The following is a 40,429-nucleotide window of genomic DNA, read 5'->3' as shown; positions in this document are numbered from 1 at the left end:
TGGTGCAGTCCTAGACAGCTCCACCACACCGGAGGTCTTCGCCATGATCAAGCCCCGCCAGCGTTAACAACGCTCGTGATCAATACACCTAGGAGTAGCGCAGGTAGCGGCGGCGCACCGCCCGGAAGCGGGCGAGTCCGTCCTGCCAGGCGCCCGTGATCTCGTCGGTGTCCGCGCCCGCGTCGACCATCGTGCGCACCAGCGCCGACCCCGTCAGCCTGTCGATCCAGTGGTCGGGGCGCCAGGCGAAACCGCTCCAGGTCTTCCTGGCCGTCACCAGGAGCGCGATGCCGGTGCGCACCGGGTCGTACGACTCCCGGTCGTGCACGTGGAGCTGGACGCCGCCGATGGTCTTCCCCCGGAACTTGGAGAAGGTGGGGGCGAAGTAGGCCTCCCTGAAGTGCACGCCGGGCAGGCCGAGCGTGCCCAGCGCCGCCGCCCACCGCCGGTCGATGCCCGCGGCGCCGAGCAGCTCGAAGGGCCGTGCGGTGCCCCGCCCCTCCGAGAGGTTCGTGCCCTCGAACAGACAGGTGCCCGCGTAGACGAGAGCGGTGTCGGGCGTCGGCATGTTCGGGCTCGGCGGCACCCACGGCAGCCCCGAGGCGTCGAAGAAGTCGCCGCGCCGCCACCCCTGCATCAGCACCGTCTCCAGCTCGACGGGGCGCTCCAGGAACTCGCCGTTGAACAGCAGCGCGAGCTCCGCGACCGTCATCCCGTGCGCCTGCGCGATCGGCTCGCGCCCCACGAAGCTCGCGAACCCCCGGGCCAGGACCGGCCCGTGCGCCTCCCCGCCGGTCACCGGATTCGGCCGGTCCAGGACCACGAAGCGCAGCCCGGCCCGCCGCGCGGCCACCATGCAGTCGTACAGCGTCCAGATGTACGTGTAGAAGCGGGCGCCCACGTCCTGGATGTCGAAGACGAGCGTGTCCGCGCCCGAGCGGGCGAAGACGTCCGCCAGCTCCCTGCCGCTCTTTCGGTACGTGTCGTGGACGGGCAGCCCGGTCGCCGGGTCGTCGTGCCGCCCCTCGGAGCCGCCCGCCTGCGCGGTCCCGCGGAAGCCGTGCTCGGGGCCGAACACGGCGACCACGTCCACCCGCTCGTCGGCGTGCAGGACGTCCACGACGTGGCGGGCTTCGCGGGTCACCCCCGTGGGGTTGGTGATGACGCCGACGCGCCGCCCTGCGAGGAGCGCGTAGCCGTCGGCGGCCAGGCGCTCGAAGCCGGTGCGCAGCGGCCGCGCACCGGTTCCCCGAGGGGCCGTGGCGGTGCCCGCGGTGGCGGCGAGCAGCCCTCGCCTGGAGAGGTTCATGGCCCCGCACGCTAGTGCCGACCAGGCCGAAAAGAAGCGAACCCGGGCCGTCCGCCCCCCTTTCGCCACGACATACCGACTGGTTAGTCTGCCAGCGAAGCCGAGCCGCGGGCCGAAGGAGAACGATCGTGGAAACCCTCCAGAACAAGGCAGTCGTCGTCACGGGCGGAGGGGGCGGCATCGGGGCCGCGCTGGCCCGCCGCTTCGCCGCCGAGGGGGCGCGCGTCGTCGTCAACGACCTGGACGGCGCCAAGGCGAAGACCGTCGCCGACGAGATCGGCGGCATCGCCGTGCCGGGCGACGCGTCCACGATCGTGCCGCAGGCCCGCGAGGCGCTCGGCGGCACCGTCGACGTGTACTGCGCCAACGCCGGGCTCGGCTCCGGCGGCAGCGAGGCGGCGCCCGAGGAGGTCTGGGCCGCCGCCTGGGACGTCAACGTGATGGCCCATGTGCGGGCAGCCCACGAACTGCTCCCCGACTGGCTGGAGCGCGGCAGCGGCCGCTTCGTCTCCACCGTCTCCGCCGCCGGTCTGCTCACCATGATCGGCGCCGCGCCCTACAGCGTCACCAAGCACGGCGCGTACGCCTTCGCCGAGTGGCTCTCCCTCACGTACCGCCACCGCGGCATCAAGGTCCACGCGATCTGCCCGCAGGGCGTCCGCACCGACATGCTCGCCGCCACCGGCACCGCGGGCGACCTCGTGCTCACCCCCACCGCCATCGAGCCGGACGACGTCGCTGCCGCGCTCTTCGAGGGCATGGCGGAGGACCGCTTCCTGGTCCTGCCGCACCCCGAGGTGGCCGCGTACTACCGGGCCCGCGCCGAGACCCCCGACAAGTGGCTGAAGGGCATGAACCACATCCAGCAGAAGTGGGAGGAGACCGAGCGGTGAACGACCTCACGCCCACCGGGTCCCCGTACGCGGCCAAGCCCTGGCTGGCCCGGCTCAACGACGTCCAGCGTGGCCCCGTGCACCCCGCCGCCTCCGTGCCCGACGCGTTCCGCGACGCCGTCGCCCGGGCCCCCGAGCACACCGCCCTCGCCTACTTCGACGGCCGCCTGAGCTACCGCGAGACCGACGCCCTCAGCGACTCCGTCGCCGGACACCTCGCCGCCCGCGGCGTCGCCCGCGGCGACCGCGTCGCGATCCTCCTGCAGAACACCCCGCACTTCGTGCTCGCGCTCCTCGGCGCCTGGAAAGCGGGCGCCACCGTCGTCCCCGTCAACCCCATGTACCGGTCGGCGGAGGTCGGACACGTCCTCGCGGACGCCGGAGTGACCGCGCTGATCTGCTCGGACCGCGCCTGGGAGACGTATCTGCGCGACACCGCGGCCGACTCGCCGGTCCGTGTCGTCCTCACCGCCTGCCAGCTCGACCTGCAGACCCGCAACGACACCCGCGTCCTCGACTTCGAGCGCCTCCCGGCCGCCGCCGACGCCGACGACCTGACCGCGGTCGCGCGCCAGGGCCTCCCGGCCCCGGACGACCGCGCCCTCGCCCCCTCCGACGTGGCGCTGATCAGCTACACATCGGGCACCAGCGGCACCCCCAAGGGCGCCATGAACACCCACGGCAACATCACCTACAACGCGGAGCGCCAGCGCACCGGATCCGGGATACCGGAAGGCGCCTGCTACTTCGCGATGGCGCCGCTCTTCCACATCACCGGCATGGTCGCGCAGGTCGCCGCGTGCATCGCCAACGCGGGCACGCTCGCGCTCGCCTACCGCTTCGAGGCCGGGGTGGTCCTGGACGCCTTCGCCGAGCACCGGCCCGCCTACACGGTCGGCCCCTCCACCGCCTTCATGGCGCTCGCCGCCCACCCCTCGGTGACCCGCGCCCACTTCGACTCCTTCTCGATGATCTCCTCCGGCGGCGCGCCGCTGCCCCCGGCCCTCGTCGAGAAGTTCCGCGCGGCCTTCGGCCCCTACCTCCACAACGGCTACGGCCTCACCGAGTGCACCGCGCCCTGCGCCTCCGTGCCGCCGGGCCAGGAGGCCCCCGTCGACCCGGTATCCGGCACCCTGGCCGTCGGCGTCCCGGGTCCCGAGACGGTCGTACGCATCCTGGACGACCTCGGCGAAGAGGTGCCGTTCGGGGAGCACGGCGAGATCGTCGTCCGCGGGCCCCAGGTGGTCCCGGGCTACTGGCAGCGGCCTGACGCCACCGCCGAGGCCTTCCCCGACGGGGAACTGCGCACCGGCGACATCGGGTTCATGGACCCGGCGGGCTGGCTCTACGTCGTCGACCGCAAGAAGGACATGATCAACGCGTCCGGCTTCAAGGTGTGGCCGCGCGAGGTCGAGGACGTCCTCTACACCCACCCCGCGGTCCGCGAGGCGGCCGTCGTCGGGATCCCCGACAGCTACCGCGGAGAGACCGTGAAGGCGTACGTCAGCCTCCGCCCCGGCAGCGGCACAGGCCCCGCCGACCTGACCGCGTACTGCAAGGAACGGCTCGCCGCGTACAAATATCCGCGCGAGGTCGAGGTACTGGAGGAGTTGCCGAAGACGACAAGTGGGAAGATCCTCCGGCGGGAACTGCGTTCCCGCCCACGAAACGGCAAGTGACCCGAAAGGCAGGTGGCGGCAGTGGCCCGAACGACGGACGGTGACGGCACGCCCGTACCGCAGCGGCTCCTCGCCGCCGCCACCAGGCTCTTCGCCGACCAGGGCTACGACCGCACGTCGGTGCAGGAGATCGTCGAGGCGGCCGGGGTCACCAAGGGCGCGCTCTACCACTACTTCGGCTCCAAGGACGACCTGCTCCACGAGGTCTACGCCCGGCTGCTCCGCGTCCAGCAGGAGCGGCTCGACGCCATCGCGGACGCGGACGCGCCGGTCGCCGAGCGGGTCCGCGACGCCGCGGCGGACGTCGTGGTCAGCACCATCGACAACCTCGACGACGCGTCGATCTTCTTCCGCTCCATGCACCACCTGAGCCCGGAGAAGAACAAGCAGGTCCGGGCCGAGCGGCGCCGCTACCACGAGCGGTTCCGGGCCCTGATCGAGGAGGGCCAGGAGTCGGGCGTCTTCGCCACGGCGACCCCGGCGGACCTGGTGGTGGACTACCACTTCGGCTCGGTCCACCACCTGTCCACGTGGTACCGGCCCGACGGCCCGCTGACCCCGCAACAGGTGGCCGACCACCTGGCAGACCTCCTCCTGAGGGCCCTGCGGGCCCCGTAGGGGGCGTGCCCCGCAGGGGCGCTACACGTACCGCTTCAGCTCCCGCCGGGCGAGGGACCGCTGGTGCACCTCGTCCGGCCCGTCCGCCAAGCGCAGCGTCCTCGCCGCGGCCCACAGCTCGGCGAGCGGGAAGTCCTGGCTCACACCTCCCGCGCCGTGCAGCTGCACCGCCCGGTCGAGGATGTCCACCACCGCGCGCGGCGTCGCGATCTTGATGGACTGGATCTCCGTGTGCGCACCCTTGTTGCCGACGGTGTCCATCAGCCAGGCCGTCTTCAGGACCAGCAGGCGCAGCTGCTCCACGGCGACCCGCGCGTCCGCGATCCACTCCTGCACGACGCCCTGCTGGGCGAGCGGCTTCCCGAACGCCGTGCGCGACACGGCCCGCCTGCACATCAGCTCGATGGCCCGCTCCGCCATGCCGATCAGCCGCATGCAGTGGTGGATGCGGCCGGGACCGAGCCGCGCCTGCGCGATGGCGAAGCCGCCGCCCTCCTCGCCGATCACGTTCGACGCGGGGACGCGGACGCGGTCGAAGACGACCTCGGCGTGACCGCCGTGGGAGTGGTCCTCGTAGCCGTACACCTGCATGGCGCGCCGGACTTCGAGGCCCGGGGTGTCGCGCGGGACGAGGACCATGGACTGCTGGCGGCGGATGTCGGCGCCGTCAGGGCCCTCGGCAGTCGCTGTCTTGCCCATCACGATGAAGATCTTGCAGTCCGGGTTCATCGCCCCGGATATGTACCACTTGCGCCCGCTGATGACGTACTCGTCGCCGTCGCGCTCGATGCGCGTGGTGATGTTCGTGGCGTCGGAGGAGGCCACCTCCGGCTCGGTCATCGCGAACGCCGAGCGGATCTCACCGGCGAGCAGCGGCTCCAGCCACTGCTTCTGCTGCGCCTCGCTGCCGAACTGCGCGAGCACCTCCATGTTGCCGGTGTCGGGCGCCGCGCAGTTCAGCGCGGTGGGCGCCAACTGCGGGGAGCGGCCGGTGATCTCGGCCAGCGGCGCGTACTGGAGGTTGGTGAGACCCGCCCCGTGCTCGGCATCGGGCAAGAACAGGTTCCAGAGGCCCTGCCTGCGGGCCTCGGCCTTCAGCTCCCCGACCACCGCCGGGGTGTCCCACGGCGAGGCGAGCGCGGCCCGCTGCTCGTCGGCGACGGCCTCGGCCGGGTACACGTGGTCGTCCATGAAGGCGAGCAGCTTGCCGCGCAGCTCTTCGGTGCGGGCGTCGAATGCGAAGTCCATGGCTCTGTCTCAGCCTTCCTGTCCCTGGAGCGTGGTGCGGCCGTGCTCGATGAACACGGGCACCAGCTCGCCGATCCGGTCGAAGCCCGCGCCGACCGTCTGGCCCAGCGTGTAGCGGTAGTGGATGCCCTCCAGGATCACGGCGAGCTTGAACCAGGCGAACGCCGTGTACCAGGAGACGGCCGACACGTCGCGCCCCGAGCGCGCGGCGTACCGCTCGACGAGCTCGGCCGGGTCCGGGTGGCCCGGCGCGCCCGCCGTGGTGCTGACGGGGGAGTCGGGCACCTCCAGCTTCGCGCTGTACATCACGAGCAGGCCCAGGTCGGTGAGCGGATCGCCGAGCGTGGACATCTCCCAGTCGAGGATGGCCTTGATCCGGTGGTCCTCGCCGATCAGCACGTTGTCCAGGCGGTAGTCGCCGTGGACGACGGTGGGCGCGGGGGAGTCGGGGAGCGCGCGCCCGAGCGCCGCGTGCAGCTCGTCGATTCCGGCGAGCTCGCGGTTGCGCGACGCGTCGAGCTGCTTGCCCCAGCGGCGCAGCTGCCGGTCCAGGAACCCTTCGGGGCGCCCGAAGTCGCCGAGCCCGACCGCCGCCGGGTCGACGGCGTGCAGATCGACGAGGGTGTCCACGAGGCCGAGCACCGCGTCACGGGTGCGCTCGGGTCCGAGCGGCGCGAGCTCCTCGGCGGTGCGGTACGGGGTTCCGTCCACGAACTCCATCACGTAGAAGGGCGACCCGATGACGGAGTCGTCCTCGCAGAGCAGGACGGGGGTGGGCACCGGCACGTCCGTCGGGTGCAGCGCCGCGATCACCCGGTGCTCGCGCTTCATGTCGTGCGCGGTGGCAAGGACATGGCCGAGCGGGGGGCGCCGGACCACCCAGCGCGACGTGCCGTCCGTGACGGCGTACGTGAGGTTGGAGCGGCCGCCCTCGATGAGCCGGGCGGTGAGCGGGCCGCCGACCAGACCGGGCCGCTCGCGGTCGAGGTGGCCGCGCAACTGGTCGAGGTCGAGGCCCGGCGGGTGGTCTGAGCTCATCTTCGCTCCTGATCGGCGTGGTGGTGGCGTGCCACTACGGGGTGGCGGGCGTGCCACTACATGATGCCGACCAGTCGGTATGCCGTCCAGAGGCTACCGCGCCCCGTCGTGGGGCGCGGCCGGAGAGCTCAGTGGTCGTCCCAGTGCCCGTCGTGCGGCGCGTGCCGGTGCCCGTCGTGCAGATAGTCGACGTGGTCACCGTGCGTCACGGAGTCGTGGCCGCAGCCGTCCCCGTGCTGGTGGTCGTGGCCCTGGTGGGCGGTGTGGCCGGTCGGCTCGCACTCGTCGTAGTGGTCGGAGTGCAGACGGTGCATGTGGCCGTCGTGCGCGTAGTCGACGTGGTCGCCGTGCGGCACCTCGGGGTGACCGCAGGCCGGGCCGTGGACGTGGTCGTGCACCGGGTGTTCGTGGTGGAGCGTGGTCATGACGCGCACCTTCTGTGGCTTCCGGGAGGGGGACCCTCTGTTGACCCTCTCAGGCTAGCCCCCGATGCCCCGCTATATCCGGTATGGGAGTCTTGTCAGGCTCGTCGGTGTTTCCCTGACCTCCGCGAAGGCGACCCCCATGAAGGCGATCAGCTACCGCAGCTACGGCGGACCCGAAGTCCTGGAGTACGGAGAGGTGCGCGACCCCAAGGTCGGCCCCGACTCCGTCCTGGTGAAGGTGCGGGCCGCCGCGGTGAACCCCGTCGACTGGAAGTGCCGGGACGGCCACCTCGACGGCATCCTGGACCCGGTCTTCCCCGTGATCCCCGGCTGGGACGTCTCCGGAGTGGTGGTGCAACCGGGCGCCGCCGCCCCGGAGTACGCCGTAGGGGACGAGGTCATCGGCTATGTGCGCGAGGACTTCCTCTCCCGCGGCACCTTCGCCGAGTACGTCGCGGCGCCCGTCCGCACCCTCGCCCGCAAGCCGCGCAACCTCACCTTCGAGGAGGCCGCGGGGCTGCCGCTCGCCGGACTCACCGCCTACCAGGTCATCACCCAGGCGCTGGAGGTGACCGAGGGCGACGTCGTCCTCGTGCACGCGGCGGCGGGCGGCGTCGGCTCGATCGCGGTGCAGCTCGCCCGGCACGCGGGCGCCCGCGTCATCGGCACCGCGAGCGAACGCAACCACGACTTCCTGCGCGAGCTGGGCGCCGAGCCGGTCACGTACGGGGACGGTCTTGTGGAGCGGGTCCGCGGGCTGGCTCCCGAGGGCGTCGACGCGGCCTTCGACACGGTGGGCGGCGACACGCTCAAGGCGTCCGCGGAGCTCCTCGCGCCAGGCGGCCGCCTCGCGTCCATCGCGGACGGCGGGGTGATCGGGCTCGGCGGCCACTACTGCTTCGTACGTCCCGTCGCCGCCGACCTCCAGCGCCTGTCCGAGCTCGCCGAGCAGGACGTCGTGACCGTCCACGTCGACGAGACGTTCCCGCTGGAGCGGGCGGCCGACGCGCACCGGCTGAGCGCGGAGGGCCGGGCCCGCGGAAAGATCGTCGTGACGGTGGATTGGGCGGACTGAGGCCGCTTGACCGGTCCGGCCGCACTCCTCAGAGGAGCATCACCACCGCGCACACCGCCAGCGCGAAGGTGCACAGCGCGGCGGCCCGCGCCGCCCGGAGCGACATCACCCGGGGCCGGGGCGCCGTCAGCGTGATCATCCTGTGGTGCGCCACCGCCAGGAAGCCAAGCCAGAGCAGCAGGCACAGCGCGCAGGCCAGCACGGAGAGCGCGGTGGCCCCGCCGTGCAGCACCGCGCGGGCGGCGAGCACCGCGGCCACCGTGCACGAGAGGGTCGTACGCCGCCACGCCAGACGGGTCCGCTCCGGCTGCAGCCCGGGATCCCGGACCTGCCCGGGGCCCCGGTGGGCCTGCGTCACCCCTCCCACCCGAAGAGCACGACCACCACCATGGCGACCGCGACCACCGCGACCGCCAGGCTCAGCACCGTCGGGAAGCGGCTGGTCGGCAGGTCCTCGCCGCGCCGCATGGCCCGCTCGCAGCGCACCCAGTGGTTGACCGCGCGCAGCGAGCACAGGACACCCGCGGCGAGCAGCGTGAGCGCGAGCCCGATCCGCCACCCCCAGCGCAGGTCCGGCAGGAACTGGTCCACGGCGAAGCCGCCGCCGATCAGCGCGAGCGCGGTGCGCAGCCAGGCGAGGAAGGTGCGTTCGTTGGCGAGGGAGAAGCGGTAGTCGGGGGTGTCGCCGTCGTCGCGGATGCGCTCGGGCGCGAACCACAGCTTCAGGCTCTGTACGAAATTGCTCACGGCCGCACCATAGGCCGTGTCGATCAAGACAGGCCGGTCAGGCCGCGCGGAAGGCCCTCAGCCGGTGGTAGGCGTCGAGCCCGTCCGGCACCCACTCCCACTCGCCGAGCCGCCGCTCCAGCTCGTCCTCCGTGATGAAGGCGTGCCAGGCGACCTCCTCGACCTGCGGCCGCACGGGCAGGTCGCAGCGCACCTCGTAGAGGTACGACCACCAGGACTTCCCCGCGCCGTCGTCGTACAGGAACTTGAACAGCGGCGTGGGGCGCGGCAGTCCGTGGACGCCGAGCTCCTCCTCAGCCTCGCGCAGCGCCGCGTCGTCGTAGGACTCCCCGGCCCCGACCACACCCCCGACGAACATGTCGTACAGCGAGGGGAACACCAGCTTGACGGGGGTGCGGCGGTGCACGAAGACGCGGCCCTCGGCGTCGCGCGCCAGGATGAACGTGCAGCGGTGGCGCAGCCCGCGCGCATACGCCTCACCGCGCGCGGCCTCGCCGACCACCTCGTCGTTCTCGTCGACGATGGTGATCATCTCTTCGCTGGGGTCGGGCACGGGCCCGCTGCTCGCCGTCATACGGCCATCCAACAGCAACGCCGGGCGGTGGGGTCCGCCGGGCGGCGGGGGCTCACTGCCCCATGACGTACTTCACCGTGGGCCCGGCCGTCCAGCCGCCGTCGACGGCGAGCTCCGCGCCCGTCACGTAGGAGGCGGCGTCGGAGAGCAGGAAGACCATGGCGCCCGCGATCTCGTGCGGCTCGCCGACCCGGCCCATCGGGGTGTTGGGGTAGTTGCCCTCGCCCTTCTCGATGCCGACCTGGGCGGTCATCGGGGTGTACGTCATGCCGGGGTGGACGGAGTTGACGCGGATGCGGGCCGTGCCGAGCTCCACCGCGCCGATCTTGGTGAGGCCGCGCACGCCCCACTTCGACGCGCCGTACCCCGCGGTGAGGGCGAGGCCCATCAGACCCGCGGCCGAGGAGATGTTGACGATGGAGCCGCCCCCGGCCTCCTTCATGGCGGGCACGACGGTCTTCATGCCGATGAAGACGCCGGTGAGGTTGATGTCGAGGACCTTGCGGAAGTGCTCGACGGACTCCGACTCCAGGAACTGGCCGGTGGATATCCCGGCGTTGTTCACCAGGCCGTGGACGCCGCCGAACTCGGCGACCGCCAGGTCGGTGACGCGCTGCCAGTCCTCCTCGGACGTCACGTCGTGGTGCGCGAACCGGGCGCGCTCGCCGAGCTCGGCCGCGGTGGCCTTGCCCTCCTCGTCCAGCACGTCGGTGAGGACGACGTTGGCGCCCGCGGCGACGGCCTGGCGCGCGGCCTCGGCGCCGAGGCCGCGCGCGGCGCCGGTGATGATGACGGTCCGGCCGGTGAGGTCGTGCTGGCTCATGAGGGGTCTCCAGAGGTGGGGTGCGGGGCCCGCAGCAGGGCTGCGGTGGTCTCGACGAGATCGGCCAGGAAGACGTCCTCGCCGGTCAGAGGGGTGATGTCGGCCAGATACTGGCGGGCGCGGTCGCCCAGGGCGGCGCCGACCATCGTGAGCGCGAGATCGAGCCGTTCCAGGCGGAGCGGCTCGGGCAGCGCGGGGGAGAGGGCCACCAGGCGGTCTTCGAGGAGCCCGATCAGCGTCCAGTAGACGGTGCCGTCGAGCGTGGGATGCGGAGTGCGGGTGCGGACGCCGCTCTCGTGGCTGAGCTGGGCGGAGATGCGCAGACAGCGCCGCCCCCGCTCGGTGCGGAGCTCGGTGGCCTCGGTGCGGACGAGGGCGGTGAGCAGCGCGTGCAGCCCGAGCTCGCCGTCGTCGCCGCTGTCGTCGCCGTCGTGGCGGGCGAGCTCGGCGGTGAGCACCTGCTCGGTGCGTTGCTGCCGGGCGGCCATCACGGCGTCGAGGAGACCGCCGCGGGAGCCGAAGTGGTACTGCACGGCGGAGGGATTGCTCTGCCCCGCGATGCGGACGATGTCCCGCAGCTGGGCACCGTCGACGCCCTGAGCGGCGAAGACCTCCTCCCCGGCACGGATGAGCTTCTCCCGGGTCTCGGGACCTGAGGTTCTGGCCATGGCTTCACTGTAATGCTGGGCATTATTAAAACGCGAGCGGGAGGCACTCCCAGCCTGTCCGGAAGGTCTCAGCCCGTCCGGCGTTCGAGGACGGACTCGGCGAAGCCGGTGACAGACCTCAGCACAGGCCGACGCCAGCCCTCATCGCCGCCAACGCCCACCCCGACTCGCCGCCGACGCCACAAGAACCCGCTCCGGCCCGCGCCCAGCCCCAGGCATGGCGGGGTGCAGCCCGAGCAGCACCACACCCGCCACGATCGCCGCGAGGCCCGCCGCCTCCCAGGCCAGCGCCCCCGCGTCGGCGCGCAGCCGGTCGCCGAGGAAGCCGACGCCGCAGGCGATACCGGCCAGCGGCTGCGCGGCCGTGAGCGCGGGCAGCGACATCCGCAGCGGCGCCGTCTCGAAGGCGCTCTGCACGAGGACGAGCCCCGCCACGCCGAGCACGAGCACCCCGTACGGCTGCCACCCGGTGAGCAGCATCTCGAACCCGCCCGCGGAGAGCCGCTGCCCGCTCACCCGCGTCAACGCGTCCTGCACGCCGTACAGCAGCCCGGCCGCGACCGCGAGCAGCACGGGCCCGGCGTAGAGGCGGGACCTCTTCGCGTACGCCGTCATGAGCAGCGCCCCGCCGACCATCACGCCGATGATCAGCCAGTGCCGCACCGGATCGGTCACGGCCTCGCCGCCCCGGGGCTCACCGGCCACGATGAACGCGGTGACGCCGCCCGCGAGCAGCGCGAGCCCCGCCCACCCCTGACGCCCCAGCGGCTGCTTCGTCTGGTGGCGGGAGAGGCCGAGGGCGAAGAGCAGGTTCGTGGCGAGGAGCGGCTCGACGAGGGAGACCTCGCCGTGTCCGAGGGCGATCGCGCCGAGGGCCATGCCGCACGCCATCAGGCCGATCCCGGCCAGCCAGCGGGGCACCCGCACCAGGTCGAGCAGCAGGCGCGGCGAGAGGAAGTCGCTCAGGGGGGCGTGCCTGGCCACGTTCTGCTGGAGGACGAAGCCGAAACCGAGGCAGCAGGCGGCGCCGACCGCGAGGACGAGAACCAGGACCGACACGTCACGCACCAGACAGACGAAGCGGAGTACGGGGTCTGGCCGACGATAGCGGCCGCCCGCCCGCGCCGGGCACCGGAGCTTGACGAACTCTCCCCCTCTGTCGGTTGACGTCCGTCACTCCGCTATCCAGGATCTGACCTGAGCGTGAGATGACCCACCAGTAACGTTGCGGGACCTTGTCGAGGAGGACGACCTCAATGGCGTACGACGCAGATGTGATCGTGATCGGGGCAGGGCTCGCCGGACTCGCGGCGACCGCGGAACTCGTGGACGCGGGGCGCCGGGTCATCCTCGTCGACCAGGAGCCCGAGCACGCGATCGGCGGTCAGGCGCACTGGTCCTTCGGCGGCCTGTTCTTCGTGGACTCGCCCGAGCAGCGCCGGTTGCGGATCAAGGACTCCCACGCGCTCGCCCTCCAGGACTGGATGGGCACGGCGGCGTTCGACCGTCCGGAGGACCACTGGCCGCGGAAGTGGGCGGAGGCGTACGTCGACTTCGCGGCCGGGGAGAAGCGGTCCTGGCTGCACGGGCAGGGCGTCAGGTTCTTCCCCGTCGTGGGCTGGGCCGAGCGCGGCGGGTACGACGCGCAGGGGCACGGGAACTCGGTGCCGCGCTTCCACATCACCTGGGGCACGGGCCCGGGGCTGCTCGAACCGTTCGTGCGGCGGGTGCGGGACGGGGCCGCGCGGGGCCTGGTCCAGCTGAAGTTCCGGCACCGCGTCACGGGGCTCTCGCGCAGCGCGGGCAGTGTCGACACGGTCACCGGCGAGGTCCTCGAACCGTCGGGCGTCGAGCGGGGCGAGGCCAGCAGCCGCGTGGTGACCGGCGACTTCGAGTTCCGGGCCCAGGCGGTGATCGTCACCTCCGGCGGCATCGGCGGCAACCACGACCTCGTACGCGCCAACTGGCCCGAGCGGCTCGGCACCCCGCCCCAGAAGATGATCTCCGGAGTCCCCGCCCACGTGGACGGGAAGATGCTCGGCATCGCCGAGGACGCGGGGGCGCACCTCATCAACCGCGACCGCATGTGGCACTACACCGAGGGCATCCAGAACTGGAACCCCATCTGGGACCGGCACGGCATCCGCATCCTGCCTGGCCCCTCCTCCCTGTGGCTCGACGCGCGGGGCGACCGGCTGCCCGTGCCGCTCTTCCCCGGCTTCGACACGCTCGGCACCCTCGAACACATCATGAAGACCGGGCACGACTACACGTGGTTCGTGCTCAACCAGCGCATCATCGGCAAGGAGTTCACCCTCAGCGGGTCGGAGCAGAACCCCGACCTGACCGGCAAGTCCGTGCGCGGCGTCATCGACCGGGCCCGCGCCGAAGTGCCGGGACCCGTCAAGGCGTTCATGGACCACGGCGTCGACTTCGTGGTGGAGAAGGACCTGGGCGCCCTCGTCCGCGGCATGAACGCGCTCACCCAGAAGCCCCTCATCGACGAGGACACCCTGCGCCGCACCATCGCCGCGCGCGACCGCGAGATCGCCAACCCCTTCACCAAGGACCTCCAGGTGATGGCCGTCCGCGGCGCCCGTAAGTTCCTCGGCGACCGGCTCATCCGGGCCGCCGCCCCGCACCGCATCCTGGACCCGAAGGCGGGCCCGCTCGTCGCCGTCCGCCTGAACATCCTGACCCGCAAGACCCTCGGCGGCCTGGAGACGGACCTCTCCTCGCGCGTCCTGACCGACGGCGGCACGCCCCTGCCGGGTGTGTACGCGGCCGGGGAGGCCGCCGGATTCGGCGGCGGGGGAGTGCACGGCTACCGCTCGCTCGAAGGAACGTTCCTCGGCGGCTGTCTCTTCTCGGGGCGCACGGCGGGCCGCGCCGCCGCCCGGGCGGTGAATTGAGCGGAACGCGAGGGGAGGTCCAGTGAAATTCGAGTGGCTCTTCAACGAAGTGAGGTAGGCGAGTTCGCCCAGGTGACGGGCGAAGTCTGAGGATTTTGAAATGAGTTGGTGAAGAGCGTGGGACCGCCGGGCCTTGACGTGGAGCGGTACCTACCGCTTTGCTGTGCGTGATCATCCGCTCGCAAGCCGCGCCGGGAGGACGTCCCGCGGTGCCACCACCCCCGCCCCCACTGGGTCGTTCCCGCAAAAAAGCCGCGGGGCACGCCTTCGACGCCGCGCTCGACGACGCCGAACTCGTCGCTGCCCGCACGGCATTGGCGCAGGGCCGCTGGACCGAGGTCCGCGCGCTCCTCGCCGCCACCGGCGACGACTGGGACCTCAGGGGACACCGCCTCGACGTCCTCGGACAGGAACCCACCACCACCGCCTGGGCGCGCGACTGGCGGCTCGCGGAGCCTGAGAGCCACGACGCCGAGGTGCTGCTCGCCTTCGCCGCCGTGCACAAGGCGCTGCGCGGCAAGGAGCGTTCGGACAAGGTGCGCGAGCGGTGCCGCGAGGCCGCCGCCCGCAGGCCCGCCGACCCCACGCCCTGGCTCGCGCTGCTCATCCTCGAACGCTCACTGGGCCACGAGGAGGACGTCGTGCGCCTCTTCGACGAGATCCGGCACCGCCACCCCGAGCACCACCACGCCCACCACCTGATGGTGGCCCGGCTCGCCGAGCGGCGCCCCGGCGCGGGCCAGGACCCGATGCACGAGGTGTACGACTTCGCGTCCTGGGCCGCCGAACAGGCCCCCGCCGACTCGCCGCTCGCGGTCCTGCCCGTCGTCGCGCACGCCGAGCGCTACCGCGTCCTCGCCGCCGCGGGCCTGGAGTCCGCCGACCCGGCCGCGTCCGGTCACTGGGTCGGGCGGCGCGCCCGCGGCGTCATGAAGGTCGCCTTCGACTGGTGGCTGGAGTGGGAGACGCCCGACGACCCCGGCCACCCCCGCTGCCACGTCGACCTCAACTTCCTTGCCCACGCGAAGTCCTGCGAGGGCAGGGCGGCCGAAGCCGCCGCGCTCTTCCACCGCATCGGACGGCACGCGACCCCGGCCCCCTGGTCCTACCCGGACCGTGATCCGTACGGGGCGTTCACCGCCGCGCGGGCCGCCGCGTTCGGCTCGGCCTGAAGCACGCCCGCCCCGAAGCACGCCCTTCTGAAAACACGTCCCCGAATCAGTAACCCCTGAAAGGACGACCGCGCCATGGCGACGGGAAGTTCGAGCCCGAGCGGAACCAGATCCCCCAGCGACCCAACGGGTGACAGCGGGATCAGCACGTACAAGGGACAGGAGCAGGCGCTCCGCGCGGGCCGCCTCGGCACGGCGGGCCTGCTGCTCTCCGTGCTCGCCGCGACCGGGCCCCTGATGGTCGTCGCAGGCGTCATGCCCACCACGTACGGCGTGATGGGCATCGTCGGACAGCCGCTCCTCTTCCTCATCCTCGGCGTCGTCCTCGCGCTCTTCAGCCTCGGATACGCCGAGATGAGCAGGCACGTGCACAACGCGGGCGCCTTCTACGCGTACATATCCCGCGGCCTCGGCGGCACCGCGGGCGCGGGCGCGGCACTGGTCGCGCTCGTCGCCTACAGCGCCCTGCAGGCGGGCCTGTACGGACTGCTCGGCTTCGAGGTGTCCGGGCTCCTCCAGACGTACTTCGACGTCGAGGTCGCCTGGTGGGTCCCGGCGCTGGTCGCCGTCGCCGTCGTCGCGGTCCTCGCCTGGATGAAGATCGACCTCAACGCGCGCGTGCTCGGCGTGCTGCTGCTCATCGAGGTCGCGCTCGTCGTCATCTTCGACATCGCGGCCGTCGTCGACCCGGCCAAGGAAGGCCTCTCGCTGCACGCGTTCAACCCGGACACGCTCACCGGCGCGGGCGTGGCCACCTCGCTCTGCTTCTGCATCGCGGCCTTCACCGGCTTCGAGCAGGCGCCCGTGTACGCGGAGGAGACCAGCCGCCCGCAGGTCGTCGTCGCCCGCGTGATGTTCTTCGCGGTGGGCTTCGTCGCCGTCTTCTTCGCGTTCAGCTCCTGGGCGCTCTCGGTCGCGGCGGGCCCGTCCGGCATCGTCCCCGCGGCACAGGAACAGAGCGCGGGTCTGCTCTTCGGTCTCACCGAGTCGCGGCTCGGCGCCACCTTCACCGACGTGCTCCACGTGCTCTTCGTGACCGGCATGTTCGCGGCGATCCTCAGCTTCCACAACGTCGTCGCGCGGTACGCGTTCGCGATGGGCCGCGAGGGGCTGCTGCCCGCCGCGTTCGGCCGGACCAACACCTCCACCGGCGCCCCCGGCACCGGCTCGCTGCTCCAGACCGTCGTCTCCGTGGTGGTCGTCATCGGCTTCGCCGTCGCCGACGACGGCAAGGCGGGCGACCCGACCGCGCCCGTCCTGCACCTGTTCACCTGGGGCGGCAACATCGGCGCGCTCGGCGTGATCCTGCTGATGGCCACCGCGTCCGTCGCCGTCATCGTCTTCTTCGCCCGCAGGGGCGCCGCCCGCGCCCAGGCCTGGCGCATCGCGGCCTCCGCCCTCGCCGCGGTCGGCCTGCTGGTCATCGCCGGTTACACCGTCAAGGACTTCGACGTCCTGGTGGGCGCGGGCCCCGGATCGACCCTGAGCTGGGCGCTGCCCGGGATCATCTTCCTGGCGGCCGTGATCGGCGTGGCCTACGGGGCGATCCTGCGGGCCAGGAACCCGGCGGCCCACGCCAGGATCGGCCTCGGCAACGAGGCGTTCCAGCTGGAGAAGGCGTCCTCGTCACCGGAGGCGTGACGGCGTGACGGCGTAAGGGCGTGACGGCGTAACGGCATACGGCCGCGCTGCGGAGTGCAGCGCGGCCGTAGGGCATTTTTCGTACGTGGCCAGCTAGATGATCAGCGACAGCACGAGCACCAGGCCGCCCGCCACCACGGAGATGATCGTCTCCATGACGGACCACGTCTTGATCGTCTGACCGACGTCCAGGCCGAAGTACTCCTTGACCAGCCAGAATCCCGCGTCGTTGACGTGCGAGAAGAACAGCGAGCCCGCGCCGATGGCGAGGACGAGCAGGGCCGTGTGCGAGGTCGACATGTCGGCGGCGAGCGGTGCCACCAGGCCCGCTGCCGAGATCGTCGCGACCGTCGCGGAGCCCGTCGCGAGCCGGATCGCCACCGCGATCAGCCAGGCCAGGAGCAGTGCCGGGATCGACCAGTCCTTGGAGAAGTCCAGGATCATCTGGCCCACGCCGACGTCGATGAGCGTCTGCTTGAAGCCGCCGCCCGCGCCCACGATCATCAGCACGCCCGCGATCGGGGCGAGCGACTTCTCGACGGTCGTCGACAGCCGGTCCTTGGTGAACCCGGCCGCGCGGCCCAGCGTGAACATGCCGACGATCACCGCGGCGAGCAGGGCGATCAGCGGCGACCCGATGACGTCGAAGACCCGCTGCACGGTGGCCTCGGGGTCGTCGACCACGATGTCCACCAGCGCCTTGGCCAGCATCAGGACGACGGGCAGCAGCACGGTGGCCACCGTCGCGCCGAAGCCGGGGCGCTTGTCCAGGTCCTCCGAGGGACGCTGCGGGATCATCTTCTCGGGGGCGGGGACGTCCACCCAGCGCGCCGCGACCTTCGAGAACAGCGGCCCCGCGATGATCACCGTCGGCACGGCGACCAGGACGCCGAGCGCGAGCGTCACGCCGAGGTTGGCGTCGACCGCGTCGATCGCGACGAGCGGCCCGGGGTGCGGCGGGATGAGCCCGTGCATCACGGAGAGACCGGCGAGCGCCGGGATGCCGATCCGCATCAGCGAGTAGTTGCCGCGCTTGGCGACCATCAGGACGACCGGGATCAGCAGCACGATGCCGACCTCGAAGAAGAGCGGCAGGCCGATGACGGAGGCGATGAGGACCATCGCCCACGGCATCGCGCGCCCGCCCGCCTTGGCGAGGATCGTGTCGACGATCTGGTCGGCGCCCCCGGAGTCCGCGAGCAGCTTGCCGAGGATCGCGCCGAGCGCGATGAGCACGCCGACGCCCGCGACCGTCGAGCCGAGCCCGGTGGTGAAGCTGGCGATGGCCTTGTCGAGGGGGGCGCCCGCGAAGGCGCCGAGCGCCAGCGACCCGATGGTCAGCGCGAGGAAGGCGTGCAGCTTGAACTTGGTGATGAGCAGGACGATGACGGCGATGCCCGCGAGGACTGCGATCCCCAGCTGGGCATGGCCCGCCGAGGTGATCGGCTCGACGGGGTCCGCTGCCAGCATCTCGACGCTGAGATGGGTCACGGTTGATCCCTAGTACGAGTGGTGCGTGATGGGGGGTGGGGTGGGACGGTGCGGTTACGGGAGTTCGGGGCGACCCAGCGCCTCGGCGGCCCGGTCGGCGATCTCCTCCGGCGTGCCGGTCACGTCGACGGCGACGCCCGCCTCGTCCGCCCCCAGGGGCTGGAGCGTGGCGAACTGCGAATCCAGGAGTGCCGTGGGCATGAAGTGGCCCTGCCGGTGCGACATCCGGTCCTCGATGAGCTTTCGGTCGCCGGTGAGGTGGACGAACACGATGCCGGGAGCCTCGGCGCGCAGCCGGTCGCGGTAGCTGCGCTTCAGCGCGGAGCTGCTGACCACCCCGCCGAGCCCGGCCCGCCCGTGCGCCCAGGACCCGATGGCGTCGAGCCAGGGCCACCGGTCGTCATCGGTGAGCGGCGTGCCGGACGACATCTTCTGGATGTTCTCCGGCGGGTGGAAGTCGTCGCCCTCGGCGTACGGAACGCCGAGCCGGTCCGCGAGCAGGGGCCCGATCGTGGTCTTGCCGGTCCCTGCCACGCCCATGACCACGACGACGTGGGGGGTGCGCCGTTCCTGCATCGCGTCCTGCCTCGCTGTCTTCATCGACATCGGTCGGTTGTTCACGTCACTGAAACCCATTAGGTCTGACGAATTCAAGAGTCTGTGACATAAAAGTCTGACTTATTGTTCCCGTGTCACTCCTCGTAGGCTTCCGTCATGACCGCACAGGCCCGAGGGCTGCACTCCCGCGTACTGGAAAGCCTCGGGCCCGCCATCACCGCGGGCGAGTATCCGCCGGGCAGCGTGTTGCGCACGGACGAGCTGGCCCAGCGCCTGGAGGTGTCGCGCTCCGTGATGCGGGAGGCCGTCCGGGTCCTGGAGTCCATGCACCTGGTCGCGTCCCGCCGCCGGGTGGGCGTCACCGTGCTGCCCACCGAGGAGTGGAACGTCTACGACCCGCAGGTCATCCGGTGGCGGCTGGCGGGCGCCGACCGGCCGCGGCAGCTGCGCTCCCTGACCGTCCTGCGGTCCGCCGTCGAGCCGGTCGCCGCCGGACTCGCCGCCCGGTACGCCACGGCGGCCCAGTGCGCCGAGCTCACCGAGTGCGCGCTGGGCATGGTCGCCCACTCCCGCGGACACCAGCTGGAGGGCTACCTCAGGCACGACGTCGCCTTCCACCGGGTCATCCTCAACGCCTCCGGCAACGAGATGTTCGCCCGGCTCGGCGATGTCGTCGCCGAGGTCCTGACGGGACGTACCGCACACCAGGTCATGTTCGAGGACCCCGACCCGCCCGCCGTCACCCTGCACGTCAAGGTCGCCGAGGCGGTCAGGGAGGGCGACGCGGTCCGCGCGGAGGCCCTGACCCGGGAGATCGCCCTGGGCGCCCTGGAGGAGCTGGACATCCTCGCCCCCTGACGGCGGGGCCGCCGCACGACCGGTGGCGCGCGGTCGGCGACAATGGGCGCCATGTCCCGACGCGCCCCACGCCCCGCCGCCGCAACAAACTGCCCCTGCGGGCACCCCCAGCCGTACGAGAAGTGCTGCGGAAGGCTGCACCGGGGCGAGGCCGCAGCGAGCACCCCCGAAGAGCTGATGCGCTCCCGCTACTGCGCCTTCGCCGTGCGGGACGAGGGGTACCTGCTGCGCACCTGGCACCCCAGGACCAGGCCGCCCCGCGTGGAGTTCGACCCGGCCCTGCGCTGGGTCGGCCTGGAGATCAGCGACACCACCGAGGGCTCCGCGTTCCACACCACAGGCACCGTGACGTTCCGGGCGCGGTACACCGACGGCGGCCGCCCCGACGCCCTCCACGAGAAGAGCCGGTTCGAGCGCGTCGACGGGGCGTGGGTGTACGTCGACGGCACCTTCATCGAGTAGGCCGCACCCTCAGCGGACCCCACCCCTCACCGCACATCCCCTCACCGCACGTCCCCGAACTCGCTCAGGACCCCGGGCGGAGCCAGCGCGTTCACGTAGTGCCCCGGGCCGTGGTCCTCGAAGGAGTACGTGAACGGGATCGTCCGCGTCAGCGCCAGACGCGCCGCGAAGAACGCGAGCGGCGCCACCACCGCGAGCCCCGCGAGGCTGTCCATCTGCGGATAGTGCAGGCCGGGATCGTGCACCTCGGCCCAGCCGCCCTCCCGCGGCCCCCGCGCGAGCGCGGCAAGTGAGCGGCCCGCCGCCTGCGCCCTGCGTCCCGCGTTCCGGCGCAACTGTCCGCGGAGCAGGTCGCCCGGCAGCGAGACCGCGTCGATCGCCGTCTCCGCCGCGAAGGCGAGCGCCCCCTCCGTCACCCCGCGCGGCCTGCGGTAGTGGAACTCGCGGCCGAAGGGGGCGTAGGGCCCCACGGGCCTGGGCGGCAGCGCGGGCACGACGTCACGGTCGAAGATGTAGCGCAGCAGCCGGTCGCGCAGCACGTGCTCGCCCCGCTCGTCGGTCGCCCGCGCGCAGGCCTCGGCGAACTCGGGGCCGCCGAGCAGCGGCTGGCCGAAGGTGTAGACGGCCCGCAGCCGCTCCGCCACGGCCCGGTAGCGCGGCTCGTGGGCCAGGACCACGGCCATCAGCGCGGCCATCGCACCGCCCAGGCTGTGCCCGGTGATGTACAGCGCCTCCATGCCGTCGCCGCGCACGCCCTTCTCCGCGGGATCGACCGACTCGCCGCGCGCCGCCCGCTCCAGGGCCTGCATGATGAGGTGCCGGGTGGCGCGCATGTTGCGGTAGAAGCCCGCGTGGACCTGGTGGCGCGTGCCCGCCAGCTCCACGGAGAGCGTCTCGGGGCGCACGTCGGCGTCGGTGAGGATGCTGATGATGTCCTCGGGCTGGGTGCCGCGGTAGCAGAGGATCACCACGCGGCGGTCCTTGTCCTGGACCAGATAGGCGGCCGAGGCGATGTACATGGCATCGACGCGCTGCTCGAAGACCCTGCAGCGGTTCTCCTCAAGACCGAGCCTGGACATGATCATCGCGACGGTCCCCGGATCGCCGGTCTGCTCGAACCCGGCGTACGCGTACGCCGCGCACGTCGCCATGGTGTGCGGGACGGGGCCCGTGGTCTCCGGCGGACCCTTCCCCGCGGCCAGCAGGTCCACCAGGTGCTCGTGGACGGGGAACCCGGGCCGTCCAGGACCGCCCTCGACGGGCTCCTTGAACGGGCGCAGCTCGGCGAAGCTCGGGCCCCTGGCGAAGTCGTCCCGCATGGCGTCCCCTCCCCGCGACGGGCGGCGCGGTGGCTGCACCCACGACGGGCGGTGGCTGCACCGGACTTGCGAGCACACCACCGGCCCGGCGCACCGTCAACTCGCGGGCCCCCGCGCGGCGGACACCCGACGGGACCCGGCCACCGCGCGCGCCCCGCGCGTGGGGCTGGTGGGGAGCGGGGATTCACACGGGGTGCGAACCGGCCGCACGGCACGGCACGGCGCACCCGTGGACACCCCTTCGACGGGCCCAAACGCCCTGGCCCGACCGCCCGTTCGAGGTGTCGGGGCGGCCGCGCACATAGGCGGGAACCGTCGCTGCGGCCGACCGGCGCCGCCAGTAGCGTCTGCCTGCCCCCTGTCCGTACGCGGACCCGCGCAACCCAGCCGTGCGAAGGAAGAGGCGCCCGATGGCCGACACCGGACAGCACCAGCAGAGTTACGAGCGCTACATGGGCGGCAGCCCGGAAGCGGAGCGACGCCTCTTCGAGCGCCTTGCCAAGGAACTGATGAAGGTCCAGGAGAAGAACCGGACCGCGGCCCGCGCGGCCACCCCCGAGCGCGCCCTGCACGCCAAGGCCGCACTCGGCGTGGAGAACGCCCGCCTGCGCTTCCACGACGACCTGCCCGACGCGCTCCGCAGCGGCTTCGCGCAGCCCGGCGCCGAGTACCGGGCGGCCGTGCGGCTCTCCAACGCCAGCGGCATCCGGCAGGCCGACGGCGCGCCCGACCTGCGCGGCGCCGCCGTGCGCGTGACCGTGTCCGCCGAGGAGAGCCACGACCTGCTCGCCACCAACCACCCGGTCTCGCACGCCCGTGACGCCCGCGAGTTCGTCGCGTTCGCCAAGGCCATGGCGGGCGCCACGACCACGCTGCAGAAGGCCGTCGGGCTCTTCGTGAAGCTGCCGCTCGCCGTCGGCGTGGCCACCGCCACCCGGATGCGCCGCAACGTCCAGGCCGCCGCCCGGCACACCGTGAACAGCCTCGCCGGAGAGACGTACTGGAGCCGCAGCGCCATCCTGTGGGGCGAGGCGGGGCCGGTCCGCTACCTGCTGCGCCCGTCCGGCCAGGGCGGCACCGCCGGGTCCGACCCCGAGCGCCGCGACCCGCAGTACCTGCGCCGCGAGCTGGAGACCCGGCTCGCCCGCCAGGACGTCGCCTTCGACCTGTGCCTGCAGCGGTACGTCGACGAGCGGCGCACCCCCGTCGAGGACGGCTCCGTGGAGTGGCTGGAGTCCGTCGCCCCCGCCGTGCCCGTGGCCACCCTCACCGTGCCGCGCCAGGACCTCGACACGGCGGAGGCGCGCGCCGCCGGCGGACGCGTCGAAGTGCTCGGCTTCAACCCGTGGTTCACCACGGACGAGTTCCGCCCGCTGGGCAACCTCAACCGCGCCCGCAAGGCCGCGTACGAAGCGAGCGCCGCATACCGTCACGGCCTGCGCTTCGTCACCGAAGAGCCGCTGCGCAACAGGGTGCTCGGGGCGCCCGTCGGCGCCGCCTTCCGGCTCCTGAACCGCTATGTGCCCTGGCACAAGCTGCCGGTGGAGATAGGCCTGCTCAACCTCGTCTTCCTGCGCAAGGCGCTGCGCCGCCTCAACCTCATCGACACCGACGTGCCGGAGGCGCCGCCGAGGACCGGGCCCGTGCCCGCCCCGGCCGACGAACAACTGCGCACCGCCCGGTCCTACGACGGGACGTACAACGACCTGTCCAAGCCCGCCATGGGGGCCGTGGGCGCCGCCTTCGGACGCAACCTCAAGCCGGTCTACCGGCCCGACCTCTTCGACGTCCCGAACCCGGTCGCCGTCAGCCGCACCCTCCTGCACCGCGACACCTTCCTGCCCGCGACCTCGCTCAACGTCCTCGCCGCGGCCTGGATCCAGTTCCAGGTCCACGACTGGGTCAACCACCGGCGCCACAAGCCCGGCGGGAAGTCCGTCGAGGTGCCGCTGCCGTCCGGTGCCACCTGGTTCAACACCCCCGGCGGGCCCGCCGAACGCGTGATGCGCTTCGCCGACAACGAAGGCGTCGAACTGCCCGGCGACCAGCCGCCCATCCTCTTCGCCAACACCGCGTCGCACTGGTGGGACGGGTCCGAGGTGTACGGCGAGAACGAACACACCGCCCGGTTCCTGCGCGAGGCCGACGGGCGCGCCGAACTGCGCCTGGAGGAGGGCCATCTGCCCCTCGGTCAGAACGGCATACCGCTGACCGGCTTCGCCGAGAGCTGGTGGATGGGCCTCAGCGCCATGCACACCCTCTTCGCCCGCGAGCACAACGCGGTCTGCGGCGCGCTGCGCCACGCGTACCCGTCGATGAGCGAGGAGAGCATCTACCAGACGGCGCGCCTCGTCGTCTCCGCCCTCATCGCCAAGATCCACACGGTGGAGTGGACCCCGGCGATCCTCGCCACCGAGGCCATCGACATCGGCCTGCACACCAACTGGGAGGGCCCGCCGAGCAGTTGGCTCAACAAGCTCGGCCTGTGGCTGTTCGAGTCCCACTCGCTGAAGGGCATCCCCGCGACGCTGCCGGACCACCACGGAGTGCCGTACTCCCTGACGGAGGACTTCGTCACCGTCTACCGCATGCACCCGCTGATCCCCGACGACTACGAGATGCGCGAGCACCACTTCGGGCAGCGGCTCGAGACCCTCGGCTTCCGCGACATCCAGGGCGGCGCCGCCGAGGCGGCCATCCGCAAGACGGGCCTCGCCGACACGCTGTACTCCTTCGGCATCGCCCACCCGGGCGCGATCACCCTGCACAACTTCCCGCGCGCGCTGCAGCAGTTCGAGCGCGAGGGCGAGGTCATCGACCTGTCCGTGGTCGACCTCGTCCGCACCCGCAGGCGCGGCGTGCCCCGTTACAACGACTTCCGCGAGGGCCTGCACAAGCAGCGCATCCGGCGTTTCGAGGACCTGTCGCAGGACCCCGAGACCGTCGCCCGCCTCAAGGACGTCTACCGCTCGGTCGACGAGATCGACACGGTCGTCGGCCTGTTCGCCGAGAACCCGCCGCACGGCTTCGGCTTCAGCGACACGGCCTTCCGCATCTTCATCCTGATGGCCACCCGGCGGCTGCAGAGCGACCGCTTCCTGACCGTCGACTTCCGCCCCGAGATCTACACCCCGCTCGGCATCGACTGGGTCCAGAAGGGCGGCATGAACTCCGTGCTGCTGCGGCACTGCCCGGAGCTCGCGGGCATGCTGCCGCGCGGGGCCAGCGCGTTCGCGCCGTGGCGGCAGGTGCAGCAGACGGGCGGCGGGGACGAGGGCGGACGTGCCGGGGGCTGAGGGTGGTTTCGGCGGGCCGGGGGAGCACGCACCCGGCCCGTCGGGGGAGCACGCACCCGGCCCGTCAGGGGAGCACGCACCCGGCCCGTCGGGGGAGCACGCCCCCGGCCCGCAGGGGGAGCGCGGGCCCGGTCATCCGGGCCTCGGGGACCTGTTCGCCAGGCCCCTCCTGGAGACGGTCTGGCGGCGCCGCACCCACCGGGTGAGCCGCGGCGCCGCCGTCCCCGCGGGCTCGATGAGCTACCGGTCGCCGCACGGGCCGAAACCCCTGTCCGAGCTGGAGGAGGCGGTGCTGATCGCGCTCACCGGCTGCACCGGCCTCACCATGCCTGACCGCCCCTTCGACGATCCGCGCGACGGCAAACCCATCATGGCCAAGCCCAACATGACCATGGCGGGCCGCACCGCGGGCAGCCCCGACAACGCGCAGGGCACGCACTTCTTCCTGATCAACGACTCGGGAACGTACTTCCTGCGCAGACTGCCCCCGGCGCCCTCCACGCCCCTCGACGCGACCAGCCTGGTGGAGCGGGCCCGTCAGGCGAAGGTCCGCGTCCTCGACCACCGCCTGGACGTCGCCGAGGGCATGCGCGACTTCCCTGCCTACCTGGACTCCAACCGCTTCCTGTCCAACCTGCCGGGAACGACCGTCCTGTTCCCGGTCGTCGACCTCTCCCACCAGTACATCAACGCCCTGATGTACCTGCTCACCCAGCCGGACGACGTCCGCCCGACCCTGGTCGACGACCGCAACTTCTACCGCCCGGCGGGGGTGAAGAAGTGGGTCCGCAACGGCTTCCTCAACGGCGATCTGAAGCTGCCGCTCGGCGCGCTCGGCCCGCTGCGCACCCAGATCGAGGCGGACCTGCTCCTGCAGAACCTGATGCTGACCGCCGAGGCGATGGGCCTCGGCGCGTGGATCCACGCCTCCGTCAACCCCCAGATAGCCCTGGGCGACCCGAAGTTCTCCCGCACCTACGGCCGGATGCTCGGCTTCACCTTCGTCACCCCGCGCTGGCGCCTGCCCGACGTGTGGCGCTGGCACGTCCCGCTGCCCAAGTACGCGAATCTGCGCTCCCACCCCGTCGGCCTGAAGTCACCCGAGGGGGAGCACCTCATCCAGGCGGCGTGCCCACCTGCGCACCGCACTATGGCGGCGGCGGTCGACGCGGTGATCCGCGCGAAGTTCGGCCCCGGCGGCACGTACGGCGACAAGGACGTCTTCGCCCACATCTACAAGGAGGGGTACGGGCAGCGGTACCTGGCCGAGGCGAGCGAGTACGAGGACAGGGTGGTCGCCTGCGCGCGGGACATCTGCACGTACATCCTGCGGACGCACCGCCGCTTCCCCGCCCACACGGACGCGATCCACGTGCCCGGCGTCTGGCTCCAGGTCCACCACGTGGAGACCGACTACTACGACAAGTTCTTCAACGACGGGCTGACGGACGCGCACCGCCGCCACGAGGAGGTGTGGGACACCTGAGTCGTCACGCCAGCGGCGGGACCACACAGTCGATCAGGAAGGGGCCCGGTTCCGCGAGCCCGCGCTTCAGGAGCGCCGCGAACTCCTCGGCCGTGGTGGCCCGTTCCGCGGGCACCCCCATCCCGTGCGCCAGCGCGACGAAGTCGAGGGACGGTCCCGAGAGGTCGAGGAGCCGACGGGCCCGCGCCCCGCCCGCGCCCGCCCCGACCGCTCCAAGCTCCAGATTGAGGATCGCGTACGACCGGTTGGCGAAGACCACCGTCGTGACGTCGAGCCCCTCCCGCGCCTGCGTCCACAGCGCCTGCAGCGTGTACATCGAGGCCCCGTCCCCGACCAGGGCGAGCACCGGCCGGTCAGGACAGGCCACCCCCGCCCCCACCGCGAGCGGCAGCCCCTGCCCCATCGCGCCGCCGGTCAGCGTCAGCCAGTCGTGCGGCGGCGCCCCCGCGGTCGCGCCCGGCAGCCACAGTCCCGAGGTGTTGGCCTCGTCGACGACGACGGCCCCCTCCGGCAGCAGCGCCCCGACCACCGCGGCCGCCGACTCGGCGGTCAGCTCACCGCTGGGCAGCGCGGGCCGGACCGCTTCCTCCCGTACGCGCTTCGCGGCGGGCCCGACCACCTCGGCCAGCCCTTCCAGCGCCGCCGTCACGTCCTCCGCGCCCGCCGCGAGCGTGTGCACCGCGCACCCCTGCGGCACCAGCGTGCCGCCCTGCCCCGGATAGGCGAAGAACGTGACCGGCGACGCGGCCCCGGCGAGCACCAGGTGCCGCAGCCCCTCCAGCTGCCGCACCGCGCCCGACGCCAGATAGGCGAGCCGCTCGACGGCGGGGCGGCCCGCGCCCCGCTCCATGCGGGCCGGAAAGGTCTCGCACAGCAGCTTCGCGCCGGTGGCCGCGGCGATCCGCCCCGCGGCCTCGAGACCGGCACCGCGCGCGGCCTCCCCGCCGACCAGCAGGGCGGCGCCCTCACCGGACCGCAGCGCCCCGGCCGCGCCCGTCACGGCGTCCACGGAGACCAGGCCGTGCCGCGCCGGGGCGGGGGGCGCGGCGGGCGGCGGATCGCCCGCCTGCGACCACGACACGTCGGCGGGCACGACCAGCGTCGCGACGGCGCCGGGCGGCCCGGTCGCCGCGGTGACGGCGGCGGCCACGTCACCGGCGAGCTCGGTCGCGTAGTACGTACGCCGCGTCCAGGCCGACACGGTGCGGGCGAGCGCCCCGATGTCGGACTCCAGGGGCGCGTCGAGCCGCTTGTGGTGCAGGGAGTGGTCGCCGACGACGTTGACGACGGGGGTCGCGGCCCGTCGTGCGTTGTGCAGGTTGGGCAGGCCGCCCGCGAGGCCGGGGCCGAGGTGCAGGAGCGTGCACGCGGGACGGCCCGTCATGCGTCCGTACCCGTCGGCGGCGCCGGTGGCCACGCCTTCGAAGAGGCAGAGCACGGGCCGCAGTTCGGGCGTCTCGTCCAGGGCGGCCACGAAGTGCATCTCGGAGGTGCCGGGGTTGGCGAAACACGCGCGGACGCCTCCGTCCACGAGGCCCTTGATCAGGATCTGCGCTCCGGTCGGCATGGCGGTCCGCCTCTGCTCGGTGGCGACGGCGCGCGGTGGGCGACGGCGCCCGGCGCGTGGGGGAGGCCAGTCTTCACGGGGTCCGGGCCGCGGCGGCAGCCGGGATCCGGCCAGCCGCTGTCAGCACGGCCGGAACCCGCTCCCGGAGGGAGACAGGCATCTATTCAAGCGATGTTCTTCCAGAAGAGTCCGTATCCGTACACCGTCGTCGAACGCGGCCCCCTCGAGCTGTCCGTATGAGAGCCGTCAAGACGGCTGAAAGTGCCGTATGGAGGGTGTCAACGAAGGTCGCGGACGGCGAAAACGGCGGTTACCTCTAATCGTCCGAGCAAGTACTGCACCGTCCACTTCCTACAGGAGCTCACGATGGCCGACGTGGCCTTCGTCGTCACCACGATCGCGGTTTTCGCGCTGGTGGCCCTCGTCGCCAAGGGGGTGACCAAGCTGTGACCGCCGAGAACATCGTCGGCCTCGTCGTGGCCGTCGCACTCCTGGGCTATCTCGTCCTCGCCCTCGTCTTCCCGGAGAGGTTCTGAGTACGGATATGAGCCCCGTCCTTGCCGGTGTGCTCCAGCTGCTCGCCCTGGTGGCCGCACTCGCACTCGCATACCGTCCGCTCGGCGACTACATGGCCCGCGTCTACGGCTCGAAGAAGCACCTCCGTGCCGAGAAGTGGATCTACAAGGCCATCGGCGCCGACCCCGACACGGAGATGCGCTGGCCCGCCTACCTGCGCGGCGTCCTCGCCTTCTCCGCCGCAGGCGTCCTCTTCCTCTACCTGCTGCAGCGGCTCCAGGGCTCGCTGCCCGGCTCGCTGGGCTTCAAGTCCATCGACCCGGACCAGGCGTTCAACACCGCGGCGTCGTTCGTGGCGAACACCAACTGGCAGTCGTACTCCGGCGAACAGGCCATGGGCCACGTCGTGCAGACCGGCGGCCTCGCCGTGCAGAACTTCGTCTCGGCGGCCGTGGGCATCGCCGTCGCGGTGGCCCTGGTACGCGGCTTCGCCCGCTCCCGCACCGGTGAGCTCGGCAACTTCTGGGCCGACCTCGTCCGCGGCACCGTCCGCATCCTGATCCCGATCTCCGTGATCGGCGCGATCGTCCTGGTCGCCTGCGGCGCCCTCCAGAACTTCTCCGGCATCCACGAGGTCGGCCAGTTCATGGGCGGGAAGCAGCAGTGGAACGGCGGGGCCGTGGCCTCGCAGGAGGTCATCAAGGAGCTGGGCACGAACGGCGGCGGCTACTTCAACGCCAACTCCGCGCACCCCTTCGAGAACCCCAACGGGTTCTCGAACCTCTTCGAGGTCTTCCTGATCCTGCTCATCCCGTTCGCGCTGACGCGGACCTTCGGCAGGATGGTCGGCTCGGTCAGGCAGGGCTACGCGATCCTCGCCACGATGGCGACGATCTGGCTCGGCTTCACCGCGCTGATGATGTGGACCGAGTTCCACCACGGCGCTCCGGCCCTCGACCTGGCAGGCGGGGCGATGGAGGGCAAGGAGAACCGGTTCGGGATCGCCGGCTCTTCGATCTTCTCCGTGGCCACCACGCTCACCTCCACCGGCGCGGTGAACTCCTTCCACTCGTCCTACACCGGCTTCGGCGGCGGCATCCAGATGCTGGGCATGCAGCTCGGCGAGATCGCGCCCGGCGGCACCGGTTCGGGCCTCTACGGCATGCTCATCATGGCGATCATCGCCGTGTTCATCGCCGGTCTGATGGTCGGACGCACCCCGGAGTACCTCGGTAAGAAGATCGGCACCCGCCAGATCAAGCTGGCCGCCTGCTACATCCTCGTCACCCCGGCGCTCGTCCTCGGCTTCACGGCCGTCGCGATGGCCCTGCCCACCCCGGGCAACTCCATGGCGAACCCCGGCGCGCACGGCTTCTCCGAGGTCCTCTACGCCTACACCTCCGGCGCCAACAACAACGGCTCGGCCTTCGCGGGCCTGAGCGCCGACACGCAGTGGTTCAACAGCACGATCGGTCTCGCGATGCTGCTCGGCCGCTTCCTGCCGATGGTGTTCGTCCTCGCGCTCGCAGGGTCGCTGGCCGAGCAGCAGCCGGTCCCTGCGACCGCGGGCACCCTGCGTACCGAAAAGCCGCTCTTCACCGGATTGCTGGTCGGCACGATCATGATCATCACCGGTCTGACCTACTTCCCCGCGCTCGCGCTGGGACCGCTTGCCGAGGGGCTGGCGTCATGAGCACACACACCGAGAACCACCAGACGGACGACCGGAACGAGGGGTCGCTCGCCACCGCGGACCGCGCCCCGCACCAGGATGTCCCCACCGGCCACAACTCCTCCGACGCGGGCAAGGTCGGCGCGGGTCTCTTCGACCCGGCCCAGCTCCTGAAGTCGCTGCCGGACGCCTTCCGCAAACTCAACCCGCGCGTGATGGTCAAGTCGCCTGTCATGTTCGTCGTCCTGGTCGGCTCGGTGGTCACCACCGTGCTCGCCGTCAAGGACCCGGGGGACTGGTTCGGCTGGGCGATCACCGCCTGGCTCTGGCTGACCACGGTCTTCGCCAACCTCGCGGAGGCCGTCGCCGAGGGCCGCGGCAAGGCGCAGGCCGACACCCTGCGCAAGGCCAAGACCGACACCGTCGCCCGTCGGCTGTCCGGCGCCACCGAGGAGTCCGTGGCCGGGACCGACCTGCGCATCGGCGACCTCGTCGTCTGCGAGGCGGGCGACATCATCCCCGGCGACGGTGACGTCGTCGAGGGCGTGGCCTCCGTCGACGAGTCCGCGATCACCGGCGAATCGGCCCCCGTCATCCGGGAGTCCGGCGGCGACCGCTGCGCCGTCACGGGCGGTACGAAGGTCCTGTCCGACCGCATCGTCATCAAGATCACGACGAAGCCGGGCGAGACGTTCATCGACCGCATGATCAACCTGGTCGAGGGCGCCGCCCGCCAGAAGACGCCCAACGAGATCGCCCTGAACATCCTCCTGGCGTCCCTCACCATCGTCTTCCTGCTCGCCGTTGTCACCCTGAAGCCCTTCGCGATCTACGCGGGGGCCGACGACCAGACCTCGATGATCGTCCTGACGGCGCTGCTCGTCTGCCTGATCCCGACGACCATCGGCGCGCTGCTCTCCGCGATCGGCATCGCGGGCATGGACCGCCTGGTCCAGCGCAACGTCCTCGCCATGTCCGGCAGGGCGGTCGAGGCGGCGGGCGACGTGTCGACGCTGCTCCTCGACAAGACCGGCACCATCACCCTCGGCAACCGCCAGGCCGCCGAGTTCGTGCCGGTGCGCGGCACCACCGAGGCCGAGGTCGCGGATGCCGCCCAGCTCTCCTCGCTGGCCGACGAGACGCCCGAGGGCCGCTCCATCGTCGTACTCGCCAAGGAGAAGTACGGCCTGCGCGAGCGTCACCAGGGCGAGCTGACCGGCGCGGAGTGGGTGCCCTTCACGGCACAGACCCGCATGTCCGGCGTGGACGTCGACGGACGCAAGGTCCGCAAGGGCGCGACCGGTTCGGTCATCGCCTGGGTCAAGGAACGTGGTGGCGAGGTCGCCGAGGATGCGCAGGAGCTCAACGACCGGATTTCACAGGCTGGTGGCACGCCGCTCCTGGTGGCTCTGGAAGACGCTGACGGCGCGCGCGTCCTCGGGGTGATCCACCTCAAGGACGTCGTCAAGGAAGGCATGCGCGAGCGGTTCGACGAACTGCGCCGCATGGGCATCAAGACCGTCATGATCACGGGCGACAACCCGCTGACCGCCAAGGCGATCGCGGACGAGGCGGGCGTGGACGACTTCCTCGCCGAGGCCACGCCCGAGGACAAGATGGCGCTGATCAAGCGCGAACAGGCGGGCGGCAAGCTGGTCGCGATGACGGGCGACGGCACCAACGACGCCCCCGCGCTCGCCCAGGCCGACGTCGGCGTCGCCATGAACACCGGCACCTCGGCCGCCAAGGAGGCCGGGAACATGGTGGACCTGGACTCCAACCCGACCAAGCTCATCGAGATCGTCGAGATCGGCAAGCAACTCCTCATCACCCGGGGCGCGCTCACGACCTTCTCGATCGCCAACGACGTCGCGAAGTACTTCGCGATCATCCCCGCCATGTTCGCGGTGGCCTACCCGAGCCTTGACAAGCTCAACATCATGAACCTGTCGTCGCCGGAGTCCGCGATCCTCTCCGCGGTCATTTTCAACGCGCTGATCATCGTCGCGCTCGTGCCGCTCGCCCTCAAGGGAGTGCGGTACCGGCCGATGAGCGCCGACAAGATGCTGCGGCGCAACCTCGGCATCTACGGTCTGGGCGGACTCGTCGCCCCGTTCATCGGCATCAAGGTCATCGACGTACTCATCTCCCTCATCCCCGGCATTGGGTGACGCTGTCATGAACAACTCCGTAGGAAACACCGCCCGGTTGCTCGGCGCGGGCCTGCGCGCCCTGATCGTCCTCACCGTGATCTGCGGCGTCCTCTACCCGCTCGCGGTGACCGGCGTCGCCCAGGCCCTGCTGCCCGGCAAGGCCAACGGCTCCGAGGTGACGGCGGACGGCAGGACCGTCGGCTCCGAACTCATCGGCCAGCGCTACGACCTGCCGCTGAAGAAGGGCCAGGAGACGGCGGAGCCTGACCTCAAGTGGTTCCAGCCCCGCCCCTCCAACGGCCTCGGCGAGAACAGCGTCAACACGCAGTACAAGCTGCTGCTGTCCGGCGCCACCAACCTCTCCGGCGCCAACAAGGACCTGATCAAGCAGGTGAAGGACGCCAAGGCGGCCGTCATCAAGGACAACTCGACCGCCGGTCACAAGATCAAGCCCTTCGACGTGCCCGCCGACGCGGTCACCTCATCCGGCTCCGGCCTCGACCCGCACATCTCCCCGGACTACGCCGACCTCCAGGTCCGCCGCGTGGCCGCCGAGAACCACCTGGCCGTGAAACGGGTCCAGGACCTGGTCGACGACCACACCGACGGACGCATCCTCGGCTTCATCGGTGAGCCGCGCGTCAACGTCCTCCAGCTCAACATCGCGCTCAAGGAACTGACCGGCAAGGGCTGACGGGCCCGCATCCACAAGGAAGAAGGCGGCACACCGATGACCCGGGTGCTGGTGGTGGAGGACGACGTGCAGCTCGTACGGGCTCTCGTGATCAACCTCAGAGCGCGCAAGTACGGGGTGGACGCGGCCCCCGACGGAAGCACCGCGCTGCGTCTGACGGAGGCCCGGCAGCCGGACGTCGTCATCCTCGACCTGGGCCTGCCCGACATGGACGGCATCGAGGTGCTCAAGCGCCTGCGGGGCCGGACGCGCGCGCCGGTCCTGGTCCTCACCGCCCGGCGGGCCTCCGAGGAGAAGGTCGTGGCGCTCGACGCGGGCGCCGACGACTACATCACCAAGCCGTTCGGCATGAACGAACTCCTCGCCCGGCTGCGCGCCGCCGTCCGCCGCACCGAACCCTTCGCGGTCGCGGTCGCCCAGGAGACCGCCGTGGTCACCGCCGACGGCTTCACCGTCGATCTGGTCGCCAAGAAGGTCACCCGGGACGGCCGCGACATCCGCCTGACCCCCACGGAGTGGCAGCTCCTGGAAATCCTCATCCGCCACCCGGGACGCCTCATTCCCCAGCGGCAACTGCTGCTTGACGTGTGGGGCCCGTCCCACGGCACCAAGACCAACTACCTCCGGGTCTACATGGCCCAGCTCCGACGCAAACTGGAGACGGATCCGTCCCGCCCGCGGCACCTCATCACGGAGCCCGGGATGGGCTACCGCTTCGAGAACTGACACAGGCGTCAGGGGGTCGGGCCGGAGTCCCGCAGTACCGTTCGGATGAACTCTTCGGCCCCCGAGATCTGCTCCGCGTCGATCTCCACCTCCTTGCCGTCGGGGTGCCGGACGACGATGGAGAGGTTCGCGCGGCGCTGCTTGATCCAGAGCTGCGCGGACGCGACCAGCGCGGCGACCGTGCCGCTGCTGACCGCGGTGAGGAGCAGCTCGGGCACGGCCCCCATCTGTCCCGGCTCCGGGGCCTCGGCGCGCAGCCGGACCCGGCCCCGCAGGTCGTCCTCCCGCTGCAGCCAGGAGTGCAGATCCCGCACCAGCGCGGTGTCGGAGCCCGCCGGACCACTGACCTTGATCTGTATCGACACCACCACATCCGTTCCCGTCCGTTCCCGCGACCGCACGGACGTCTCGTCATACTGTGCCCCACGACAACTCGGTCCGTACGGGGGAGAATTGGACCGACCCGAAGCGAAGTGGTGAGGCAGTGCGTACAGCGGTGGCCGCGTTCGATGTGGGTGGTACCAATTCCCGGCTGCGCGGCGGCCGGGCAGGAGAGCCGGAGTACACCGAGCTGAAGGTGCGGACCGCCGACTACCCGTCGCTGGGGGAGCTGCTGACCGCCTGCCTGGACAAGGCGGGCCTGCGGCCCGAGACCGTGGTCCTCGCGGTCGCCGGGCGCGTCCCCGCCCATGGCGACGTGCAGATGACGAACCTTCCGCACTGGCCGCTGTTCCGGAGCGCCGCCTTCGCGGCCGAGCACGGCATCCGGCTGAGCGTCGTGAACGACATGACGGCCACCGCGCACGGCATGGCGGACCTCGGACCGGACGAGGTGCGCCCGCTCACCCCGCACGCCCCCGACGCCCACGCGGGCGACCTCCTCGCGGTCTCCGTGGGCAGCGGTGTCGGCAGCGCGCTGCTGGACGGGCACGGGGTGGTGCGCACGTCCGAGTCGGGGCACGTCGCCTGGCAGCCGGTGGACGCGTTCGAGGCGGGGTACCTCGCCTTCCTCAGGGCCGGGAGCGGAGGGGTCGGCGGGATCGAAGGGTTCATCACCGTCGAGGAGTCCATCGGCGGGCTCCGCGGCTTCGACCGGATGTACGACTACGTGTGTCAGGCCGCGCCGCCCGCCCCCGAGCTGCACGACAGGGTGACCGAGGCGCGCAGGACCGGCTCGGCCGTCGCGCCGTTGATCACCGCGGCGGCGCTGGCGGGCGACCCCCGTGCCCGCGAGGTCGTCCGGCTGTTCGCCGCCCTCTTCGGGCAGTATCTGCGCGGCGTGGCCCTGGTGTGCCTGCCCGCGGGCGGCGTCGTCACCCTGACGAGCGGGGTGCTCCAGGCGCCGGGGGTCGCGGAGTTCCTGTGCGGGGAGACGGAGTTCCTGGACCGCTTCATCAGCCCCGGCGCCTGCCATCACGACCTGCTGGCGGAGATCCCGGTCCGACTCGCCCTCGACCCGCTGGTGGGAGTGCGGGGCGCATATCGCTTGGCGGGCCGGTCAGTCGCCTAGAGCGGACGGTTGCCCGGAGCGGACCGTCGCCTAGAGCGGAGCGCACCAACCCCCCGCCCCCGGCAGCCCGGCCGACTTCTCCGGCCCCCACGAACCCCGCGGATATCCCAGCGGCGCCTCCCGCACGTCCAGCGCCGGAGCCACGATGCGCCACGACTCCTCGACCGTGCGCATCGACACGAACCGCCCCGTCCTGCCCTGGATCGCGTCCGCGAGGAGGTGCGTGTACGCCTCCCACGAGGACCCGGCCGCCTCCAGGTCGAATTCCAGATCGACCGGCATCGGTCCGGGATCCGCCCCCGGTCTGCGGGCGTTGACGGTCAGCACGGCGCCGCCATGACTGCCGAGCCGGAAGCGCAGGCGTCCAGGACCCGGGTCCTCGCGGGTGAACCAGAGGCGGTGCTCGGCGGGCGCGAAGTCCACGACCACCTCGATCGCCGTCGCGGCAAGGCCCTTGCCGGAGCGCAGCAGGAACGGCACACCGCGCCAGCGCTCGGCATCGATGTCCAGGCGCAGCGCGGCGAACGTCTCCACCGTCGAGTCGTGGGCCACTCCCGCCTCCGCCCGGTAGCCCGCGTACTGCCCGCGCACCAGCTGCCCCGGATCCACCGGCCGCACCCGGGCGAGGGCCTGCGCGATCCGCTCGCGGAAGGCCTCTGCGGTGCCGTCCGCGGGGCGCTCCATCGCCACTATCCCGACGAGCTGCAGCAGATGGCTCTGGACGACGTCACGGACCGCGCCGATCTCCTCGTACAAGGAACCCCGGCTGTCCACACCCCTGATCTCGCAATGCGTGATCTGCACCCTGGAAATGCTGTTCCTGTCCCACGCGGATTCGAGGAAGGGATTGCAGAAACGGAAAGCCAGGAGATTCTCGACCGCTTCCTTGCCGAGGTAGTGATCCATTCTCAGCACGGAGTCGGCGGAAAAGACTTTGAGGAGTGATTCGTTGAGCGTACGGGCCGAATCGAGATCGTTGCCGAAGGGCTTCTCCACGAGCACGGAACCCGGGGGCAGGCGCACGCCCCCCATCGTCGCGATGGTGCCGGTGGCCTGCGGGGGCGGGATGCCGAGGAAGTACACGGGACGCTCCGCGGCACGGACCGCGAGGGCCACGTCCGCCATCGTGCCGTGCTGCTCCGTGTCCCCTTCGATGTAACACGTCCTGGCCAGCAGCCGGTGCACGGTCGTGCCGTCCGAAGGGCCGCACATGTCGTGGACGGCCGAGGCCACGAACTTCTCGAAGCCCTCCCGGCCGAGGCCGGGCAGTCCGACGGCGACGACCAAAGGCGCGCACTGCTCCGACAGCGACAGGCGATAGAGGGCGGGCCACAGTTTTCGTCGCGCCAGATCTCCGGTCGCGCCGAAGAGAACCAAGGCATCTGACGATGCGTTCGTCACGCACCCTCCTCAGGGAGAACCCGACGCCCGCGAGAATACCCAAGCCACCCGTCCCGGACACCTCTCGCAACCTTTCGCAAGCCGTATAATTCGCCCCACTTGGCTTGACCCACGGGGGTGGATCCGTGTCAGCAGGGGAAATCCATGGAACGGCCGCGGGGGCGCCTTCGCGCGACGCGCCCGCGACCGGATCGCAGACCAGCTGGGAGGGGCTCCGCAGGCTGGTCGGCCAACGGACGGACAGACGGTCCGGCCGGGACGCGCCGGGGGCCGACGAGCGCCGCGGTCCCACGGTCGGTTCGCTCGACGAGCTGTCGCGGGCCGTCACCGACGATCCGGAGTTCGGCCGCAGGCTGATCGAGCGCCTGCTGCGGTTCCAGCCCGCCGAAGCGGGCCCCGCCGACCGGCCGCCCCTCCCGGTGCCCCATCAGCTGCCGCTCGACCGCCCGGGGTTCGTCGGACGCGGGAGCGAGCTGGCCGAGCTGGACCTGCTGTTGGCCGAGCCGCAGAAGGCGGGCCCCGACACCGCCGTGATCTCCTCCGTCGGCGGGGCTCCCGGCGTGGGGAAGACGGCGCTGATGGTGCACTGGGCGCACCGCTCGCGCGACTCCTTCCCGGACGGACAGCTCTACGTCAACCTCCGGGGCTACGGACCGGGCATCCCGCTCGAACCCGCGGAAGTCCTCGCCGACTTCCTGCACGCGCTGGACGTGGCCGCGCCCAAGGTGCCGCAGGAACTCGAACCGCGCGCGGCGATGTTCCGCACCCTGCTGCACGAGCGCAAGATGCTGCTCCTCCTGGACAACGCCCGCAACACGGCGCAGGTGTTCCCCCTGCTGCCGGGCAGTTCCACCTGCGTGGTGCTCGTGACCAGCCGGAACCGTCTCCAGGGGCTGGTCGGGAACTACGGCGCGCGCAGCATCCGCCTCGACACGCTGAGCGAGCGGGAGTCCGTCGAGCTGCTGACCGGGATCGTCGGCGGCGACCGCGTGCTGCAGGAGCGCGGCGCCGTCGAGGAACTCGCGGCAGGCTGCGGCCATCTGCCGCTGGCCCTCAGCATCGTGGGCGAGCGGGTCGCGGCGTATCCGCAATGGCCCATCGCCGACCTCCTGGAGGGCCTCGGCGACGAGCGCCACCGGCTCGACACCTTCGCCGCGGACACCGAGGACACCGGCGCCGAACAGCGCGAGGTGCGGGTCGCCTTCTCCTGGTCGTACCGCGCGCTCGGCACCGGCAGCGCACGCTGCTTCCGGATCCTGGGCCTGCATCCCACGGGCGAGTTCAGCCTGCTGGCCGCCGCCGCGGCGACCGGCGACTCCAGGGCGCGCACCCATGTGTACCTGCGGGGCCTGATCGACTGCCATCTGCTCGAACAGGTGGCGCCCGACCGGTTCCGCTTCCACGACCTCATCCACGACTACGCCGCCGAGCGCGCGTACGAGGAGGAGTCCGAGGAGTCCCGCACCGAGTCCGTCAGACGCTGCCTGCTCTGGTACCTGCACACGGCCGACGAGGCGAACCGGCAGCTGATGCCCCACCGCCGCAGGATCGACCTGTACGCGCTGCCCGAGCGGTGCGAACCGCTCCGGTTCGCCGACGGGGCGCAGGCCCTGACGTGGTGCGACACCGAACGGACCCACCTCATAGCCCTCGTGCGGCAGGCCGTGCAGTACGAGCAGGACGCGATCGCCTGGCAGCTGCCCGTGGTCCTGTGGAGCTTCTTCAACGTGCGCAAGCTCCTGAGCGACTGGATCGTCACCCATGAACTGGGGCTGCTCGGCGCGCGCCGCTCCGGCTGCCTCAAGGGCGAGGCCTGGACGCTGAACAGCCTCGGCAACGCCTACCGCGGCACGCGGGAGTTCGAGAAGGCCGTCGAGGTCTGGGAACAGGCCCTGGCCATCCGCCGCAGGATCGGGGACAAGTACGGCGAAGGGACCTCGCTCAACAACCTGGCGGGCGCGCTGCGGCGGATGAACCGCATCGAGGACTCGATCCGCTGCTCGAACGAGGCCCTGGCCATCCACCGGGAGATCCGGGACCGCTGGAACGAGGGCATCGACCTCAACAGCCTCGGCACCGCCCACCGAGACCTCGCCCGGATCGACGAGGCGATCAGCTGCTGGCTGCGCGCCCTCGGCATCCAGCGCGAGATCAAGGACCTGTTCGGCCAGGGCACCTCGCTCAACCACCTCGGCGAGGCCTACCGCACGGCCGGGCGCGACGACGAGGCCGTGGCGACCTTCGACGAGGCGCTGCAGATCAGGCGCTCCTTCGGGGACGAACCGGGCGCCGCGGCGACCGCGGTGAACCTGGGCGCGACGCTGGCCGCCATGGGCCGCCTGAAGGAGGCCGCGGTCTACTACACCCTCGCCCTGAAGGACCTCGAACGGCTCGGTGACGCCCGCATGGACGCCGTCAAGGAGGCCCTCCACGAGCTGGCCGACCGCGCCGCGCCCCTGGAGACCTAGGACCCCAGGGCCTTGTGCCGGTCGTCCCGGACCTCGGCGAGATCGGTGAGCTGGGCCCGCAGCCAGCTCTCCGGTGAGGAAGCCAGCAGCGGCGCCCGCATCCGAACGGCCCGCGCGGCACGCTCGCCGCGCGGCATGTCGAGCGCCTGCGTGAGCGCCGACACGGTCTCGCGGACATCGCGCGGATCGTCGATCACGACGGCCCCCGCACCGAGCCGCTCGGCGCTCCCGGTCCGGGCCGACAGGACGACCGCCCCGTCCCGCCGGTTCGCGAGGACCCCTTCCTGGGCCACCAGATTCATCCCGTCGTGCACCGAGTTGACCAGCAGGACGTCGTACTCCCGCAGCGCGGCCATGGCACGCACCCGGTCCTCGTCCCAGTGGACGGTCAGCACTCCGGGGAAGTCCCGCTGGATGCCCGCGACGGCCTCCCGCACACGGGCCGCGTACCAGGCGTACTCGGGAACCGTGGGCCGGGAAGGAGTCAGACAGCACACGAACCTGACGCGGTGCCGCAGCTCCGGGCGCTCGGCGAGGAGCAGCGCGAAGGCCTCGAAGCCCCGCAGGACGTTCTTCGCCGGATCGAGCCGGTCGACGCGCACCAGCAGGAGCGCCCGTTCCCGCATCCCCCGGAAGACGTCGGCCCACCGGTCCGCCTCAGGTGTGCCGAACACGCCGGACAGGTACTCCTGGTCGGGCGGCGCCGGATAGCAACGGACCAGCGTCCGGCCGCCCGCGTGGCGGACGGCGCCGTCCACCGCGTCGACCTCGTGCCCGGCCTCCCTGGCGAAGCGCAGGAAGGAGTCCGCCCACCGCTCGCACTGGAAGCCGAGCACGTCCGCCGCGAGCATGCCGCGCAGGAGCAGCCCACGGGCCGCGCCCGGCAGCGCCGAGGGGGCCGCGAACGCGGCGTGCAGGAAGAAGCCGATGGTCTGCGTGGGCAGCAGGGAGCGCAGGAACCCGGGTGCCGTGGCGAACTGGTAGTCCTGGAAACAGACGACGGTACGGGGATCGCAGCGAGCCGCGGCCGCCGCGGCCACGGCACGGTTCACTTGCTGGTACGCGCGCAGCGCGGCGCCGTCGCCGAGCGGCCCGGGACCGGTGCCGTCGAGGCCGCGCGGCAGATCCGTCCAGAGGTCGTGCAGCGCGTACCAGAGGCCCCGTACGCCCGCGTCCTCGTAGTACCGCCGGTAGTCCGCCGCCCGGCAGGGCACGGGACTGAATCCGTAACCGAGCCCAAGACCGGCGAACCTGCCGTCCCGCATGGCCCTGCGGTCCTCGTCGCTCGCCGAAGGGGCCAGCCAGCAGACGTCCTCGTCCATCGCGCGCGCGGACCGGTCGAGCAGCGCCGTCACACTGCCCGCCCGGCGTTCCGGGGCGAGGCCGGACGGGGTGGACCGGAACGTCACGGGGCCCCGGTCGGAGACCAG

At 71.8% G+C, this 40,429-nt stretch carries 35 protein-coding genes (1 of these 35 running past the window's edge); 18 read left to right on the top strand and 17 right to left on the bottom strand.

What is annotated here, in order from left to right; genetic code table 11:
• Positions 1-88: 88 nt before the first annotated feature.
• Positions 89-1,309, bottom strand: a complete 1,221-nt coding sequence (locus AC068B_RS40265; RefSeq protein ID WP_478676426.1) for an exo-beta-N-acetylmuramidase NamZ family protein — start codon at positions 1,307-1,309, stop codon at positions 89-91.
• Positions 1,310-1,434: 125 nt separating this feature from the next.
• On the opposite strand from AC068B_RS40265, the gene AC068B_RS40260 reads away from it, so the two are divergent.
• Genes AC068B_RS40260 through AC068B_RS40250 form a run of 3 tightly spaced genes read left to right on the top strand, consistent with a single transcriptional unit; the run spans position 1,435 to position 4,499 of the window.
• A complete protein-coding gene (locus AC068B_RS40260) occupies positions 1,435-2,202 on the top strand; it encodes an SDR family oxidoreductase (protein WP_478676429.1) in 768 nt (255 codons plus the stop codon).
• Positions 2,199-3,881: a class I adenylate-forming enzyme family protein gene (locus tag AC068B_RS40255; protein WP_478676425.1), complete on the top strand. Its 1,683-nt coding sequence runs from the start codon at positions 2,199-2,201 to the stop codon at positions 3,879-3,881. Before AC068B_RS40260 ends, AC068B_RS40255 begins: the two co-directional genes overlap by 4 nt.
• Before the next feature lie 21 nt (positions 3,882-3,902).
• Complete coding sequence (locus AC068B_RS40250; protein ID WP_478676424.1) at positions 3,903-4,499, top strand: TetR/AcrR family transcriptional regulator; 597 nt, start codon at positions 3,903-3,905, stop codon at positions 4,497-4,499.
• A 21-nt stretch (positions 4,500-4,520) separates the two neighbouring features.
• Here the strand turns inward: AC068B_RS40250 and AC068B_RS40245 are convergent, their stop codons facing one another.
• The 3 genes from AC068B_RS40245 to AC068B_RS40235 form a co-directional block, all read right to left on the bottom strand.
• On the bottom strand, positions 4,521-5,747 hold the full coding sequence (locus AC068B_RS40245; protein ID WP_478676423.1) for an acyl-CoA dehydrogenase family protein: 1,227 nt from the start codon (positions 5,745-5,747) through the stop codon (positions 4,521-4,523).
• Between the two features lie 9 nt (positions 5,748-5,756).
• Positions 5,757-6,785, bottom strand: a complete 1,029-nt coding sequence (locus AC068B_RS40240; protein WP_468567943.1) for a phosphotransferase family protein — start codon at positions 6,783-6,785, stop codon at positions 5,757-5,759.
• A 128-nt stretch (positions 6,786-6,913) separates the two neighbouring features.
• The gene (locus AC068B_RS40235) at positions 6,914-7,210 is read right to left on the bottom strand and encodes a hypothetical protein (protein ID WP_356258079.1); all 297 of its coding nucleotides are present in this window, start codon (positions 7,208-7,210) and stop codon (positions 6,914-6,916) included.
• A gap of 139 nt (positions 7,211-7,349) precedes the next feature.
• Here AC068B_RS40235 and AC068B_RS40230 point away from each other — a divergent pair, with 139 nt between their 5' ends.
• The gene (locus tag AC068B_RS40230) at positions 7,350-8,285 is read left to right on the top strand and encodes an NADP-dependent oxidoreductase (RefSeq protein ID WP_478676422.1); all 936 of its coding nucleotides are present in this window, start codon (positions 7,350-7,352) and stop codon (positions 8,283-8,285) included.
• A gap of 28 nt (positions 8,286-8,313) precedes the next feature.
• Here AC068B_RS40230 and AC068B_RS40225 read toward each other — a convergent pair whose 3' ends face one another.
• The 6 genes from AC068B_RS40225 to AC068B_RS40200 form a co-directional block, all read right to left on the bottom strand.
• Positions 8,314-8,652, bottom strand: coding sequence for a DUF202 domain-containing protein (locus tag AC068B_RS40225; RefSeq protein ID WP_478676421.1), 339 nt, complete (start codon positions 8,650-8,652; stop codon positions 8,314-8,316).
• Positions 8,640-9,032 (bottom strand): YidH family protein, encoded by a 393-nt coding sequence (locus tag AC068B_RS40220; protein ID WP_478676420.1) that lies wholly within the window; start codon positions 9,030-9,032, stop codon positions 8,640-8,642. Before AC068B_RS40220 ends, AC068B_RS40225 begins: the two co-directional genes overlap by 13 nt.
• 37 nt (positions 9,033-9,069) lie before the next feature.
• Positions 9,070-9,606: an NUDIX hydrolase gene (locus AC068B_RS40215; RefSeq protein ID WP_478676419.1), complete on the bottom strand. Its 537-nt coding sequence runs from the start codon at positions 9,604-9,606 to the stop codon at positions 9,070-9,072.
• A 52-nt stretch (positions 9,607-9,658) separates the two neighbouring features.
• Complete coding sequence (locus AC068B_RS40210; protein WP_356258092.1) at positions 9,659-10,429, bottom strand: glucose 1-dehydrogenase; 771 nt, start codon at positions 10,427-10,429, stop codon at positions 9,659-9,661.
• Positions 10,426-11,097, bottom strand: a complete 672-nt coding sequence (locus AC068B_RS40205; RefSeq protein ID WP_478676418.1) for a TetR/AcrR family transcriptional regulator — start codon at positions 11,095-11,097, stop codon at positions 10,426-10,428. The genes AC068B_RS40210 and AC068B_RS40205 overlap by 4 nt, the downstream gene beginning before the upstream one ends.
• Before the next feature lie 141 nt (positions 11,098-11,238).
• Complete coding sequence (locus AC068B_RS40200; RefSeq protein WP_478676417.1) at positions 11,239-12,156, bottom strand: DMT family transporter; 918 nt, start codon at positions 12,154-12,156, stop codon at positions 11,239-11,241.
• Positions 12,157-12,353: 197 nt separating this feature from the next.
• Between AC068B_RS40200 and AC068B_RS40195 the strand changes: the two genes are divergently transcribed.
• From AC068B_RS40195 to AC068B_RS40185, 3 genes are all read left to right on the top strand, one after another.
• Positions 12,354-14,009 (top strand): FAD-binding dehydrogenase, encoded by a 1,656-nt coding sequence (locus AC068B_RS40195; RefSeq protein WP_478676416.1) that lies wholly within the window; start codon positions 12,354-12,356, stop codon positions 14,007-14,009.
• Positions 14,010-14,218: 209 nt separating this feature from the next.
• A complete protein-coding gene (locus AC068B_RS40190) occupies positions 14,219-15,181 on the top strand; it encodes a hypothetical protein (protein ID WP_478676415.1) in 963 nt (320 codons plus the stop codon).
• A 75-nt stretch (positions 15,182-15,256) separates the two neighbouring features.
• Entirely contained in the window at positions 15,257-16,822 is a 1,566-nt protein-coding gene (locus tag AC068B_RS40185; RefSeq protein ID WP_478676414.1) for an APC family permease, read from the top strand.
• Positions 16,823-16,915: 93 nt separating this feature from the next.
• On the opposite strand, the gene AC068B_RS40180 is transcribed toward AC068B_RS40185, so the two are convergent.
• A complete protein-coding gene (locus AC068B_RS40180; RefSeq protein ID WP_468567928.1) occupies positions 16,916-18,313 on the bottom strand; it encodes a GntP family permease in 1,398 nt (465 codons plus the stop codon).
• Positions 18,314-18,367: 54 nt separating this feature from the next.
• A complete protein-coding gene (locus tag AC068B_RS40175) occupies positions 18,368-18,889 on the bottom strand; it encodes a gluconokinase (protein ID WP_478676428.1) in 522 nt (173 codons plus the stop codon).
• A gap of 138 nt (positions 18,890-19,027) precedes the next feature.
• Here AC068B_RS40175 and AC068B_RS40170 point away from each other — a divergent pair, with 138 nt between their 5' ends.
• Both AC068B_RS40170 and AC068B_RS40165 read left to right on the top strand, forming a co-directional pair.
• Positions 19,028-19,729, top strand: a complete 702-nt coding sequence (locus tag AC068B_RS40170) for a FadR/GntR family transcriptional regulator (protein ID WP_356258110.1) — start codon at positions 19,028-19,030, stop codon at positions 19,727-19,729.
• A 51-nt stretch (positions 19,730-19,780) separates the two neighbouring features.
• On the top strand, positions 19,781-20,191 hold the full coding sequence (locus AC068B_RS40165) for a YchJ family protein (RefSeq protein ID WP_478676413.1): 411 nt from the start codon (positions 19,781-19,783) through the stop codon (positions 20,189-20,191).
• Positions 20,192-20,232: 41 nt separating this feature from the next.
• Here the strand turns inward: AC068B_RS40165 and AC068B_RS40160 are convergent, their stop codons facing one another.
• The gene (locus AC068B_RS40160) at positions 20,233-21,510 is read right to left on the bottom strand and encodes a lipase family protein (protein ID WP_478676412.1); all 1,278 of its coding nucleotides are present in this window, start codon (positions 21,508-21,510) and stop codon (positions 20,233-20,235) included.
• A gap of 410 nt (positions 21,511-21,920) precedes the next feature.
• Between AC068B_RS40160 and AC068B_RS40155 the strand changes: the two genes are divergently transcribed.
• Both AC068B_RS40155 and AC068B_RS40150 read left to right on the top strand, forming a co-directional pair.
• The gene (locus tag AC068B_RS40155; protein WP_478676411.1) at positions 21,921-24,806 is read left to right on the top strand and encodes a peroxidase family protein; all 2,886 of its coding nucleotides are present in this window, start codon (positions 21,921-21,923) and stop codon (positions 24,804-24,806) included.
• On the top strand, positions 24,793-26,292 hold the full coding sequence (locus AC068B_RS40150) for a collagen-like triple helix repeat-containing protein (RefSeq protein ID WP_478676410.1): 1,500 nt from the start codon (positions 24,793-24,795) through the stop codon (positions 26,290-26,292). Before AC068B_RS40155 ends, AC068B_RS40150 begins: the two co-directional genes overlap by 14 nt.
• A 4-nt stretch (positions 26,293-26,296) precedes the next feature.
• Here the strand turns inward: AC068B_RS40150 and AC068B_RS40145 are convergent, their stop codons facing one another.
• Positions 26,297-27,859: an acetolactate synthase large subunit gene (locus tag AC068B_RS40145; RefSeq protein WP_478676409.1), complete on the bottom strand. Its 1,563-nt coding sequence runs from the start codon at positions 27,857-27,859 to the stop codon at positions 26,297-26,299.
• 446 nt (positions 27,860-28,305) lie between these two features.
• Between AC068B_RS40145 and kdpF the strand changes: the two genes are divergently transcribed.
• From kdpF to AC068B_RS40120, 5 genes are read left to right on the top strand one after another with little or no spacing between them, the layout of a single operon-like run.
• Positions 28,306-28,395 (top strand): K(+)-transporting ATPase subunit F, encoded by a 90-nt coding sequence (gene kdpF / locus AC068B_RS40140; RefSeq protein ID WP_033264828.1) that lies wholly within the window; start codon positions 28,306-28,308, stop codon positions 28,393-28,395.
• A gap of 8 nt (positions 28,396-28,403) precedes the next feature.
• Positions 28,404-30,068: a potassium-transporting ATPase subunit KdpA gene (kdpA, locus tag AC068B_RS40135; protein WP_478676408.1), complete on the top strand. Its 1,665-nt coding sequence runs from the start codon at positions 28,404-28,406 to the stop codon at positions 30,066-30,068.
• A complete protein-coding gene (kdpB, locus tag AC068B_RS40130) occupies positions 30,065-32,218 on the top strand; it encodes a potassium-transporting ATPase subunit KdpB (protein ID WP_478676407.1) in 2,154 nt (717 codons plus the stop codon). Before kdpA ends, kdpB begins: the two co-directional genes overlap by 4 nt.
• Positions 32,219-32,225: 7 nt before the next feature.
• Positions 32,226-32,894: a potassium-transporting ATPase subunit C gene (locus AC068B_RS40125; RefSeq protein ID WP_478676406.1), complete on the top strand. Its 669-nt coding sequence runs from the start codon at positions 32,226-32,228 to the stop codon at positions 32,892-32,894.
• Between the two features lie 36 nt (positions 32,895-32,930).
• Positions 32,931-33,620, top strand: a complete 690-nt coding sequence (locus AC068B_RS40120; RefSeq protein WP_478676405.1) for a response regulator — start codon at positions 32,931-32,933, stop codon at positions 33,618-33,620.
• 8 nt (positions 33,621-33,628) lie between these two features.
• Here the strand turns inward: AC068B_RS40120 and AC068B_RS40115 are convergent, their stop codons facing one another.
• Positions 33,629-33,985, bottom strand: a complete 357-nt coding sequence (locus tag AC068B_RS40115; RefSeq protein ID WP_356258141.1) for an effector-associated constant component EACC1 — start codon at positions 33,983-33,985, stop codon at positions 33,629-33,631.
• A gap of 119 nt (positions 33,986-34,104) precedes the next feature.
• Between AC068B_RS40115 and AC068B_RS40110 the strand changes: the two genes are divergently transcribed.
• Positions 34,105-35,130 carry a glucokinase gene (locus AC068B_RS40110; RefSeq protein ID WP_478676404.1) on the top strand — a complete coding sequence of 342 codons (1,026 nt, stop codon included), beginning with the start codon at positions 34,105-34,107 and terminating at the stop codon, positions 35,128-35,130.
• 30 nt (positions 35,131-35,160) lie between these two features.
• Here AC068B_RS40110 and AC068B_RS40105 read toward each other — a convergent pair whose 3' ends face one another.
• The gene (locus AC068B_RS40105; protein WP_478676403.1) at positions 35,161-36,531 is read right to left on the bottom strand and encodes a glucose-6-phosphate dehydrogenase; all 1,371 of its coding nucleotides are present in this window, start codon (positions 36,529-36,531) and stop codon (positions 35,161-35,163) included.
• Between the two features lie 125 nt (positions 36,532-36,656).
• Here AC068B_RS40105 and AC068B_RS40100 point away from each other — a divergent pair, with 125 nt between their 5' ends.
• Positions 36,657-38,999 (top strand): ATP-binding protein, encoded by a 2,343-nt coding sequence (locus AC068B_RS40100; protein WP_478676402.1) that lies wholly within the window; start codon positions 36,657-36,659, stop codon positions 38,997-38,999.
• On the opposite strand, the gene AC068B_RS40095 is transcribed toward AC068B_RS40100, so the two are convergent.
• A protein-coding gene (locus AC068B_RS40095) for a trehalose-6-phosphate synthase (protein ID WP_478676401.1) crosses the window boundary here: on the bottom strand, positions 38,996-40,429 show its 3' portion. Its footprint extends 45 nt past the window's final position; the window shows 1,434 of its 1,479 coding nt (coding positions 46-1,479); its start codon lies beyond the right edge, outside the window; the stop codon is at positions 38,996-38,998. The genes AC068B_RS40100 and AC068B_RS40095 overlap by 4 nt on opposite strands.

It is taken from the genome of Streptomyces sp. NPDC042371, assembly GCF_056437465.1.
The sequence above is the reverse complement of the archived record's forward strand: the minus strand, read 5'-3'. Positions and strand labels throughout refer to the sequence as shown.

Excerpts from the sequence above, each read along its gene's own strand:
- AC068B_RS40245 (WP_478676423.1), bottom strand. The coding sequence starts at position 5,747 with ATGGACTTCGCATTCGACGCCCGCACCGAAGAGCTGCGCGGCAAGCTG.
- AC068B_RS40240 (WP_468567943.1), bottom strand. The coding sequence starts at position 6,785 with ATGAGCTCAGACCACCCGCCGGGCCTCGACCTCGACCAGTTGCGCGGC.
- AC068B_RS40235 (WP_356258079.1), bottom strand. The coding sequence starts at position 7,210 with ATGACCACGCTCCACCACGAACACCCGGTGCACGACCACGTCCACGGC.
- AC068B_RS40145 (WP_478676409.1), bottom strand. The coding sequence starts at position 27,859 with ATGCCGACCGGAGCGCAGATCCTGATCAAGGGCCTCGTGGACGGAGGC.
- AC068B_RS40125 (WP_478676406.1), top strand. The coding sequence starts at position 32,226 with ATGAACAACTCCGTAGGAAACACCGCCCGGTTGCTCGGCGCGGGCCTG.
- AC068B_RS40175 (WP_478676428.1), bottom strand. The coding sequence starts at position 18,889 with ATGCAGGAACGGCGCACCCCCCACGTCGTCGTGGTCATGGGCGTGGCA.
- AC068B_RS40160 (WP_478676412.1), bottom strand. The coding sequence starts at position 21,510 with ATGCGGGACGACTTCGCCAGGGGCCCGAGCTTCGCCGAGCTGCGCCCG.
- AC068B_RS40165 (WP_478676413.1), top strand. The coding sequence starts at position 19,781 with ATGTCCCGACGCGCCCCACGCCCCGCCGCCGCAACAAACTGCCCCTGC.
- AC068B_RS40195 (WP_478676416.1), top strand. The coding sequence starts at position 12,354 with ATGGCGTACGACGCAGATGTGATCGTGATCGGGGCAGGGCTCGCCGGA.
- AC068B_RS40185 (WP_478676414.1), top strand. The coding sequence starts at position 15,257 with ATGGCGACGGGAAGTTCGAGCCCGAGCGGAACCAGATCCCCCAGCGAC.
- AC068B_RS40120 (WP_478676405.1), top strand. The coding sequence starts at position 32,931 with ATGACCCGGGTGCTGGTGGTGGAGGACGACGTGCAGCTCGTACGGGCT.
- AC068B_RS40215 (WP_478676419.1), bottom strand. The coding sequence starts at position 9,606 with ATGACGGCGAGCAGCGGGCCCGTGCCCGACCCCAGCGAAGAGATGATC.
- AC068B_RS40170 (WP_356258110.1), top strand. The coding sequence starts at position 19,028 with ATGACCGCACAGGCCCGAGGGCTGCACTCCCGCGTACTGGAAAGCCTC.
- kdpB (WP_478676407.1), top strand. The coding sequence starts at position 30,065 with ATGAGCACACACACCGAGAACCACCAGACGGACGACCGGAACGAGGGG.
- AC068B_RS40205 (WP_478676418.1), bottom strand. The coding sequence starts at position 11,097 with ATGGCCAGAACCTCAGGTCCCGAGACCCGGGAGAAGCTCATCCGTGCC.
- AC068B_RS40210 (WP_356258092.1), bottom strand. The coding sequence starts at position 10,429 with ATGAGCCAGCACGACCTCACCGGCCGGACCGTCATCATCACCGGCGCC.
- AC068B_RS40230 (WP_478676422.1), top strand. The coding sequence starts at position 7,350 with ATGAAGGCGATCAGCTACCGCAGCTACGGCGGACCCGAAGTCCTGGAG.
- kdpA (WP_478676408.1), top strand. The coding sequence starts at position 28,404 with ATGAGCCCCGTCCTTGCCGGTGTGCTCCAGCTGCTCGCCCTGGTGGCC.
- AC068B_RS40155 (WP_478676411.1), top strand. The coding sequence starts at position 21,921 with ATGGCCGACACCGGACAGCACCAGCAGAGTTACGAGCGCTACATGGGC.
- AC068B_RS40265 (WP_478676426.1), bottom strand. The coding sequence starts at position 1,309 with ATGAACCTCTCCAGGCGAGGGCTGCTCGCCGCCACCGCGGGCACCGCC.